The organism is Streptomyces nodosus, from assembly GCF_008704995.1.
Lineage (GTDB): Bacteria > Actinomycetota > Actinomycetes > Streptomycetales > Streptomycetaceae > Streptomyces > Streptomyces nodosus.
This window is the reverse complement of sequence record NZ_CP023747.1, coordinates 3231189-3288859: the sequence shown is the minus strand read 5'-3', so window position 1 is coordinate 3288859 and position 57671 is coordinate 3231189. Positions and strand designations below refer to the sequence as shown.

48 protein-coding genes and 1 tRNA gene (2 of these 49 cut by a window edge) are annotated in these 57671 nt (G+C 71.8%); 28 read left to right on the top strand and 21 right to left on the bottom strand.

What is annotated here, in order from left to right; translation table 11 throughout:
* Window positions 1-175 carry the 3' portion of a hypothetical protein gene (locus CP978_RS14810; protein WP_311775017.1) on the top strand. 62 nt of this gene lie to the left of the window's left edge, so 175 of the gene's 237 nt are visible here — the last part of the coding sequence; its start codon lies off the left edge, out of view; its stop codon occupies window positions 173-175.
* Between the two features lie 107 nt (window positions 176-282).
* On the opposite strand, the gene CP978_RS35630 is transcribed toward CP978_RS14810, so the two are convergent.
* A complete protein-coding gene (locus tag CP978_RS35630; RefSeq protein ID WP_227745375.1) occupies window positions 283-3945 on the bottom strand; it encodes a S41 family peptidase in 3663 nt (1220 codons plus the stop codon).
* 198 nt (window positions 3946-4143) lie between these two features.
* Here CP978_RS35630 and CP978_RS14800 point away from each other — a divergent pair, with 198 nt between their 5' ends.
* Window positions 4144-4743: a TetR/AcrR family transcriptional regulator gene (locus CP978_RS14800; RefSeq protein WP_043441081.1), complete on the top strand. Its 600-nt coding sequence runs from the start codon at window positions 4144-4146 to the stop codon at window positions 4741-4743.
* Between the two features lie 108 nt (window positions 4744-4851).
* Entirely contained in the window at window positions 4852-7071 is a 2220-nt protein-coding gene (locus tag CP978_RS14795; protein WP_043441073.1) for an MMPL family transporter, read from the top strand.
* Between the two features lie 59 nt (window positions 7072-7130).
* Here the strand turns inward: CP978_RS14795 and CP978_RS14790 are convergent, their stop codons facing one another.
* On the bottom strand, window positions 7131-7472 hold the full coding sequence (locus CP978_RS14790; RefSeq protein ID WP_043441070.1) for an SsgA family sporulation/cell division regulator: 342 nt from the start codon (window positions 7470-7472) through the stop codon (window positions 7131-7133).
* A gap of 166 nt (window positions 7473-7638) precedes the next feature.
* Here CP978_RS14790 and CP978_RS14785 point away from each other — a divergent pair, with 166 nt between their 5' ends.
* From CP978_RS14785 to CP978_RS14770, 4 genes are all read left to right on the top strand, one after another.
* Window positions 7639-8679, top strand: a complete 1041-nt coding sequence (locus CP978_RS14785) for an energy-coupling factor ABC transporter permease (protein WP_107070393.1) — start codon at window positions 7639-7641, stop codon at window positions 8677-8679.
* Window position 8680: 1 nt separating this feature from the next.
* Window positions 8681-9442 (top strand): cobalt ECF transporter T component CbiQ, encoded by a 762-nt coding sequence (gene cbiQ / locus CP978_RS14780; RefSeq protein ID WP_043441067.1) that lies wholly within the window; start codon window positions 8681-8683, stop codon window positions 9440-9442.
* Window positions 9430-10197 (top strand): energy-coupling factor ABC transporter ATP-binding protein, encoded by a 768-nt coding sequence (locus CP978_RS14775; RefSeq protein WP_043441064.1) that lies wholly within the window; start codon window positions 9430-9432, stop codon window positions 10195-10197. Before cbiQ ends, CP978_RS14775 begins: the two co-directional genes overlap by 13 nt.
* A gap of 150 nt (window positions 10198-10347) precedes the next feature.
* A complete protein-coding gene (locus tag CP978_RS14770) occupies window positions 10348-11511 on the top strand; it encodes a serine hydrolase domain-containing protein (protein ID WP_043441061.1) in 1164 nt (387 codons plus the stop codon).
* A 176-nt stretch (window positions 11512-11687) separates the two neighbouring features.
* Here the strand turns inward: CP978_RS14770 and CP978_RS14765 are convergent, their stop codons facing one another.
* From CP978_RS14765 to CP978_RS14740, 6 genes are all read right to left on the bottom strand, one after another.
* Window positions 11688-11963 carry a DUF1876 domain-containing protein gene (locus CP978_RS14765; protein ID WP_174498636.1) on the bottom strand — a complete coding sequence of 92 codons (276 nt, stop codon included), beginning with the start codon at window positions 11961-11963 and terminating at the stop codon, window positions 11688-11690.
* Between the two features lie 91 nt (window positions 11964-12054).
* Window positions 12055-12945: an NAD(P)-dependent oxidoreductase gene (locus CP978_RS14760; protein ID WP_043441058.1), complete on the bottom strand. Its 891-nt coding sequence runs from the start codon at window positions 12943-12945 to the stop codon at window positions 12055-12057.
* A gap of 168 nt (window positions 12946-13113) precedes the next feature.
* Complete coding sequence (locus CP978_RS14755; RefSeq protein WP_043441055.1) at window positions 13114-13959, bottom strand: EamA family transporter; 846 nt, start codon at window positions 13957-13959, stop codon at window positions 13114-13116.
* Window positions 13956-14462 carry a YbaK/EbsC family protein gene (locus tag CP978_RS14750; RefSeq protein ID WP_043441053.1) on the bottom strand — a complete coding sequence of 169 codons (507 nt, stop codon included), beginning with the start codon at window positions 14460-14462 and terminating at the stop codon, window positions 13956-13958. The genes CP978_RS14755 and CP978_RS14750 overlap by 4 nt, the downstream gene beginning before the upstream one ends.
* Before the next feature lie 83 nt (window positions 14463-14545).
* Window positions 14546-16216 (bottom strand): penicillin-binding transpeptidase domain-containing protein, encoded by a 1671-nt coding sequence (locus tag CP978_RS14745; protein ID WP_043441051.1) that lies wholly within the window; start codon window positions 16214-16216, stop codon window positions 14546-14548.
* Window positions 16217-16309: 93 nt separating this feature from the next.
* A complete protein-coding gene (locus tag CP978_RS14740; protein ID WP_043441049.1) occupies window positions 16310-17938 on the bottom strand; it encodes a penicillin-binding transpeptidase domain-containing protein in 1629 nt (542 codons plus the stop codon).
* Between the two features lie 234 nt (window positions 17939-18172).
* Between CP978_RS14740 and CP978_RS14735 the strand changes: the two genes are divergently transcribed.
* Complete coding sequence (locus tag CP978_RS14735) at window positions 18173-18916, top strand: DUF4328 domain-containing protein (protein ID WP_052454126.1); 744 nt, start codon at window positions 18173-18175, stop codon at window positions 18914-18916.
* Between the two features lie 63 nt (window positions 18917-18979).
* Here the strand turns inward: CP978_RS14735 and CP978_RS14730 are convergent, their stop codons facing one another.
* Window positions 18980-20719 (bottom strand): dolichyl-phosphate-mannose--protein mannosyltransferase, encoded by a 1740-nt coding sequence (locus CP978_RS14730; RefSeq protein WP_043441046.1) that lies wholly within the window; start codon window positions 20717-20719, stop codon window positions 18980-18982.
* Window positions 20720-20806: 87 nt separating this feature from the next.
* Here CP978_RS14730 and rsmI point away from each other — a divergent pair, with 87 nt between their 5' ends.
* The 13 genes from rsmI to galK all read left to right on the top strand — a co-directional run bounded on the left by rsmI (window position 20807) and on the right by galK (window position 37349).
* Window positions 20807-21715 (top strand): 16S rRNA (cytidine(1402)-2'-O)-methyltransferase, encoded by a 909-nt coding sequence (gene rsmI, locus CP978_RS14725; protein ID WP_052454125.1) that lies wholly within the window; start codon window positions 20807-20809, stop codon window positions 21713-21715.
* A 350-nt stretch (window positions 21716-22065) separates the two neighbouring features.
* Window positions 22066-22500, top strand: a complete 435-nt coding sequence (locus CP978_RS14720) for a hypothetical protein (protein ID WP_043441044.1) — start codon at window positions 22066-22068, stop codon at window positions 22498-22500.
* 98 nt (window positions 22501-22598) lie between these two features.
* Window positions 22599-23507 carry a TatD family hydrolase gene (locus CP978_RS14715; protein WP_043441042.1) on the top strand — a complete coding sequence of 303 codons (909 nt, stop codon included), beginning with the start codon at window positions 22599-22601 and terminating at the stop codon, window positions 23505-23507.
* 176 nt (window positions 23508-23683) lie between these two features.
* On the top strand, window positions 23684-25000 hold the full coding sequence (locus CP978_RS14710) for a resuscitation-promoting factor (RefSeq protein WP_079162524.1): 1317 nt from the start codon (window positions 23684-23686) through the stop codon (window positions 24998-25000).
* A gap of 150 nt (window positions 25001-25150) precedes the next feature.
* Window positions 25151-26083 carry a 16S rRNA (adenine(1518)-N(6)/adenine(1519)-N(6))-dimethyltransferase RsmA gene (rsmA, locus tag CP978_RS14705; protein ID WP_242647115.1) on the top strand — a complete coding sequence of 311 codons (933 nt, stop codon included), beginning with the start codon at window positions 25151-25153 and terminating at the stop codon, window positions 26081-26083.
* Window positions 26080-26973 (top strand): 4-(cytidine 5'-diphospho)-2-C-methyl-D-erythritol kinase, encoded by an 894-nt coding sequence (locus CP978_RS14700; RefSeq protein WP_043441037.1) that lies wholly within the window; start codon window positions 26080-26082, stop codon window positions 26971-26973. The genes rsmA and CP978_RS14700 overlap by 4 nt, the downstream gene beginning before the upstream one ends.
* A 173-nt stretch (window positions 26974-27146) precedes the next feature.
* On the top strand, window positions 27147-28958 hold the full coding sequence (locus CP978_RS14695; RefSeq protein WP_043441035.1) for an ABC-F family ATP-binding cassette domain-containing protein: 1812 nt from the start codon (window positions 27147-27149) through the stop codon (window positions 28956-28958).
* A 235-nt stretch (window positions 28959-29193) separates the two neighbouring features.
* Entirely contained in the window at window positions 29194-31008 is a 1815-nt protein-coding gene (locus CP978_RS14690; RefSeq protein WP_043441033.1) for an outer membrane protein assembly factor BamB family protein, read from the top strand.
* Between the two features lie 70 nt (window positions 31009-31078).
* A complete protein-coding gene (locus CP978_RS14685; RefSeq protein WP_043441031.1) occupies window positions 31079-32908 on the top strand; it encodes an outer membrane protein assembly factor BamB family protein in 1830 nt (609 codons plus the stop codon).
* 289 nt (window positions 32909-33197) lie between these two features.
* Complete coding sequence (locus CP978_RS14680; protein ID WP_043441029.1) at window positions 33198-33881, top strand: helix-turn-helix transcriptional regulator; 684 nt, start codon at window positions 33198-33200, stop codon at window positions 33879-33881.
* A gap of 247 nt (window positions 33882-34128) precedes the next feature.
* Entirely contained in the window at window positions 34129-35238 is a 1110-nt protein-coding gene (locus CP978_RS14675) for a galactose-1-phosphate uridylyltransferase (protein ID WP_043441026.1), read from the top strand.
* Window positions 35235-36203, top strand: coding sequence for a UDP-glucose 4-epimerase GalE (gene galE / locus CP978_RS14670; protein WP_043441024.1), 969 nt, complete (start codon window positions 35235-35237; stop codon window positions 36201-36203). The genes CP978_RS14675 and galE overlap by 4 nt, the downstream gene beginning before the upstream one ends.
* Window positions 36204-37349: a galactokinase gene (gene galK, locus CP978_RS14665; RefSeq protein WP_043441022.1), complete on the top strand. Its 1146-nt coding sequence runs from the start codon at window positions 36204-36206 to the stop codon at window positions 37347-37349.
* A gap of 37 nt (window positions 37350-37386) precedes the next feature.
* On the opposite strand, the gene CP978_RS14660 is transcribed toward galK, so the two are convergent.
* On the bottom strand, window positions 37387-37842 hold the full coding sequence (locus CP978_RS14660; protein ID WP_043441020.1) for a GNAT family N-acetyltransferase: 456 nt from the start codon (window positions 37840-37842) through the stop codon (window positions 37387-37389).
* A 250-nt stretch (window positions 37843-38092) separates the two neighbouring features.
* Between CP978_RS14660 and CP978_RS14655 the strand changes: the two genes are divergently transcribed.
* Window positions 38093-38857: a response regulator transcription factor gene (locus CP978_RS14655; RefSeq protein ID WP_043441017.1), complete on the top strand. Its 765-nt coding sequence runs from the start codon at window positions 38093-38095 to the stop codon at window positions 38855-38857.
* Here the strand turns inward: CP978_RS14655 and CP978_RS14650 are convergent.
* The gene (locus CP978_RS14650) at window positions 38819-39313 is read right to left on the bottom strand and encodes a MarR family winged helix-turn-helix transcriptional regulator (protein WP_043441014.1); all 495 of its coding nucleotides are present in this window, start codon (window positions 39311-39313) and stop codon (window positions 38819-38821) included. The two genes, CP978_RS14655 and CP978_RS14650, sit on opposite strands and share 39 nt — an antisense overlap.
* Before the next feature lie 150 nt (window positions 39314-39463).
* On the opposite strand from CP978_RS14650, the gene CP978_RS14645 reads away from it, so the two are divergent.
* On the top strand, window positions 39464-40273 hold the full coding sequence (locus CP978_RS14645; protein WP_043441011.1) for a trans-aconitate 2-methyltransferase: 810 nt from the start codon (window positions 39464-39466) through the stop codon (window positions 40271-40273).
* A gap of 31 nt (window positions 40274-40304) precedes the next feature.
* Here CP978_RS14645 and CP978_RS14640 read toward each other — a convergent pair whose 3' ends face one another.
* A complete protein-coding gene (locus CP978_RS14640; protein ID WP_043441010.1) occupies window positions 40305-40970 on the bottom strand; it encodes a TetR/AcrR family transcriptional regulator in 666 nt (221 codons plus the stop codon).
* Window positions 40971-40977: 7 nt separating this feature from the next.
* Window positions 40978-41991 carry an acyl-CoA desaturase gene (locus CP978_RS14635; protein WP_043441008.1) on the bottom strand — a complete coding sequence of 338 codons (1014 nt, stop codon included), beginning with the start codon at window positions 41989-41991 and terminating at the stop codon, window positions 40978-40980.
* Between the two features lie 360 nt (window positions 41992-42351).
* Here CP978_RS14635 and ppc point away from each other — a divergent pair, with 360 nt between their 5' ends.
* The gene (ppc, locus tag CP978_RS14630) at window positions 42352-45084 is read left to right on the top strand and encodes a phosphoenolpyruvate carboxylase (protein ID WP_043441004.1); all 2733 of its coding nucleotides are present in this window, start codon (window positions 42352-42354) and stop codon (window positions 45082-45084) included.
* Window positions 45085-45234: 150 nt separating this feature from the next.
* Here ppc and CP978_RS14625 read toward each other — a convergent pair whose 3' ends face one another.
* The 6 genes from CP978_RS14625 to CP978_RS14600 all read right to left on the bottom strand — a co-directional run bounded on the left by CP978_RS14625 (window position 45235) and on the right by CP978_RS14600 (window position 50016).
* Window positions 45235-45711, bottom strand: coding sequence for a hypothetical protein (locus CP978_RS14625; protein ID WP_043441001.1), 477 nt, complete (start codon window positions 45709-45711; stop codon window positions 45235-45237).
* A gap of 126 nt (window positions 45712-45837) precedes the next feature.
* Window positions 45838-46443 (bottom strand): aminoacyl-tRNA hydrolase, encoded by a 606-nt coding sequence (pth, locus tag CP978_RS14620; RefSeq protein WP_043440999.1) that lies wholly within the window; start codon window positions 46441-46443, stop codon window positions 45838-45840.
* A 69-nt stretch (window positions 46444-46512) separates the two neighbouring features.
* Window positions 46513-47094, bottom strand: coding sequence for a 50S ribosomal protein L25/general stress protein Ctc (locus CP978_RS14615; protein ID WP_043440997.1), 582 nt, complete (start codon window positions 47092-47094; stop codon window positions 46513-46515).
* A 177-nt stretch (window positions 47095-47271) separates the two neighbouring features.
* A complete protein-coding gene (locus CP978_RS14610; protein ID WP_043440995.1) occupies window positions 47272-48246 on the bottom strand; it encodes a ribose-phosphate diphosphokinase in 975 nt (324 codons plus the stop codon).
* 138 nt (window positions 48247-48384) lie between these two features.
* Window positions 48385-49833, bottom strand: coding sequence for a bifunctional UDP-N-acetylglucosamine diphosphorylase/glucosamine-1-phosphate N-acetyltransferase GlmU (glmU, locus tag CP978_RS14605; RefSeq protein ID WP_043448624.1), 1449 nt, complete (start codon window positions 49831-49833; stop codon window positions 48385-48387).
* Between the two features lie 112 nt (window positions 49834-49945).
* A tRNA-Gln gene (locus CP978_RS14600) sits at window positions 49946-50016 on the bottom strand.
* Window positions 50017-50366: 350 nt separating this feature from the next.
* On the opposite strand from CP978_RS14600, the gene CP978_RS14595 reads away from it, so the two are divergent.
* Entirely contained in the window at window positions 50367-51683 is a 1317-nt protein-coding gene (locus tag CP978_RS14595; protein WP_043440993.1) for a sensor histidine kinase, read from the top strand.
* Between the two features lie 250 nt (window positions 51684-51933).
* On the opposite strand, the gene CP978_RS14590 is transcribed toward CP978_RS14595, so the two are convergent.
* Together CP978_RS14590 and CP978_RS14585 are read right to left on the bottom strand one after the other, a co-directional pair.
* The gene (locus CP978_RS14590) at window positions 51934-52425 is read right to left on the bottom strand and encodes an SUKH-3 domain-containing protein (RefSeq protein WP_043440990.1); all 492 of its coding nucleotides are present in this window, start codon (window positions 52423-52425) and stop codon (window positions 51934-51936) included.
* A 143-nt stretch (window positions 52426-52568) separates the two neighbouring features.
* Complete coding sequence (locus CP978_RS14585; protein WP_174498635.1) at window positions 52569-53069, bottom strand: YwqJ-related putative deaminase; 501 nt, start codon at window positions 53067-53069, stop codon at window positions 52569-52571.
* A 266-nt stretch (window positions 53070-53335) separates the two neighbouring features.
* Here CP978_RS14585 and CP978_RS14580 point away from each other — a divergent pair, with 266 nt between their 5' ends.
* From CP978_RS14580 to CP978_RS14570, 3 genes are all read left to right on the top strand, one after another.
* Window positions 53336-54355, top strand: coding sequence for an SMI1/KNR4 family protein (locus CP978_RS14580; RefSeq protein WP_043440986.1), 1020 nt, complete (start codon window positions 53336-53338; stop codon window positions 54353-54355).
* Between the two features lie 9 nt (window positions 54356-54364).
* A complete protein-coding gene (locus CP978_RS14575) occupies window positions 54365-56977 on the top strand; it encodes an SUKH-4 family immunity protein (protein ID WP_150478224.1) in 2613 nt (870 codons plus the stop codon).
* Window positions 56978-57177: 200 nt separating this feature from the next.
* Window positions 57178-57671, top strand: the 5' portion of a protein-coding gene (locus CP978_RS14570) for a cellulose-binding protein (protein WP_052454123.1). Its footprint extends 391 nt past the window's final position; the window shows 494 of its 885 coding nt (coding positions 1-494); it begins with the start codon at window positions 57178-57180; its stop codon lies beyond the right edge, outside the window.

Below are 57671 nucleotides of genomic sequence, written 5' to 3'. Positions count from 1 at the left end.
GCAGGGCAAGCAGCAGGGCCAGCAGGGCCAGCAGCAGGGCCAGCAGGGTCAGCAGCGTGGCCGGGGGTCCCAGCAGTCCCAGCAGAACCCGCAGCAGGGCCGCCAGGCGCAGGAGGACACGCAGCGGATGCGGGACGAGGCGGAGGACCGCTTCAACCAGGACTACGACGCCTAGTTCGTGGTCGTGCTCGGCCTTGGCCGGGACAGCGGGGTGCTCTCTCGAGAGCACCCCGTTCGCACGTCCGTCCAGCGCCGGTGCGACGAGCGCCGGTACGGCGGAGGTCAACCCGTCGCTCTCGGGGGCAGTTTGGGGCGGGTCCGGTCCGGGATGTCGCGGTGGTCCGGGGGAGTGGCCGGAGGGTTGGTGCGGAGCAGCTCCAGGGCCAGCTCGACCGCGTCGTCGAGTTGCTTGTGACGGCCCTCGGCCCAGTCCAGCGGGGTGCGCAGGATCTCCAGATCCGGTTCCACGCCCCGGTTCTCGACCGACCAGCCGTACTCCGTGAACCATGCCGCGTTCATCGGGACCGTGATCACCGTGCCGTCGCCGAGCCGATGGCGGCCCGTCATGCCGACCACACCGCCCCACGTCCGCGAGCCCACCACGGGGCCGAGCTCCAGCAGTCTGATCGCCGCCGTGATCATGTCGCCGTCCGAGGAGGTCGCCTCGTCGGCCAGCGCCACGATCGGCCCCCGGGGGGCGTTGGAGGTGTACGACACCGGCTGGGCGTCGCGGGTCAGATCCCAGCCCAGGATCGTGCGCGTCAGCTTCTCGATGACCAGTTCGCTGATGTTGCCGCCCGCGTTGCCGCGCACATCCACGATCAGGGCCGGCCGCGAGACCTCCATCCTGAGGTCCCGGTTGAACTGCGCCCAGCCCGATCCCCCCATGTCCGGGATGTGTAGATAGCCGCAGCGACCGCCGCTCAACTCCCGTACGAGCGCGCGGCGTTTGGCCACCCAGTCCTGGTAGCGCAGGGGGCGCTCGTCGATCAGCGGGACCACGGCCACCCGGCGGGGCCCGCCCTCCCCGTCCGCGGAGGTGAAGGTCAGTTCCGTGGTCGTGCCGCCCGCCGCGGCCAGCAGCGGGTAGGGCCCCGTCACCGGGTCCACCGGCCGTCCGTCCACATGGGTCAGGACGGCGCCCTCCCGGATGCCCGTGCCCGCCAGGGGCGAGCGCGCCTTGGAGTCCGAGGACTCGCCCGGCAGGATCCGTCGCACCGTCCAGCCTCCCTCACGGCGTACGAAGTTGGCGCCCAGCAGGCCCTGGTGGCGCTGGTAGTGGGCCGGGCCCTCGTTGCGCCGGGCCGGTGACACATAGGCGTGGGAGGTGCCCAGCTCGCCCAGCACCTCGCGCAGCAGATCCGCGAACTCGTCCGGCGAGGCGACCCGTTCGAGCAGCGGACGGTACTGCTCCAGGACCGCGTCCCAGTCGATCCCGCACATCCCGGGGTCCCAGAAGTACGCCCGGATCAGCCGTCCCGCCTCCGCGTACGCCTGCCGCCACTCCGCCGGGGGGTCCACCTCGTGCATGATCCGGCGGGTGTCGATCCAGACCGTGGTGTCCAGGTCGCCGGTCTCGGTGGACGGCACCGCCCGCAGATCGCCCTCGTCCACGACCACCAGCCGGGTGCCGTCCCCGCTGATCGCGAACCAGTCCAGATGGCCGACCAGTTCGGACTTCTTCGCCTTGCTGATGCTGAAGTGCTCCAGGGTGGGCCGGCCGGAGGTGTCGTCCGGATTCACAAAGGTCTCGCCGAGCGCGCCCGAGATCGGCCAGCGCAGCCATACCAGGCCGCCGCCCGCGACCGGGCGCAGCTCCGAGTACTTGGAGGCCGGGACCGGGAACGGCGTGACCCGGTTCTCCAGCCCCTCCACCTCGACGGTCACCACCCCGTCGCCCTCCTCTTCCTCCTCCAGCGGGTCGAGGCCGCCGGCCGCCGGCCGTCCCTCCGGGTTCAGCGCGAAGGGGGAGGGGGTGGCCGAGGACAGCGGGACCAGATAGGGACGGCAGCCGAGCGGGAACGACAGATCGCCGGTGTGCACGTCGTACACCGGGTCGAAGCCGCGCCAGGACAGGAACGCCAGATAGCGTCCGTCGCGGGTGAACACCGGGTTCTCGTCCTCGAAGCGGCCGTTGGTGACGTCGAGAATCAACCGGTCCTTGATCCGGGCCATCTTGATCTGCCGCAGCGTCCGTCCGATCCCCGGGTGCGACCAGGTCAGCCAGGCCCCGTCCGGGGAGAACGCCAGATCCCGCACCGGCCCGTTGACCGAGCGGACCAACTCGGTGACCTCGGCGCCGCCCGGCTCCCCCGGCGTCGCGGTCTCCCGCGGCCCCTCGGCGTCCGCCGTCCCGGTCTGCGCGGGCCCCGCGTCCTGCCGCGGCCCCTCGCCCGCGCCCGGCTGCCGGGACTCCCGCGGTTCCTCGGCTGTGCCCGGTGCGCTTGGCTCCCGAGCCCCCTCGGTCATGCCTGGTGTCTGGTGCTTCTGCTGCTCCTGGGTCGGGCCTGGTGTCTGGGGCTCCTGCTGCTCCCGGGTCCTGCCCGTTTCCCGTGGCTCTTGCGATCCTTCGGCCGTGCCCGGCTGCCGGGGCTCCGGTGGATCCTCTGGCGTGCCCGGACCCTGGGGCTCCGGCGGATCCCCCGGCGTGCCCGGACCCTGGGGCTCCGGTGGTTCGTCCGGTCCCGCGGTGGTCTCGGGCTCCTCGGAGACCGTGATCAGCAGCAGCCGTCCGTCGTGGGACGCGATGGCGAGCCGCTCGCCCTCCGGGTCCGCCACCATCTCCAGCACGCGGCCCAGCCGGCCGGACGCCAGCCGGCGCGGTGCGCGGTCGCCCGAGGCCCGAGGCAGATAGGCGATCTCGATCGCGTCGTCGCCCTCCGCGTCGGTGACATAGGCGACCTGTCCGCCCAGGCCCATCATCTCCGGCAGCCGTACCCGTACCCCGGGGGTGTCCGTGACCGTACGGGCGGGGCCGTCCCGGTGGGTGAGCCAGTGCAGGCTGCCGCGCACCACCACGGCACTGGCCCGGCCGGTCTCGTCGACGGAGATCCCGTCCACATGCCGGGCGGCCGGCACCTGGTAGCCGCGGCGCCCCGCGCGGGGGCCGCCCAGGCGTATGTCGAGGCGGCGCGGGATCGAGTCGGGGGAGAGGTCGTCGACGATCCACAGGTCACCCGCGCACTGGTACACCACCCGGGAGCCGTCGCTGGCGGCATGGCGGGCGTAGAAGGCGTCATGGTCGGTGTGGCGGCGCAGATCGGTCCCGTCGTGAGCGCATGAGTAGAGGTTGCCGACGCCCTCGTGGTCGGAGAGGAACGCGATCCGTCCGCCGACGAACATCGGGGAGTCGAGATGGCCGTCGAGGCCCGCGAGCAACTGCCGGCCGTTCAGCCAGAGCCGGCCCGTGGCGCCGCCCCGGTAGCGCTTCCAGGAGGCCGGCTCATGGGGCGGGGTGCCGGTGAGCAGCAGGACCGCGCGCTCGCCGGCGACATCGGTGACCGCGATGTCCGAGACGGGGCCCCAGGGGAGCTTGGCGCCGGGGTCGCCGTCGGTGGGGACCTGGTAGGCCCAGGTCAGATAGGAGAACGGCTCGCCGTGCGAGGCGACGGCGAGGATGTCGCCCTCCGGGGTCCACCCGCACACCCGGGTGTCGGCGCTCCCCCAGTAGGTGAGCCGTCGGCCGGGACCGCCGTCCACCCGGGTCAGATGGATCTCCGGGACGAAGCTGCGCCAGCTGGTGTACGCGACGAGGCGGCCGTCGGGCGAGAAACGGGGATGGCCGATCTTGGTGCGGTCCACGGTGAGCCGGAAGGCGCGGCCGGACCCGTCCACCCGGGCCACCCACAGGTCGTCCTCGGCGGCGAAGCACAGGCGGTCGCCGTGCAGATGAGGGAAGCGGAGGTAGCCGGGTGCGTTCTCGAACACGTCGCTCGCATCGCTCACCTACCCATGCTTTTCCGCGGGGCGGGCCGGGGCAACTCGTGGGCGGGGAGCACGCCGGATGGTTCCCCGGACGACCGTGATTCAGAGCACGTACGAAACCGTTTCGTTTCGCTATGGGGGCGGGGTATGGTGGACCTGTACGAAACCGTTTCGTTCGGAGCCTGCCGCTCCGGACGCCGGAGTGGGAAGGTGGTCCATATGACCGAGGTCGCAACGGGACGTCGCAGCCGGATCACCCCCGAGCGCGAGGCCGAGCTGTACGGCGCGGTGCTCGGCCTGCTCCGGGAGGTCGGTTACGACGCCCTCACCATGGACGCCGTGGCCGCCCGCACCCGGTCCAGCAAGGCGACGCTCTACCGCCAGTGGGGCGGCAAGGCCGAGCTGGTCGTGAAGGCCATCCGGCACGGCAAGCCGGGCCATGCCGACGACATCGACACCGGTTCGCTCCAAGGCGACCTGCACGCCCTGGTGGCGCTGGAGGACGACTGCACCATGGAGCAGAACTCCGCCCTGATGCGGGGCGTGGCCATGGCGATCCATCACAGCCCGGATCTGCGGCAGGCGTTCCGGGAGCAGCTCATCGAGCCGGAGATCGCGGCCTTCCAGCAGGTGCTGCGCCGCGCCGTCGACCGGGGCGAGATCCGTCCCGACTGCCCGGCGCTGGACTTCCTGGTGCACATGATGGTCGGCGGGTTCGCCACCCGCACGCTGCTGGACGACCAGCCGCCGACCCGTGCCTTCCTCACCTCGTACATCGACGCCGTGGTCCTCCCCGCCCTCGGCGTCCGCACCGTCTGACCCTTCCTCGATTTCCCCGAACCGCCCCAACTGACGTCACCGCTCACGTCGTCGGGCTGATCACCCCTGCCCTGAATACCCCCACGACCTGACCGGGAGTACGCCCTCGTGGCCACATTCCTCTATAAACTCGGCCGGTTCGCCTTTCGGCGCCGGCACTTCGTCGCCCTGATCTGGGTGGCGCTGCTGACTCTCGCGGGTGTCGGCGCCGCCAGTGCCCCCGCAGCGGGCCCTTCCTCCTTCTCCATCCCGGGCACCGAGGCCCAGAAGGCCTTCGACCTGCTGGAACAGCGCTTCCCCGGGATGAACGCCAACGGTGCCACCGCCCGGGTCGTCTTCCGGGCGCCGGACGGGGAGAAGGTGACGTCCGCATCCCACAAGAAGGCCGTCGAGAAGACCGTCGAGGAGCTGAGCCAGGGCTCCGAGGTCGTCTCCGTCGCCGACCCGTTCACCGCGCACGCCGTCAGCGAGGACGGCACGGTCGCCTATGCGCAGGTGAAGTACAAGGTCTCCGGCATGGAGCTGGAGGACGCCTCGAAGGACGCCCTTCAGCAGGCCGCGCAGAGCGCGCGGGACGGCGGACTGACCGTCGAGATCGGCGGTGACGCCCTGACGGCGGTGCCCGAGACGGGCGCGACCGAAGTCATCGGCATCGTGATCGCCGCGGTGGTCCTGGTCATCACCTTCGGCTCGCTGGTGGCGGCCGGACTGCCCCTGATCACCGCGCTGATCGGGGTCGGTATCGGTGTCTCCACGATTGGCGCGCTGGCCAATGCGCTGGAGCTGGGCTCGACCACCTCGATCCTGGCGATGATGATCGGCCTCGCGGTCGGCATCGACTACGCGCTGTTCATCGTCTCCCGCTACCGCGCCGAACTGGCCGAGGGCCGCGAGCGCGAGGAGGCGGCGGGCCGGGCCGTCGGCACGGCGGGCTCGGCGGTGGTCTTCGCGGGACTGACGGTGGTGATCGCGCTGGTGGGTCTCGCGGTCGTGAACATCCCGATGCTGACCAAGATGGGTGTGGCCGCGGCGGGTACGGTCGCCATCGCGGTGCTGATCGCGCTGACGCTGATCCCGGCGCTGCTCGGCTACGCGGGCCGCACGGTCAAGCCGACCGGCGAGAAGAACCGGCTCATGGGCGGCGGCCGTACGGCGAAGAAGCCGGGCAGGCCCAACATGGGCACCCGCTGGGCGAGTTTCGTGGTGCGCCGTCCGGTCGCCGTGCTGCTGCTGGGCGTCATCGGGCTCGGTGCTGCCGCGCTGCCGGCGTCCCAGCTGGCGCTCGGACTGCCGGACGACGGTTCGCAGCCGGCCTCCACCACCCAGCGCCGCGCCTATGACCTGCTCTCGGAGGGCTTCGGCCCCGGCTTCAACGGGCCGCTGCTGGTCGTGGTCGACGCCAAGGCGAGCGACCACCCGAAGACGGCGGTCACCACGGTGGTCGACGACATCAAGGCCATGAAGGACGTCACCACGGTGACGCCCGCGACCTACAACGAGGCCGGCGACACCGCGATGGTCACGGTCGTCCCCGGATCCAAGCCTTCCTCCACCGCGACCGAGGACCTGGTGCACGGCATCCGTGACGCGGGCAGCCGTATCACCACGGACACCGATGCGAAGGTGCTGGTCACGGGCTCGACGGCGATGAACATCGATGTCTCGCAGAAGCTGAACGACGCGCTGGTCCCGTATCTGGTGCTGGTGGTGGGCCTGGCCTTCCTCCTGCTGATCGTGGTCTTCCGCTCGATCCTGGTCCCGCTGAAGGCGGCGCTCGGCTTCCTGTTGTCGGTGACGGCGGCGCTCGGCGCGGTGGTCGCGGTGTTCCAGTGGGGCTGGCTGTCCGGTCTGCTGGGCGTCGAGGAGACGGGGCCCGTGATGTCGATGATGCCGATCTTCATGGTGGGCGTGGTCTTCGGCCTGGCCATGGACTACGAGGTCTTCCTGGTGACCCGGATGCGTGAGGCGTATGTCCACGGGGAGAGCCCCGGCCAGGCGATCGTGACCGGTTTCCGGCACGGCGCACGGGTGGTCACCGCGGCCGCGGTCATCATGATCGCCGTCTTCTCCGGCTTCATCGGCTCCAGCGAGGCGATGATCAAGATGATCGGCTTCGGCCTGGCGATCGCGGTCCTCTTCGACGCGTTCGTGGTCCGGATGGCGCTGGTCCCGGCGGTCCTGGCACTGCTGGGCCGCAGGGCCTGGTGGCTGCCGAAGTGGCTGGACCGCGCCCTGCCGAACGTGGACGTGGAGGGCGAGGGCCTGCACACCCCGGCCGACGACGCCCCCAAGGACCCGGACGAGGATCGCCAACTCGCCCGAGCCTGACCCCCCAACAGCCAGGGCGCCCCACCACCAGGTGGGGCGCCCTGCCGCAATTCACGGTGTCAGCGGAGTGTCGCGCCCGCGGCGTAGGTGCGGTGGAGGAAGCCGAGCAGGGTCTTGGACTCGAACTGGACGACCTCGACGCCCTTGGAGGTGTGGAACTCCATCACCGCCTGGACCCGGCCGCAGGGCCAGATGCGGACGTCGCCGAGGCCCGCGGGGGTGTGCAGGCCCTCTTCCAGGAGGTCTCGGGAGAAGGCCCATTCATGGGGGCCGGGCAGGCCGACGCGGACGGAACGGGGGTCCGCCTCGGGGTCGTAGCGCAGGACGACGGGGACGGCGTCGGGCGCCTCCGGGGAGTCCGTGACCAGATGGGCTCGCGCGAACTGTTCGACAACGGACATCGGAACACTCCTCACGCTACGTCACCCCACCGGAGGTGGATTCGTCAGCGCCCCTTCCCCTCCAATGTCGCATATATGGAGGAAAGTGGCGTCCGGTGCGCGAGGAAGGTATTCACTCCGCCCTGGCTCTTGCAAAAGGGTTGCAATAAGACGGTATTCTCATACGGTGCATGTGCCCGACGGATTCATCAACGCCCCCACCTCCGCCGCAACCGGTGTCATAGCCGCAACCGCCCTGGCCGTCAGCCTCCGGGGCGCCCGACGTGAACTCGACGAACGCACCGCGCCGCTCGCCGGTCTGGTGGCCGCGTTCATCTTCGCCGTACAGATGCTGAACTTCCCGGTCGCCGCCGGCACCAGCGGGCATCTCCTGGGCGGAGCGCTGGCCGCCATCCTGGTCGGACCCTTCACCGGCATCCTCTGTGTGTCGGTGGTGCTCCTGATGCAGGGCATCCTCTTCGCCGACGGCGGCCTCACCGCCCTCGGCGTCAACATCACCGACATGGCGATCGTGACCACCGTCGTCGCCTACGCCGTCTTCCGCGGGCTGGTCAAGGTCCTCCCGCGCACCCGGCGTTCGGTCACCGTCGCGTCCTTCCTCGCCGCCCTTCTCTCCGTGCCCGCCGCCGCCGTCGTCTTCACCCTGCTCTACGCGGTCGGCGGCACCACCGACGTCTCCCTCGGCAAGGTCGCCACCGCCATGATCGGCGTCCATGTCCTCATCGGCATCGGCGAGGCCGTGATCACCGCGCTCACCGTCGGCGCCGTCATCGCCGTACGCCCCGATCTGGTGTACGGCGCCCGGGGCCTCCAGCAGCGGCTCAAGCTGCGGGTCGGCGGTGAACTCGTCGACGCCCCCGCCCCCGCCGAGGAGCCGGTGCCCGCTCCCGCCACCTCCCACCGCAGGCTCTGGGTCACCGGCCTGGTCACCTCGCTGGTCCTCGCCGGCTTCGTCAGCTTCTACGCCTCCGCGAACCCCGACGGACTGGAGAAGGTCGCCGCCGACCAGGGCATCGACAAGAAGGAGGAGCGGCACGCCAGCGCCGACTCCCCGCTCGCCGACTACGGCGTCAAGGACATCGGCGACGCCCGCCTCTCCGGCGGTCTCGCGGGTGTGATCGGCGTCGGGGTCACCGTCGTCGCCGGCAGCGCGGTCTTCTGGGCCGTCCGCAGGCGCCGTACCGGCGACGCCGTGCAGGCCGGCTGACATGGGGGCGGGGCACGCGCACCGGCTCTACCGGCAGGGGCGGTCGCCGGTGCACGCCCTGCCGCCGCACACCAAGCTCGCCGCCGTCTTCGCCTTCGTCGTGGTCGTGGTCTCCACCCCGCGCGAGGCGATGTGGGCGTTCGCCCTGTACGCCCTGCTCCTCGGAGCCGTGGCACACCTGGCCCGCGTACCAGCCGGGTTTCTTGTGAAACGTCTGCTGATCGAGGTCCCCTTCGTCGCCTTCGCGGTGCTGATGCCGTTCGTGGCGGAGGGGGAGCGCGTCCATGTCCTCGGTCTCTCGCTGAGCGTCGGCGGGCTGTGGGGCGCGTGGAACGTGCTCGCCAAGGGCACCCTCGGCGTCGCCGCCTCCGTCCTGCTCGCCGCCACCACCGAACTGCGCGAACTGCTCCTCGGCCTGGAACGACTGCGGCTGCCGCCCCTGCTGGTGCAGATCGCCACCTTTATGATCCGTTACGGCGATGTCATCACCGACGAGATGCGCCGGATGCGGATCGCCCGGGAATCGCGCGGCTTCGAGGCGCGCGGCATCCGCCACTGGGGGGTGCTCGCCAAGTCCGCGGGCGCGCTCTTCATCCGCTCCTACGAGCGCGGCGAACGCGTCCATCTGGCGATGGTCAGCCGCGGGTACACCGGTGCCATGCCGGTCATCGACGAGGTGACCGCGACCCGCGCCCAGTGGTCGTACGCTCTCGCCCTGCCCCTCGCCGCCCTCGCCGTCTGCCTGCTGGGATGGACCCTGTGACACCTTCGCTGCACGTGGCCGGACTGGCCTTCGCCTACCCCGACGGGCATCAGGCCCTGTTCGGCGTCGACTTCACCGTCGGGCGCGGCGAGCGGGTCGCGCTGCTCGGCCCGAACGGCGCCGGGAAGACCACGCTGGTGCTGCACCTCAACGGCATCCTCAGCGGCGGCACCGGCACCGTGACCGTCGCGGGGCTGCCCGTCGGGAAGAAGCACATGGCCGAGATCCGGCGCAAGGTCGGCATCGTCTTCCAGGACCCCGACGACCAGCTCTTCATGCCGACGGTCCGTGAGGACGTGGCCTTCGGGCCCGCCACGGCCGGCCTGAAGGGCGCGGAACTGGAGGCACGCGTCGACCGGGCCCTGGAACAGGTCGGCATGGCGGACTTCAAGGACCGCCCGCCGCACCACCTCTCCTTCGGCCAGCGCCGCCGGGTCGCGGTGGCGACCGTACTGGCCATGGAGCCGGAGATCCTGGTGCTCGACGAGCCGTCCTCCAACCTCGACCCCGCCTCCCGGCGCGAGCTCGCCGACATCCTGCGCTCGCTGGACGTCACGGTGCTCATGGTCACCCACGACCTGCCGTATGCCCTGGAGCTGTGCCCGCGCTCGCTGATCCTGAGCGACGGCGTCATCGCGGCGGACGGGGAGACCGGCGAAGTGCTCGCCGACGACGCGCTGATGCGGACGCACCGTCTGGAGCTCCCCTTCGGCTTCGACCCCCGGTCCGTGGCGTCGGCGGCGGGCCGCCCATGACCGTGCACGTCTGACGGGAGCGCCCGCTTACTCCCGTCATGGAGGAGCGACGTCGAGGTAACGATTGCGCCGTGCCGGACGGAGCACGGAATCGAGGGCCGGGCGCTCGTGTTGCACTCACCGGCACAGGCGAGTGAAGGGAACACGGGCGTGGACGTGAACGGCGTTGCCGCCGAGGGCTTCGAGCCGGTCAGGGAAGCGTTCGTGCGGAACTTCGGGACGCCGGGGGAGCGTGGGGCGGCGGTCGCCGTCTACCGCGACGGACGCAAGGTCGTGGACCTGTGGGCCGGGACCCGGGACATCGACGGGACGGAACCCTGGGAACGGGGCACCGCGCAGATCGTCCGCTCGGCGACCAAGGGGGTCGCCGCGGCCGTGCTGCTGATGCTCGCCCAGCGCGGGGAACTGGACCTGGACGCCCCGGTCGGCCACTACTGGCCCGAGTTCAAGGCGCACGGCAAGGAGCACACCCTGGTGCGGCACGCGTTGGCGCACCGGGCCGGGGTTCCGGTGCTCGACCGGGCGCTCACCCCCGCCGAGGCGGCCGACCCCGAGATCGCCGCCGCCGTGCTGGCCGCGCAGGCCCCGGTCTGGGAGCCCGGCACGGACCACGGGTACCACGCCCACACCTACAGCTGGCTGACGGGCGAACTGGTGCGCAGGGTCACGGGCCGGTCGATCGGCGCCTGGATCGCGACCGAGATCGCCGGGCCGCTGAGCCTCGACCTGTGGCTGGGGCTGCCCGACGGCGAGGCGCACCGGGTCGGTCGGGTCGGCCCCCTCGCGGCCCCGGAACCGGACGGCGCCCTGCGGGTCCGCCCCAAGCGCGCGGTCGCCGACGCCTATGCGGACGCCGGCAGCCTGACCCGCCGCGCCTTCGCGGTGATCTCCCCGCCGCCCGACGAGAACGACCCCGCCTACCGCGCGGCGGTGCTGCCCGCGTCCAACGGCATCGCGACGGCCGACGCCCTCGCCCGGTTCTACGCGGCACTGACCGGGGAGGTGGACGGCATACGCCTGTTCACTCCCGAGACACGGGAACGCGCCCGCGCGGAGGCATCCTCGGGCCCCGACCGCGTCCTGGTGGCCCCCACCCGGTTCGGCCTCGGCTATATGCTCCACGGCAGCGCGTCCCCGCTGCTGGCGCCCGGCTCCTTCGGCCATCCCGGCCGCGGCGGCGCCCTCGGCTTCGCCGATCCCGAGTCGGGCATCGCCTTCGGCTATGTCACCAACGGCTTCCGTACGAGCGTCACGGCGGACCCCCGGGCACAGGCCCTGGTCCGGGCGGTGCGTACCTCACTGGCGCAGCTGTGACCGTGGGGTCGTAGCCCGGGCCGCACGGCCGTCGCCCTCCACGGGCCCGTGGCCGACGGCTGCGACAGGCGAAGACGCCGCCGGTGCACCGGCCCGGCGCACCGGCAGCGCCGACATCATTCCGACGTCATTCCGACATCATTCCCCGGCCCCCGACCGGGGCCCCGGCCCGGCCTTCAGTGCGTCAGCGGACGCGACGTTCTCCCCGACGCCTCGTCGATCTCGCTGTGCGCCTTGCCGAGCAGCCGGAACGCGAGATCGTTCAGGGCCCGTGCGCCCGCGATCTCCTCCCCGACCCGGGGCTGATTCGCATCGGAGTGGTGGCGGCTGGCGTACCCGTGGGACCGCACCTCGTTCCCGTCGGGGAGCCGCACCAGTGCCGCCGCCCGGGTCCGTTCCTCGTCCTCCTCGAATTCCAGTTCCACATGCCATCCGACTGTGGTGTGCATCATGACGATCACCTCCGGAACCACTGATTCCAGGGTGCTCCTCCTCGTCCCCCGGCGCCATGGTGCGGGACGGCCCACGGGTGTGCCGGGGCGCTCAGGAGCGGAGCTCGTCGTCGAAGCTGGCGAAGTACGCGGCGGCCATGTCCTCGTCGCCGTGGCCCTGGGCGGCGGCGCGGCGCAGGCGTTCGGCGGTGGCGGCGGCCACGTCGAGGCGGCAGCCGTGCTCCTCACCGGCCCGGACGATCAGACGGGCGTCCTTCTCCGCGGTGGTCACCGCGAAGCTGGGCGGGGTCAGCCCGCCGTTCAGCACGGCGTCGGCCTTGGCCCGCAGATAGCCCATGTCGAGCGGGCCGCCGGCGATGAGGCCGAAGAACTCCTGCGGGTCCACCTCCAGGGCGCGGGCCAGGGCCAGGACCTCACCGGCCGCAGCGGTGACCGCCAGGATCCAGCTGTTGGCCACCAGCTTCAGCCGGCTGGCGGCGGCGGACGCCCCGTCCTCGCCGGTCCACACCGTGCGGGCGCCCACCGCGTCGAAGACGGGCGTCACCGCCGGCCGCCCCTCGGCGGGCCCCGCGGCGAGCACGGTCAGCTCCCCGGCCTCGGCGGGCCCCCGGGTACCGAGCACCGGGGCGTCGAAGAAGAGCAGCCCGTGGTCGCGGGCGAAGGCGGCCAGTTCGCCGGTGGCCTCGATGCCCGCGGTGGTCGACTGCGCCCAGGCGACGCCGGGACGCAGCGCGGGGGCGGCCTCCCGCATCACCTCCAGAACGGACCTGCCGTCGTACAGCATGGTCAGGACGACAGCGGCGTCCCGTACGGCCTCGGCGGGCGTGCCGGCGAGGTGTACGCCGTCGGCGGCCAGCGGCTCGGCCTTGGCCCGGCTGCGGTTCCAGGCCCGGACGGTGTGTCCGGCACGGGCGATGCTGCGGGCCATCGCCGCCCCCATGATCCCGGTGCCCAGGACGCTTACGGTGAGCTTGTCCGCCATGACGTCGACTTCCTGATCCCTGGGACGAACGGCGCCCCGCCCGGGTCGCGCACGGCCGTCCAGGCCGGAACCGGAGAGCACGGGACGTCCCCGTCACGCCTGTCCCGAGCGTAGCCGCGCCACCCCGCTCCCCGCCGGACGAACACCGCTCACCGGGTGCCTGCCGGGTCAGCCGGTGTGGAGCATCAGACCTATGCCGAGGACGAGCAGACCGGCGGCGGCGATGCGGGGGGTGCCGAAGCGCTCCTTGAAGAAGAGGGCGCCGATGGCCGCGCCGACGATGATGGAGGACTCCCGCAGGGCGGCGATCGGGGCCAGTTCGGCCCGGGTCTGGGCCCACAGGACCAGCGCATAGGCGGACACGGACAGGGTCGCGCCCAGCAGGCCGAGCGCCGCGAACGGTTTCAGCGCGCCCACCAGGCCGCCCCGCCACCGGTAGGCGGCGAACGAGGGGATCACCACTCCCTGCACCGCCATCAGCCATCCGATATAGCCGAGCGAGGACCCCGACGCCCGTACGCCGAGGCCGTCCACCACGGTGTACGCGGCGATCGTCAGACCGGTCGCCAGCGCGGCGCCGAGGGCCGCCCAGTCGGGCCGGCGGCCGCGCAGCCCCCACAGCGCCACCCCGGTCAGCCCCGCGCAGGACACCACGATGCCCGCCAGCGCCCAGCCGTCCGGCACCTCATGGGCGAACACCGCCGCCAGCACGGCGACCACCAGGGGCGCGCTGCCGCGTGCGATCGGGTACGCCTGCCCGAAGTCGCCGAGCCGGAAGGAGCGCATCAACAGCACGTAGTACGCGATGTGGATGACCGCCGAGGCCAGCAGGAACGGCCAGGCCTCCGCCCGCGGGAAGGCCGTGAAGGGCACCAGGGCCAGCCCGATGAGCATCCCGCCGCCCGCGATCAGCGTGAAGCCGGCCAGCTTGTCGGTGATGCGGTGCGCGATCGCGTTCCAACTGGCGTGGGTGACCGCGGCGAGCAGCACCGCCGCGGTGACGGCCGGCGTCACGAGGAGGTCTCGCGCACGTCCACCAGCGTGCCGCCGGCGTGGGCGACGAGTGCCTCGGGGTCCATCGGGAACACGGTGTGCGGGGTGCCCGCCGCAGCCCACACGACGGCGTGGTCGAGCAGCGAACGGTCCGCCAGCACCCGGGTCTTCGTACGGTGCCCGAAGGGCGGTACGCCACCGATCGCGTACCCGGTGGTCTCCCGTACGACCTCCGCCCTGGCCCGGGTCACCTTCCCGGCGCCCAGTTCCTGCCGGACGCGCTCCACATCCACCCGGGACGCGCCGTCCATCAGCACCAGCACCGGCACCCCGTCGGCCGCGAAGATCAAGGACTTGCAGATCTGGGCGAGTTCGCACCCGATCGCGGCGGCGGCCTCGGCGGCGGTACGGGTCGCGTCGGGGAAGCGGCGGATCTCGGCGCGGAGCCGGCCGAGGCCCAGTTCGTCGAGGGCCGCGGCGAACCGGGGGTGGGCGGCTGAGTCTTCGGCGGGGGTCGTCGTCATGAACGTCACGCTAGCGACGGGTGTACGGCGCGGGCGACCGGGTTACGGCGTGTCGCCGTCCCCCGGCCGCCCATGCGGTCGCGTCAGCTGCCGGCCCGCAGCAGCGCCGCCACGATCGGTCCCGCCGTGTCGCCGCCGTGGCCGCCCTCCTGGACCACGCCCGCGGCGGCCAGGTCGCCCTTCCAGGCGGTGAACCAGCCGTTGGGCTTCTCCTGGTTGTCGACCTCCGCGGAGCCCGTCTTCGCACCGAAGTCCGGGCCGAGGCCCGACATGGCCGTGGCGGCCGTGCCCGCCGCGGCGGTGTACTGGAGGACCTCCTTCAACTGGGCCTGGGTGGCCGCCGACATGGTGCGGGTCGCCTTCGCCAGGGTGCGGTTGTCCACCGACGGCGAGACCAGATAGGGCTGGTGGAAAACGCCCGTCTTCGCCGTCGAGACCACGGAGGCCATGTTCAGCGGGTTCATGCGCACCCCGCCCTGGCCGATCAGGGACGCGGCCATCGGGGCCGCGGTCTGCACCGGGACCGCACCGTCGAAGGTGGGGACGCCGATCGCCCAGTCGTTCCGGCCCAGACCGTAGATCTCCTGGGCGGTCTTGGTGAGGGAGTCGTCCTGAAGCTTCTTCGCCTGGCTGATGAAGGCCGTGTTGCAGGACGCCGCGAAGCTCGCCTTGAAGGTGCCGTTCTTGATCTGGAACTTCTTGTCGTTCTGGAACTTCCAGCCGCCGTACGTCACATACTTGGCGCAGGGGTGCGGTGCGTCCGCCTTGGCCAGGCCCTTCTCGAACAGCAGCGTCGAGGTCACGATCTTCATCGTCGAACCCGGGGCGAGAGAGCCCTGGAAGGCCACATTGAAGCCGTGGCCCGAGTTCGCCACCGCCAGGATCTCGCCCGTCGAGGGGCGCATGACGACCACGGAGGCCTTCTTCCTGGACGCCACCTCCTGCTCCGCCTTCGCCTGGAGCTTCGGGCTCAGCGTCGTCTTCACGGTGCCCGGGGTGCCCTCGCTCAGCGTCACCAGCGTCTTGTCGGGCGTCTTCTGGGTGCCCTTCTCGGCCGGTGCCCGCACGATGCGCAGCTCGATGCCCGCAGTGCCGCCGGACAGCTTGCCGTACTTCTCGCGCAGTCCGTCCAGCACCGAACCCAGGGAGGGGTATGCGGCCGTGGTGAGCTCGCCGCCGTCCCGGTCCAGGGCCTTGACGGGGGGCGTGCCGGCCTCCCCCGTCACCAGCCGGTCGCCCTCGGCCAGGTCCGGGTGCACCACCGAGGGCTCCCAGCGCACCAGCGGCTCACCGTCCTCGGCCCGGCGTATCACGGTCAGTTTCGACTCGTACGCCAGCGGCTTGCTGGTGTCCTCGTACGTCACCGTCGCCTTGACGGAGAAGGGCACCGACGCCCCGGACGGAGTGCCGCCGGTCACCGCGACGTCCGTGATGCGGGCGTCCTTACCGAACCCGGTCAGGACCTCGGTCGCGGCCGCCGAATCGTCCGTGGCGGCCGCCGCCTTCGCCACATCGCCCTGCTGCCAGGCCGTGAAGAACGCCGTGGTCGCCATGCGGACCTCGGACGCCGTCAGCGGGCCGGTCTTCACCTGCTTCTGGCTGTTCGTGACCGCCGCACGGTCGTCCGCCGCCGCACCGCCGCCCAGCAGGGCGTAGGCGCCGACCGCACCTGCCACACCGACAAAGGCGATCACCCCCCCGATCACCAGCGGCTGTCTGTTCTTACGCTCGACGGCGCGCTTTCTCTTGCCCACAGCTCCCTGTCCTCCGCAGTCCCCAGATCCCCCGGTGCCCTCGCTCCCCAACGAGAACCACCACCCTAGAGTCCCCCACCGACAGGGATGACCTCAGCCGCCGGTTCGTAGCACAGCTGCGACGATCGGACCGGCCGCGTCACCGCCGTGCCCGCCCTCCTGGGTCATGGCGGCCGCCGCGATGTCGCCCCGGTAGCCGGTGAACCAGCTGTTGGACTTTGTCTGTCCGTCCACCTCCGCGGACCCGGTCTTCGCCCCGATGTCCCCGGTGAGACCCGCCATGGCGGGCTGGGCCGTGCCCTGGACCGCCGTCATCCGCATCATCGCCTTCAGCTGGGCGACGGTGCCCGACGACAGGCCCCTGGCGGTGGCCAGTTCACGGTTGTCGAGCTTGGGCGAGACCAGATACGGCTGCCGGAACGTGCCGGTGATCGCGGTCGCTGTGACCGACGCCATGTTCAGCGGGCTCATCTGGACCTGGCCCTGGCCGATGGCGTTCGCCGCGCGGTCCGGGCCGGAGGAGGCCGGGACGCTGCCGTCGAAGGAGGAGACGCCCGTCTTCCAGTTGTCCTGGCCGAGACCGAACCGCTCCTGGGCCTCGGTGGTGAGCGAGGCGTCCGTGAGCGGCTTCTCGTCGATCAGCTTGATGAAGGCGGTGTTGCACGAGCGCATGAAGCTGTTGGCCAGGGAGGCGTTCTCATTGGGCGCCAGGCCCTGGAGATTGGTGAAGGTCTGGCTCTGCCACACGGCCGAGGGCGGGCAGGGGGCCGGGCCGTTCATGGTGGCGACACCGTTGTCGATCAGCATCGCGGCGGTGATGATCTTCATGGTGGAGCCGGGCGCCAACTGCCCCTCGAAGGCCGCGTTGAAGCTGTCCGCGCGATGGTTGGCGACCGCGAGCACCTCACCCGTGCTCGGCTTCACGGCCACCACCGAGGACTCCGCGAAGCGCTGCACCGACTGCTCGGCCGCCGCCTGCGCGGCCGCGCTGAGCGTGGTGTGCAGCTTGCCGGGGGTGCCCTTGCCGAGGGTCAGCAGGGTCTTGTCGGGGGCGTTCGGATCGCCGCGCCTGACGGACAGTTCGATGCCGGGCTTGCCGCCGGCCGTGTCGCCGTACCTCTCGCGCAGGGTGGCCAGGATCGGGCCGAGGGAGGGGTACTTCTCCGCGGTCAGCACCGTGCCGTTGCGGTCCACCGCCTCGACGGGCGGGGTCTCGGCCTCACCGGTGACGAGCGTGTCGCCCTTCTCCAGATCCGGATGGACCACGGACGGCTGCCAGTCGACCAGCGCGCGTCCGGTGGTCAGCCCCCGCACGATCGTCAGCCGGCTGTCGTAGGCGAGCGGCTGGGACTTCCCCTCGTACGACACCGTCGCCTTCACGGAGAACGGCACCGTGTCCCCGCTGGGCGCCTCCGCGCCGATGTGCACCTTGGTGATGTGCGCGGCGGTGCCGTAGGCGGTCAGCAACTGCTCCGCGTCCTGCTCGTTGTCGGTGTACGAGGCGGCGGTGGCCGCGTCGCCCTTCGCCCAGGCGGCGAGGAACTTGCTGCTGGTCTCCTTGATCTCGCTCGCGGTCGGCGGCCCGGTCTTCACCGGCGCCGGCCCGCCGGACAGCGCGTCTCCCTCCAGCGCGTGCAGCACATTGAAGGCGCCGTAGCCGGCGGCTCCCACCATGGCTGCGAACACTCCGCCGACTATGGCGGCCTTGGCCCCTCTGCGCATGACGCGTCACCCCTCCCCGTAGGCCTCGCACTGTAGGCGAGCCGGGAGACCGATGGAGCTGCCGTGTTCGTTTGTTGGCCGAAGAGTGATCAGAGACATGATCCGGACCAGGCACTTCCGGTGTGCTTCGAGGCCTTTGAACTGCATGGACGGGGGCCGAGGGCCTGGCATATCGTCCTCTCCGGCCCGCCGCTCGGCGGGAGTTTCACTGCCCATGGGGGGGCTTGCTCAGTCATGTCCGACATTCCACAGAACACGTTCGGTCCGCCTCCGGCGACCGCCGGACACCTTCCGCCGTATGTCGCGCCGTTCCGGTCGCCGAAGGGTCTTGCGACGGCGCTCACCGCGCTCTTCGGCCTCACCGTCGGCGTGGACCTGCTCGGCGCCGTCTTCGACGCCAATGTGTGGCGGCTGATGGACAAGACGCTGAGCGGCGGGTCCGCCACGGACGCCGAGCTGACGCGCGCCGACGACCTCCAGTTGGTGGGAGGCGTGCTCCAGCTGACGCTCCTGCTGGCGACCGCTGCGGTCTTCATCATCTGGTTCCACCAGGTGCGCAGGAACGCCGACTTCTTCGCGCCCGACTCCTGCGAGATGAAGAGCGGCTGGGCCATTGGCGCCTGGTTCGTGCCGATCGGCAACATGTGGCTGCCGTACAAGGTCGCGGGCGAGGTGTGGAACGCCAGCACCGACGGGGCCGCCGAGGCACGCCGCCCGTACCGCACCCCGGTGAACGTCTGGTGGGCGCTGTTCATGGCGAGCACCGTGGTCGGCCGGTTCGCGAGCTCCGCCTATGACAGAGCCGAGGGCGTGGAGGACCTGAAGCAGGCCGCGGGCATGATGCTGTTCTCCGATGTCCTCGACGCGGTGGCGGCGGTCTTCGCGCTCCTCTTCGTACGGAAGCTGACCCGTATGCAACTCGACAAGGCGGCCGCGCGCCAGGCGCAGTTCCCGCCGATGGCCGGACCCTGGTCCTGACGGACCCGACAACGACCAGGAGGGCGCGGCATTCCGCCGCGCCCTCCTGCTGTGTCCGCCCGCCTAGACCCAGGTGTCCAGCCACATCCGGGACCGCCACGAGTCGATCGGGATGGCGGTGCCCGTGTACAGGGGCCAGAAGTAGATGAAGTTCCAGGCGATCAGCAGGACCAGGACGCCCGCGCCCGCCGCGCCCACCACCCGGCGGCGTTCGTCCGAGCCGGGCGGGCCGAGGACGGCGCCGATCATCATGGCCACCGCCAGACACAGGAACGGCACGAAGACCACGGCGTAGAAGTAGAAGATCGTGCGCTCCTGGTACAGGAACCAGGGCAGATAGCCGGCCGCGACACCGCAGGCGATCGCGCCCGCCCGCCAGTCGCGGCGGAACGCCCACCGCCACAGGACGTACAGGAGCGCGAAGCAGGCCGCCCACCACAGCAGCGGGGTGCCGAGCGCGAGGACCTCGCGGGCGCACTTGCCGCCCGCGTCCGCGGGGCAGCCGTCCCGGCCGGGGGCCGGGGACTCGTAGAAGTACGAGACCGGGCGGCCCGCCACCAGCCAGCTCCACGGGTTGGACTGATAGGTGTGCGGGGACGACAGGCCGACATGGAACTTGTAGACCACGTACTCGTAGTGCCACAGGCTGCGCATCCAGTCGGGCAGGAACGTCCAGTCGCCGCCCTTGCCGTCCTTCAGGGCCCAGTCGCGGAAGTAGCCGCCGGAGCCGTCGGTGGGGGAGAGGAGCCAGCCCGTCCAGGAGAGCAGATAGGTCGCCACCGCGATCGGGACCGTGGAGAGGAAGGCGAGGCCCAGGTCCCGCTTGAGGACCGTCAGATACGGGCGGGGCGCGCCCGCCACCCGGCGTGCGCCCACGTCCCACAGGACGGCCATCACACAGAACGCGGCCAGGACGTAGAGGCCGTTCCACTTGGTGCCGATGGCGAGACCGAGCATCAGACCCGCCGCCCAGCGCCAGGGGCGGAGGCCCAGGCGGGTGGTCTCGGCGCGATGGGGGTCGGGGCGCGTCCGGCCGTCCGTGTCCACCGGGAGCGCCGCCGCCAGCCGGGCGCGCGCCCGGTCCCGGTCGACCAGCAGACAGCCGAAGGCCGCCAGCACGAAGAACTCCAGCACACCGTCGAGGAGCGAGGTGCGGCTCATCACGAACTGCAGCCCGTCCACCGCCAGCAGCGCACCGGCCAGACAGCCCAGGAAGGTCGAGCGGAACAGCCGGCGGCCGATGCGGCACAGCAGCAGCACCGCGAGCGTGCCGAGCAGCGCCGTCATGAAGCGCCAGCCGAACGGGTTGAACCCGAAGATCAGTTCACCGAGCCCGATCACATACTTGCCGACCGGGGGATGGACCACATAGGCGGCGTCCGTGGGGATCGGCACCTGGCCGTGGTTCTGGAGGATCAGCTCGTTGGCGTCCTTGGCCCAGTTCGACTCGAACCCGTTGTGGACGAGCGCCCATGCGTCCTTGGCGTAGTACGTCTCGTCGAATATCACCGCCCGGGGGCTGCCCAGGTTCCAGAACCGCATCAGCCCCGCCATCAGCGTCACCAGCAGCGGGCCGCCCCACGCCGACCAGCGGGCGATGCGGTCGCCGATCTCCTGGCGCAGACCGATCGCCGCCCACAGACGGGGAGCGGGCTCGGCGTACGGCGGCACCAGCCGGTCGCGGACCTCGATGATCGGCGGCGCCGTGTATCCGAAGTGGCGCAGCCGAAGCTGCCACGACGGCTGCTGCTCTGCGGTGGCCTGGCCCTGCCGGGTGTCCGTGGAGGACGCGGTACTGGTCACCGCGCCATCGTAGGGAACACCTCTGTGGGAGTCCCACGCTTGCCCCTGCCCGATCGGTCAGGGACCCGCGCCTGGGAGGATGGAGAGGTGACAGCAACGCCCGGAACCCTGGTCCTCGCCGGCACCCCCATCGGGGACATCGAGGACGCGCCGCCCCGGCTCGCTCAGGAGCTCGCCACCGCCGATGTGATCGCCGCCGAGGACACCCGGCGGCTGCGCCGGCTCACCCAGGCGCTGGGCGTCCAGCCCGCCGGGCGTGTCGTGTCCTACTTCGAGGGCAACGAGTCCGCCCGGACACCGGAGCTGGTGGAGGCGCTGACCGGCGGGGCGCGGGTGCTGCTGGTGACCGACGCGGGGATGCCGTCCGTGTCCGACCCCGGGTACCGGCTGGTCGCCGCCGCAGTCGAGCAGGACGTCCGGGTCACCGCCGTGCCCGGCCCGTCCGCCGTGCTGACCGCGCTGGCGCTGTCCGGGCTGCCCGTCGACCGGTTCTGCTTCGAGGGCTTTCTGCCGCGCAAGGCGGGCGAGCGGCTGTCGCGGCTGCGCGAGGTCGCCGGGGAGCGGCGCACCCTGGTGTACTTCGAGGCCCCGCACCGGCTGGAGGCCACCCTCTCCGCGATGGCCGAGGCGTTCGGCGCCGGGCGCCGGGCCGCCGTCTGCCGTGAGCTGACCAAGACCTACGAGGAGGTCAGGCGGGGTTCGCTGGACGAGCTGGCGGCCTGGGCGGCGGAGGGTGTACGGGGCGAGATCACCGTCGTCGTGGAGGGCGCCGGCGAGAAGGGCCCCGAGGAACTCGACGCGGCCGAGCTGGTGCGCCGGGTGCGGGTGCGGGAGGAGGCGGGGGAGCGCCGCAAGGAGGCCATCGCGGCGGTGGCCGCGGAGGCGGGGCTGCCCAAGCGGGAGGTCTTCGACGCGGTGGTGGCCGCGAAGAACGCCGCCGGGAAGAACGCCGCCGGGAAGGACGCCGCCGGGAAGGACATCGCCGGGCAGGGCTGAGCGGCGTGCGGTCCACCGGGCCTTGTCGCGTTCCGGCGGACGCGGGCGTGCACCGTCGCCCGGGGGCTCCCGGACGGCTCACGGCCCCGGTGAGCAGGGCGCATCTCCTCTGAGCGGACGCCCCACGGGCGGGCAAAGGGCTGTCGTCGAAGGCAAAGCCGGGACAGGGCCGAGCGGGTGGCTTTGGCAAGCGGAGTCCAAATCGCCTCCAACACTCGACAGGCCCTGCTGCGTTCGCGCTGGTGGAGGCGTCCACTGGGTGAGGGGACCCAGCCGTCCTCTGTGGGAGAGCGCGGGATCCGGAATCCCGCCCCACCGGAGCGCTTGTCCGGAGGACAAGAGGAGCAGGCATGAGCGAGAGCGCAGGGCGGACCGCCCGGGACACCGCCACCGCAGTCGTGTACGAGTCCTATTCCTTCGCCTGTATGCGGTGCGGGCATGGATGGGAACAGTCGTACGAGATCGAGCACCACATCGACGGGGACGGCCACGAGTTCGTGGCGTATGTGGTGGGTGGCCGGGTCGTCCCGTCGCCGCTGAGCCGGCCCACCTGCCTCAACTGCGACGGCCATGTGGTGCGCATCATGCGCGCGGGCCGGGTGTCCTCCGCGCAGAACTCGATGCACCGGCACCACCGGCCAAAGGGGCAGGACGCCTCCGGACCGTCCCCGGCGGCGGACTCGGCAGCGGACCCGGAGGCGGACCCGGAGGCGGACTCCGACGAGCAGCACCACTGGCACTTCTCGGACCTGCTGCACCCCTTCCAGCACCGCAAGGCCGGATAAGGGGCGGACCGCGGGCGGAGGGGGGCGGACCGTCGGCGAGGAGGGACGGAAACCGCCTCCCAGCCGGGGCGGCACGGCCCTTCCGTAGGATCGGGGGTATGCCTTCCCCAGCCGCCGACAAGCTCTCCCCGGCCCCCGACAAGAACGTGCCGCCGCCGCTCCCCGAGCCCCTGCGGGTGGCCGTCGCCGACTCGCACACCCATCTGGACATGCAGTCCGGCACGGTGGAGGAGGGTCTCGCCAAGGCCGCGTCGGTCGGCGTGACGACGGTCGTCCAGGTCGGCTGCGATGTGAAGGGCTCGCGCTGGGCCGCCGAGACGGCCGCCGCCCATGACGCGGTGCACGCGGCCGTCGCACTGCACCCCAACGAGGCACCGCGCATCGTCCACGGCGACCCCCCGGGAGGCTGGTCCCGGCAGGAGGGCGGCCGTGCACCGGGCGGCGACGCGGCCCTGGACGACGCGCTCGCCGAGATCGACCGCCTCGCCGTCCTGCCGCAGGTCAAGGGCGTCGGCGAGACCGGGCTCGACCACTTCCGCACCGGGCCGGAGGGCCGGGCCGTCCAGGAGCGGTCCTTCCGCGCCCATATTGAGATCGCCAAACGGCACGGCAAGGCCCTGGTCATCCACGACCGCGAGGCCCACGCCGATGTGCTGCGCATCCTCGAGGAGGAGGGTGCGCCCGAGCGGACGATCTTCCACTGCTACTCGGGTGATGCCGAGATGGCGGAGATCTGCGCCCGTGCCGGCTACTTCATGTCCTTCGCCGGCAATGTGACCTTCAAGAACGCGCAGCCGCTGCGGGACGCGCTCACCGTGGCCCCTCTCGACCTCGTCCTGGTGGAGACGGACGCGCCGTTCCTGACACCCGCCCCGTTCCGCGGCCGGCCCAACGCGCCCTATCTCGTGCCGGTCACGGTCCGTGCGATGGCCGCGGTCAAGGGGGTCGAGGAGGACGCGCTGGCGACGGCCCTGGCTCGGAACACGGCCCGTGCTTTTGACTACTGAACGATGACAATCCCGGTGCCGTCCGCAACCGGGAGGACGCCGTCCGGGGGTCTTCGTTCCCCCGGGTGGCCGTGTCGCCACACCGAGCGAGGACGTTGCTTTGGAGAGTGACGGCCAGGAGTTAGGTTCTGGTCCCCCGTTTCGGACCCTCTCTGGAGCGTGTCGTCGTGAGCAATGTGAGCAAACGGCAGTACTCGCCATACGGGACATCCGGCCCGACCCTGGCGCGCCCCCAGCCGTACGGCCGGACGCACCCGGACACCTACCGGCCCGCCTACGAGGCCCGCGTCCCGGCGGGGCGCGCGCCGGAACCGCCCCCGCCACGCCGGGCGCCGGACGCCACCGCGCGCGCCGGAGAGCACGCCCGGGCCCGCCATGCCGCACGGCGCAGAAGGAGCGGCGCGCGCTCCATGAGCCGGCTGCTTCCCCAGGCGCTGGTCGTCGCCTTCCTGGCCGGTGGCACCACCGCGTTCGTCGCCAAGGACAAGGCGGTCGAGCTGACGGTGGACGGCAGCTCGCGGTCCCTGCACACCTTCGCCGACGACGTGGGCGATCTGCTCGCCCAGCAGGACGTCCCGGTGGGGGAGCACGATGTGGTCGCCCCGGGTCTCGGGACACGGCTCGAGAGCGGCGACGAGGTCGTGGTGCGCTACGGGCGCCCGATGTATCTCACCATCGACGGGCACCGGCGCCAGGTGTGGACGACGGCGCACACCGTGGACGGCGCGCTCCGGCAGCTCGGGGTGCGCGCCCAGGGCGCCTATCTGTCCACCCCGGCCTCGCGGCGGATCGGCCGCGAGGGTCTCACCCTGGACGTCCGCACCGAGCGCGTGGTGACGGTCATGGCGGACGGGCATACCCGTACGATCCGGACGAACGCGAAGACCGTCCGCCAGGCCGTCGAGCAGGCCGGGGTCACCCTGCGCGGACAGGACACCACCTCCGTGCGGCCGGGGAGCTTTCCGCGCGAGGGGCAGACGGTGACCGTGCTGCGGGTGGTCGGCTCCAGGGAGAACCGTGAGGTGCCGATCCCGTTCCGGGTGCGGCGCACCTCGGACTCGTCCCTGTTCAAGGGCACCGAGGTGGTGGTGCGCGCCGGGCGCCCCGGCACCCGCCGGGTGACCTACGCCCTGCGCACCGTCAACGGGGTCAGGCAGAAACCGCAGCGGATCCGCTCCCGGGTGCTGCGCAGGCCCAGGGCCCAGCTGGTGCGGGTGGGCACCCGGCGGCACCCGGGCTCGGTGTGGGGAGCCGAGGGACTGAACTGGCGCGGGCTCGCGTCCTGTGAGTCCGGCGGCCGGTCGCGCGCGGTGGACCCGTCCGGCACCTATGGGGGCCTCTACCAGTTCGACCGGCACACCTGGCGCAGCCTCGGCGGCTCCGGACGGCCGCAGGACGCCCCGGCCGCGGAGCAGACCTATCGCGCCAAGAGGCTGTTCGTCCGCCGGGGCGCCAGCCCCTGGCCGCACTGCGGGCGGCGGTTGTTCCGGTGAGCGGCCGCCACCGCCCGCCCGCCGGCCGCCGCTGCTCCCTCGCCGGCGGGCGCGCGCCCCGGCGGTTTCCGGACCCGCGCGGCACCGGGGGCCCGGCCGTACGCACCGGCGCGTGCACGGCCGCCCTGCGCCGCCCCGTACCCTTGGTCCGTGAGCAGCCCCACCCCCGACGCCCTCCTGGGGCCCGCCGACGTCCGTGAACTGGCGGCGGCCCTCGGTGTCCGCCCCACTAAACAGCGCGGCCAGAACTTCGTCATCGACGCCAACACCGTGCGCCGTATCGTGCGCACCGCCGAGGTGCGCCCCGACGACGTCGTGGTGGAGGTGGGCCCCGGGCTGGGGTCGCTGACACTGGCGTTGCTGGAGGTCGCCGAGCGGGTCACCGCCGTCGAGATCGACGACGTCCTGGCGGCGGCGCTGCCCTCGACGGTCGCCGCCCGGATGCCCGGGCGCGCCGAGCGGTTCGCGCTGGTGCACTCCGACGCGATGCGTGTCGCGGAGCTGCCGGGACCCGCGCCCACCGCGCTGGTGGCGAACCTGCCGTACAACGTCGCCGTGCCGGTCCTGCTCCATATGCTCGACACCTTCCCGACCATCGAGCGGACCCTGGTGATGGTGCAGTCCGAGGTCGCGGACCGGCTGGCCGCCGCGCCCGGGTCCAGGGTGTACGGGGTGCCGTCGGTGAAGGCCAACTGGTACGCCGACGTCAAGCGCGCCGGAGCCATCGGACGCACCGTCTTCTGGCCCGCGCCCAATGTCGACAGCGGACTGGTCTCACTGGTCCGGCGGGCCGAGCCGGTCAAGACCTCCGCGTCGAAGGCGGAGGTGTTCGCGGTCGTGGACGCGGCCTTCGCGCAGCGGCGCAAGACCCTGCGGGCCGCGCTGGCCGGCTGGGCGGGATCGGCCGCCGCCGCCGAGGCCGCGCTGGTCGCCGCCGGGGTCTCGCCGCAGGCGCGCGGGGAGGCGCTGACGGTGGAGGAGTTCGCCCGGATCGCCGAGCACCGCACCGCCGGGAGCCGCGCGACCGAGGACCGCGAGGCCGGGAACGGCACCCCCGACAACGAGGAGCAGGACCAGCAGTGAGCGTGACCGTACGCGTCCCGGCCAAGGTCAATGTGCAGCTCGCGGTGGGCGGCGCCCGGCCCGACGGCTTCCACGACCTGGCGAACGTCTTTCTGGCCGTCGGGCTTTACGACGAGATCACGGTGACCCCCGCCGAGGAGCTGAGCGTCACCTGCTCCGGCCCGGACGCCGGGCAGGTGCCCCTGGACCGTACGAACCTGGCGGCCCGGGCGGCGCTGGCGCTCGCCGAACGCCATGGGCTGGACCCGGCCGTGCACCTCCACATCACCAAGGACATCCCGGTCGCCGGGGGCATGGCGGGCGGCAGCGCGGACGGCGCGGGCGCCCTGGTGGCCTGTGACGCGCTCTGGGGCACCCATGCCTCCCGTGAGGAACTCCTCGACATCTGCGCCGAGTTGGGCAGCGATGTGCCGTTCAGCCTGGTGGGCGGGGCGGCGCTGGGCACCGGGCGGGGCGAGAAGCTCACCCCGCTGGAGGTCGGCGGGACCTTCCACTGGGTGTTCGCGACGGCCGACGGCGGGCTGTCCACCCCGGCGGTCTACCGCGAGTTCGACCGGCTGACCGAGGGCGTGGGGATCCCCGAGCCGACCGCCTCCGAGGAACTGCTGACCGCTCTGGCGAAGGGCGACGTCAACGCCCTCGCCGCGACCCTCTCCAACGACCTTCAGCCCGCCGCGCTCTCCCTGCGCCCGTCCCTGGCGGACACCCTCGCGGAGGGCCGCGCCGCGGGCGCCCTGGCCGGGCTGGTCTCCGGGTCGGGGCCGACGACGGCGTTCCTCGCCGCGGACGCCGAGTCGGCTCGGACGGTGGCGCGGGCACTGCGCGAGTCCGGCACCTGCCGCACGGTACGGGTCACGACGGGGCCCGCGGCGGGGGCGACGGTGCTCTGAGCGGTCCAGCCGTCCGGCGGAGGCAGCGGCCACCGGGACGTCGGCCAGGGCACGCCGTAGCGGCCGTATCCCGATCGCGTCATCACAAAGAGTGACGGTGCTCCGGCGTTCCGCCGCTTTCCTCCGAGGCCCTACGCTTGAAGGCTGATCGATCCCCGCCGAGCAGGAGTGAAATGGCCGTCAACCTGGTCAATGTCGAGAACATCAGCAAGGTGTACGGCACCCGTGCCCTGCTGGACGGCGTCTCGCTCGGTGTCTCGGAAGGGGACCGGATCGGGGTCGTCGGGCGCAACGGCGACGGCAAGACCACCCTGATCCGGATGCTCGCCAAGCTGGAGGAGGCCGACTCCGGCCGGGTCACCCACTCCGGCGGGCTGCGCCTCGGTGTGCTCACCCAGCACGACTCCCTGGACCCGGCCGCCACCGTGCGCCACGAGGTCATCCGGGACATGGCCGACCACGAGTGGGCGGGCAACGCCAAGATCCGGGACGTGCTCACCGGACTGTTCGGCGGGCTCGACCTGCCCGGGTTCCCGCAGGGGCTGGACACCGTGATCGCGCCGCTGTCCGGCGGTGAGCGCCGCCGTATCGCGCTGGCCAAGCTGCTCATCGCCGAGCAGGACCTGATCGTCCTCGACGAGCCCACCAACCACCTCGACGTCGAGGGCATCGCCTGGCTGGCCCGGCATCTGCGCGAGCGCCGCTCCGCGCTGGTGTGCGTCACCCACGACCGGTGGTTCCTCGACCAGGTGTGCACCCGGATGTGGGACGTGCAGCGGGGGGTGGTCCATGAGTACGAGGGCGGCTACTCCGACTATGTCTTCGCCCGCGCCGAGCGCGAGCGCATCGCCGCCTCCGAGGAGGCCAAGCGGCAGAACCTCATCCGCAAGGAGCTGGCCTGGCTGCGGCGCGGCGCGCCCGCCCGTACCTCCAAGCCCCGCTTCCGCGTCGAGGCCGCCAATGAACTGATCCAGGACGTGCCGCCGCCCCGGGACAGCAGCGAGCTGATGAAGTTCGCCTCCTCACGGCTCGGCAGGACCGTCTTCGACCTCGAGGACGTCACCGTGCAGGCCGGGCCCAAGGTGCTGCTCAAGCACATCACCTGGCAGCTGGGCCCCGGCGACCGCATCGGTCTGGTCGGGGTGAACGGCGCCGGCAAGACCTCCCTGCTGCGCGCCCTGGCCGAGGCCGCGCGCAGCGAGGGGGAGCGGCAGCCCGCCGGGGGCCGGGTCGTCGTCGGCAGGACCGTCAAGCTCGCCTATCTCTCGCAGGAGGTCGCCGAGCTCGACCCCGCCTTGCGGGTCCTGGAGGCCGTGCAGCAGATCCGCGAGCGCGTCGACCTCGGCAAGGGCCGGGAGATGACCGCCGGACAGCTGTGCGAGACCTTCGGCTTCACCAAGGAGAAGCAGTGGACGCCCGTCGGCGATCTGTCCGGCGGTGAGCGGCGCCGGCTCCAGCTGCTGCGCCTGCTCATGGACGAGCCCAATGTGCTCTTCCTCGACGAGCCCACCAACGACCTCGACATCGAGACCCTCACCCAGCTCGAGGACGTCCTCGACGGCTGGCCGGGATCGATGATCGTCATCTCCCACGACCGGTTCTTCGTCGAGCGGACGACCGACAACGTGTACGCCCTCCTCGGCGACGCCGCCCTGCGGATGCTGCCCCGCGGCATCGACGAGTACCTGGAGCGGCGTCACCGCATGGAGGAGGAGGTCGCCGCCCGGACCGCCGCCCCGGTTCCCGCGGCCGGCAGGTCCGCCGCCTCCGCCGCCGACTCCCGCGCGGCCAAGAAGGAACTCCAGCGGATCGAGCGGCAGTTGGACAAGCTCTCGGCGCGGGAGGCCACGCTCCACGAGCAGATCGCCATGCATGCCACGGACTTCGGGAAGGTGGCCGGGCTCGACGCCGAGTTGCGCGAACTCGTCGGCGAGCGCGAGGAGCTGGAGCTGCGTTGGCTGGAACTGGCCGACGAGGTCCAGTGATACGGAGGGGCCGGGGCCGGTAGGCGGGTGGCGCGCGGACGGTGTGAAAGGCGCGTGAAGGCGCGTAACGGGCGCATCACAGGCCGGTTCTCCCTTGGGAACAGGGCCGTACGGGCCCCGTGATCCCGGGCGGCGCAGTGATAAAAAGGGCCGTCCGGTACCACTTCGAGCGACATCGGCGGGGTGGGGTACCACGGGCGTGGTGACACATCAGTCAAGAGGGGGGAAGGCGCTGATGAATCAGCCACCCGGCCAGCCGCCGCAGGACGGTTTCGGAGCACCGCAGAACCCCCCGTCGGGTGGCTTCGGCGCTCCTCAGGAACCGCAGCCGCCCCAGCCTCCGTCCCCGCCGCAGCCGGGCTACGGCTATCCCCAGCAGCCCGGCCCCTACGCCACGCCCCAGCAGCCCGGCCCCCACGCCCAGCCGGGCCCGTACACTCCGCCCCAGCAGCCGGGACCGTACGCGCAGCAGGGACCGTACGCCCAGCCGGGGCCGTACACCCCGTCAGGCCCGTACACCCCGCCCGGCCCCTACGCCCCGTCGCAGCCGGGTTACGGCTACCCGCCGCAGCCGCCCCAGTTCCCGGGCGCCCCCACCCCGCCGCCCGGCGGTGGCTCCAAGAACCCCTTCAAGGGCAAGGCCGCCCTGGCCGTGGGCGCCGCCGTGGTGGCGCTGCTGGTCATAGGCGGCACCGTGTTCGCGCTCAGCGGCGACGGCGGGGACAAGAAGCCCGTCGCCGACAAGATCGGGAGCGCGAGCCCCTCCGCGTCGGCCCCGAAGCCCGCCCCGGTCGACCCGGGCGACGGCAGCGGCGACGGCGGCGAGGACACGGACCTCAACGAGGGCCGCAAGCCGGGCGAGGCCAAGGTCCTCTGGTACAAGGAGGCACCCGACGCGCCCGGTTCCGGCGCCGACGCCACCGGCATGTGGATCACCGGCACGACGGCGGTGAAGGCCGCCTACAAGCAGATCTTCGGCTACCGGGTGAGCGACGGCGAACCCTCCTGGGACCCCATCTCCTTCCCGCAGAAGATCTGCTCGGTGACCCGGCAGAAGTCGTCCGACGACAAGATCGTGGTCGCCTACAAGGACGGGGTCAGCGACACCGCCACCTGCAACCAGCTCCAGCAGATCGACCTGCGCACCGGCAAGAAGGGCTGGGGCAAGGAGGTTCCCGAGGGCGCGCTGTTCGACAGCACGCTCACCCTCGGCCTCACCCTCGTCGGCGACACCCTGGTGGTCGGCCGCTCCCAGTCCGGCACCGCGTTCGACCTGGGCACCGGCAAGAAGCTGTGGGACAAGCTGCGGTACGACGAGACCTGCTATCCGTCCGGGTTCGCGGGCGGCACCAGGCTGATCTCCATCTCCTCCTGCGCGGCCGCCACCGACAACCAGCACGACGAGGTCCAGGAGCTCGACCCGGCGACCGGCAAGGCCAGATGGACGCGGAAGATACCCAAGGACTGGCGCGTCGAAAACGTGTACTCCGTCGACCCGGTCGTCCTCTACTCCACCGACGAGGACGGGAAGCGCGGGAACATCGCCACACTGAGGAACGACGGCTCGGTGCGCTCCGAGGTCCAGGCGAAGGATTCCTTCGCACCCGACTGCGAGTGGGCGTTCCTCGACCGTGACCTCCAGGACTGCCTGGGCGCGGTGGCCGACGCCGACACCCTGTATCTGCCGACCGAGGCGAAACGCGGCCCGAACGACATCGTCGCGATCAGCCTGGACACGGGCAAGGAGCGGTGGCGGGTGAAGTCCCCGGGGGACACGTCGATGCTTCCGCTGAAGACGGAGGGCGGCCGTCTGATCGTCTATGTCGAGGCGTCGTACAACGCGGGGGGCCGGATCGTCTCCGTCCCGACGACCGGTGGGAGCCACACCATGACCACGCTGCTGCAGAACCCGTCGGGCGCCGCGCGGATCGAGAGCGACTTCTTCTCCAAGGCGATCGACTACGTGGACGGTCGTTTCTACATCTCCACGACCCAGCTGAGCGGCGACGGCAAGTCGAAGGAGAAGCTGATGCTGGCCTACGGAAAGTGACCCGGCCGCCGGCTCCTCCGACCTCGCTCCGCACCCCCGACTCCGTTCTCCTTCCCGAGGTACTCACACCATGAGCCAGCCGCCCCCGCCTCCGAACCAGCCGCCGTCGGGCGGTTTCGGCGCCCCGCAGAGCCCGCCCCCGGGTGGCTTCGGTGCTCCGCAGGACCCGCCCCCGGGTGGTTTCGGTGCCCCGCAGAGTCCGCCTCCCGGTGGTTTCGGCGCGGCCCCGACGCCGCCCCCGCCCTCGCCGGGCTCGTCCCCGACGCCTCCACCGCCCGGACAGGGCCCGGGCTACGCCTACCCGCATCCGGGGACCCCGCCGCAGCAGCCCTACGGCTACCCGCAGCAGCCCGGCTACGGCTATCCCAACCAGCAGCCCGGGTACGGCCACCCGAACCAGCCCGGCTTCGCCCATGCGCCGACCGTCCCGGTACAGCCGAAGGCCTCCGGCGGCCGCAGGCTGACGTCCGCCCAGCTGTGGATCGTCGGCTCCGCGCTCCTGGCCATCGCGCTGATCATCGGCACCGGTGTCTGGTACGCGAACAGCTCGGCCTCCGACGGCGACCCACACCCGCACTCCGCCGCCGGAACCGGTGACAAGGGTGGCGACACCGGCCAGGGCGGCACCGGTGGGTCCGACGGCAAGGCGAGGGAGAAGGTGCCGGCCGACCCCGGCGCCAAGGTCCTCTTCCAGATACCCGCGCCGGAGATCAAGGACAAGAACCAGATCGACAGCGTCGTGGGCTCCTGGCTCACCGACTCCGTCTATGCCAAGGCGAGCGTCGGCCGGATCGTCGGCTACGACCCGGACACCGGCACGACCAAGTGGACGCTGCCGCTGAACGGCCAGACCTGCGGGGGATCGCGCCAGGTCAGCTCCTCCGGGATCGCCGCGGTGGTCAGCGAGGCGGGCCGACGGGCCAACCCGAGGGACCGTAAGCCGTGCAGCGAGATCACCGCGTTCGAGGTGGCCACCGGCAAGAAGCTGTGGACCGGGTCGGTCAAGACCGGTGACACCCCGGTCACTTTCCGAGAGGTCTCGATCAGCGGCAATACGGTCGCGGCCGGCGGCAGTTACGACGGTGGAGCCGCCTTCGACCTGACCACCGGCAAGGTGCTCTGGCAGCCCAAGGTGGGGTCCTGCATGGACGTCGGTTACGCGGGCGGCGAGCAGCTGGTCGCGGTGCGCCGATGCGGCAGCTACGGCGACTGGGCGTACGAGGTGCAGCTCCTCGACTCGAAGTCCGGCAGCGTCAAGTGGAGCTACAAGCTCCCCCACGGCATCGACAACGCCAAGGTGATCTCCACCGCGCCGGTCGTGTTCGGCGTGGACTCGGGTGACATCACCGCCTCCGGTGTCACGGACGTCTTCTCCCTGGACGACACCGGCAAGCTGCGCACGAAGATCACATTGGCGGACGGCAAGTACGACCACGACTGCGGTGTCGGCAAGGTCGACGACTGCCATGCGATCACGGTGGGCAACGACCAGCTGTATGTGCCGAACAGAAGCCACGAGGCGGCCGGCAGCATCGGCATGACCAATGAGATCGTCGCGTTCTCGCTGGACACCGGGAAGACCACCGGCAAGATCGACGAGGGCGACGGCTCCGAGATCTTCCCGTTCCGCATGGACGGCGGGAACGTGCTGGTGTACAAGCGCGGCTCGTACGACGAGGGTTCCCAGGTGCTCTCGGCCGACGGCAAGAGCCTGAAGACGACCAAGCTGCTGGAGACCCCGGCATCCAACGAGGTGTCGAACGCGATCAGCAGCATGGTCCCCAAGACGTCCGAACTGCTCTACACCGACGGCCGGTTGTTCTTCGGCAAGGACCTGGTGTCCAAGCCGTTCCGGGACGACGAGAAGGAGTACATCGCGCTCGGCTTCGGCGCGAAGTAGCACTGCGGCGCAAAGGAGCGCTGCGGCGCGAAACAGCACCACGGCGCGCGCACGGCGAGGGCCTCGCTCCTGTTCGGGGGCGGGGCCTTTCGCGTACCGCTCATCAGGCCCGAAAGGAGGGGATGTCGGCAATCAGGGGTACTTCTCACCGGTAGGGGAAGCGCCAGGTCGAACAAGCGTGTAGCTTCCCTGGGCATGAAGAGCGGGGGGCGCGGCCGGGGGCTTCTTTTCGTGCGGGCCGGCGGTCATCCATAGTGGGCATCCGTGGGGGGACTGGGGGGATGGCTCGATGGGAGTGCGGCTGATGGTGGTCGACGACCACCGACTGCTCGCCGAGGCGCTGGCCTCGGCACTGAAGCTGCGGGGGCACCGGGTGCTCGCCGCGGCCGCGCCCACCGCGGGCGCGGCGGACGTGGTGATCAGCAGGGCACCCGAGGTGTGCCTGCTGGGCACCGCGACCCCCGCCGAGCCGGGGGTCTTCGACCCGGTGGTGCGGATCAAGAAGGAGCGTCCGCAGATCGCGGTGCTGGTCCTCGGGCCGGTGCCGAGCCCGCGCGGCATCGCGGCCGCGTTCGCCGCCGGCGCCTCGGGTTATGTGCGGCACGACGAGCGCATCGAGGGCGTGGAGCGGGCGATCGTCAAGGCGAGGGCGGGCGAGGCGGCCGTGGCACCGCAGTTGCTGCAGGGCGCGTTCAGCGAACTGCTCAATCCGGCGGCGCAGCCGGACGACGAGGGGCAGCGGCTGCTCCAGCTGCTCACCCCGCGCGAGGTGGAGGTCCTGGTGCGGGTCGCGGACGGCGAGGACACCCGGCTGATCGCGGCCGGTATGGGCATCGCACCGTCGACGGCCCGCACCCATGTCCAGCGGGTGCTGATGAAGCTGGGCGTGGGCTCCCGCCTGGAGGCGGCGGCCCTCGCGGCCCGTACCGGACTGCTCGACCGCGCGAGCCCGGTCGGCGACCCGACGCCATAGACACCCGCCGCGACGGACACCTGCCGCGACGGACACCTGCCACGGCCCTGCCGCAGAGCTGCCGCAGACCTGCCGTGAGCCTGCCGTCGACGGACCCGGGGTCCGACATGTCCGGTGGTGCTCTTCTGTGTGGCGATGGTGATGTTGACGCCTGCTGATGGGTCGTGGTTTGTTGTGTTGGCTTCTGTTTGAAGGATGCTGCGGGGGCCGAGGGCAGCCCGGCAGTGCGGCGGAAAGGCGAGCAGTCGTGAAGAAGACGTCGACCCGGCTGGCCGACGGCCGTGAGCTCCTCTACTACGACCTGCGCGACGACACCGTGCGGGACGCGGTGGACCAGCGGCCGCCGGGGCGGACCGTCACCACCTCCGAACTCCGTCGCGACGTACTGCTCGGCGACTCCGTCGCCATCGCCTCGCACCGCCAGGGCCGCGTCTACCACCCGCCGGCCGCCGAGTGTCCCCTGTGCCCCTCCCGGGACGGGAGACCGACCGAGATACCGGACTCCTCGTACGACGTCGTGGTCTTCGAGAACCGCTTTCCCTCCCTCGCCGGGGAGACCGGCCGCTGTGAGGTCGTCTGCTTCACCTCCGACCATGAGGCGTCCTTCGCCGATCTGACGGAGGAACAGGCCGGGCTGGTCCTGGAGGCCTGGACCGACCGCACCGCGGAGCTGTCCCGGCTGCCCGAAGTGCGGCAGGTCTTCTGCTTCGAGAACCGCGGCGCGGAGATCGGCGTGACGCTCGGTCATCCGCACGGCCAGATCTACGGATACCCCTTCGTCACCCCGCGCACCGCACTGATGCTCCGCTCACTCGCCGCCCATCGGGAGGCCGGCGGTGGGGAGAACCTCTTCGACGCCGTCCTGGAGCGCGAACTCGCCGATGAGCGGGTCGTCCTGGAGAGTGACAACTGGGTGGCCTTCGTGCCGTACGCCGCCCACTGGCCGTACGAGGTCCATCTCTATCCCCGGCGGCGCGTCCCCGATCTGCTCGCGCTCGACGAGGCGGCCCGCGCGGAGTTCCCCGCGGTGTATCTGGACCTCCTCCGGCGCTTCGACCGGCTCTTCGACGGGCCGGACGGCGGCGGGCGCGGCAGCGGCGAGGGCGGGAAGGACGCCGGGGGCGCGCCTCCGACGCCGTACATCGCCGCCTGGCACCAGGCGCCGTTCGGCCCCCTGACGGAGTTCGACGGCGTCAACCGGGAGGACTTCGCGCTCCACCTCGAGCTTTTCACCATCCGCCGCACGTCCGGCAAGCTGAAGTTCCTCGCGGGCTCCGAGTCCGGCATGAATGTGTTCATCAACGACGTGCGCCCGGAGACCGCGGCTCAGCGACTGCGAGAGGTAGCGAGTTCATGAGTGGGAAGTACCTGGTCACCGGCGGTGCGGGCTATGTGGGCAGCGTGGTCGCACAGCATCTGCTGGAGGCGGGCCACGAGGTCGTCGTCCTCGACAACCTCTCCACCGGCTTCCGCACGGGTGTGCCGACGGGCGCCCATTTCATCGAGGGCGACATCCGCGACGCCGCCAAGTGGCTGGACGCCTCGTACGACGCGGTCCTGCACTTCGCCGCGTACTCCCAGGTCGGCGAGTCGGTCGTGAAGCCCGAGAAGTACTGGGCCAACAACGTCGGCGGCACCATGGCACTGCTCGGCGCGATGCGTGAGGCGGGCGTGCGCAGGCTGGTCTTCTCCTCCACCGCGGCCACCTACGGCGAACCGGTCCACACCCCGATCACCGAGACCGACCCGACCGCGCCGACCTCCCCCTACGGCGCCTCCAAGCTCGCCGTCGACCATATGATCACCGGCGAGGCGGCCGCCCACGGTCTGGGCGCGGTGTCCCTGCGCTACTTCAATGTGGCGGGCGCCTACGGCCCTTGCGGCGAGCGGCACGACCCCGAGTCGCATCTCATCCCGCTGGTGCTCCAGGTCGCGCAGGGCAGGAGGGAGGCCATCTCGGTCTTCGGCGACGACTACCCGACGCCGGACGGCACCTGTGTCCGTGACTACATCCATGTCGCGGACCTCGCGGAGGCGCATCTGCTGGCGCTGGACGCCGCCGCCCCCGGCGAGCATCTGATCTGCAACCTCGGCAACGGCAACGGCTTCTCGGTGCGCGAGGTCATCGAGACGGCGCGCCGGGTCACCGGACACCCGATCCCGGAGATCACGGCCCCGCGCCGGGGCGGCGACCCGGCGATCCTGGTGGCCTCGGCGACCACCGCCCGTGAACGGCTCGGCTGGAACCCGTCCCGCGCGGACCTCGCGGGGATCGTCGCGGACGCCTGGGAGTTCGCGCGGAACATCGGGAAGGAGCGGTAGGTGGGCGTACGCGAGGACTTCCGGGAGCTCTTCGGAACGGCTCCCGAGGGGGTGTGGTCGGCGCCGGGCCGGGTCAATCTGATCGGCGAGCACACCGACTACAACGACGGCTTCGTGATGCCGTTCGCGCTGCCGCACACGACCCTCGCGGCGGTGTCCCGGCGCACCGACGGCCTGCTGCGGCTGCACTCGGCGGACGTCGGCGGGGGTGTCGTGGAACTCCGCGCCGAGGAGCTGACCCCCGGGTCCGACAAGGGCTGGACGGCCTATCCGGCGGGTGTGGTGTGGGCGCTGCGCGAGGCGTCCCACGGGGTGACCGGCGCGGATGTGCATCTGGCGTCGACGGTGCCGACGGGCGCGGGCCTGTCGTCGTCGGCCGCGCTGGAGGTCGTCGTCGCCCTCGCGCTGAACGACCTGTTCGGACTGGGCCTCGAGCCCCGGCGGCTGGCCCGCCTGTGCCAGCGCGCCGAGAACGTCTATGTCGGTGCCCCGACCGGCATCATGGATCAGACGGCGTCGGCGTGCTGCGAGGAGGGCCACGCCCTCTTCCTCGACACCCGTGACCTCTCCCGGCGGCAGATCCCCTTCGATCCGGCTGCCGCGGGCCTGCGCCTGCTGGTCGTCGACACCCGGGTCAAGCACGCCCACAGCGACGGCGAGTACGGCAGACGCCGCGCCGGCTGTGAGAAGGGGGCGGCGCTGCTCGGCGTGGACGCCCTGCGGGACGTGCCCCTCGCGGAGCTGGACGCGGCGCTGGCACGGCTGGGCGACGACGAGGAGCTGCGGCGCCTGGTGCGGCATGTCGTCACGGAGGACGCCCGGGTGGAGCGGGTGGCGGCCCTGCTGGAGGCGGGCGACATCCGAGCGATCGGCCCGGTCCTGACCCGGGGTCATGCCTCGCTGCGCGACGACTTCCGCATCTCCTGCCCGGAGTTGGACCTGATCGTGGACACGGCACGGTCCGCGGGCGCGCCGGGCGCCCGGATGACCGGCGGCGGCTTCGGCGGCTCGGCGATCGTCCTCGCGGAGGAGGCCGAGGTCCCCGCCCTCACCGAGGCCATCGAGAACGCCTTCACCACGGCAAACTTCACGCCCCCACGCATCTTCGAGGCCGTGCCCTCGGCGGGGGCACGGCGACTGTCCTGAGCGCGGACGCCTCGAGGCCGAGCGGTCGGCCGAGCGGTCAGCCGAGCCGCTTCGTCAGGGTGTACTCCGTGATCCCCGGCGGATAGTCGGGGATCACGCACACCACGTCATAGCCCTGCTTCCGGTAGAACTCGGGGGCCTGGAAGTCCCAGGTCTCCAGGCGCGCGGCGGTGCATCCGCGCCCCTCGTGCGCCCTGTGCTCCGCCTCGGTCAGCAGCCGGGTGCCGAGGCCCGCGCCGCGGTGGCGCTCGTCCACCCACAGAAACGCGATATGCAGCCAACCCGCCCAGGTGTGGCCGGTCAGTCCGCCCGCCAGCTTTCCCTCCGGGTCCAACGCCCAGATATGGAGCGGGACTTCGTGTCCACCGGGGGTTCCGCGCAGGGCGCGCAGCGCCGGGGACGCCGCTGTGTTCGTCTCGCGCAGCCCGGCGCGGAGCAGCTCCCACCGGCCGTTGTCGACTTCCGTCTCGATACGAAACATGCGGCTCACCATAATCGCGCCGGCCGAGCAGTTCTGCGAATTTGCTTCCGCTCCCGGCCCTCGGCCCTACCCTGTGAACAGTGCCGGTGGGGGCCGGTGCCGACCAGGGGGCGAGACAGCCGGGTACGACGCCCGGAGTGGGGGTAGCAGTTCCAGCACGGCGGCGGCCGTGCGGTGCGTCGTCCTGTCCCAGGTGACATGACCGGGGAGCACTCCGGGCGCGGCATCCGCGCCGGTCGTCCCCCGACCAGTGGGGGTTTCAGTGGTTCGCATCCGAGTCCTGGTCGTCGACGACCACCGCATCTTCGCCGAGTCGCTCGCCGCCGCCCTGGCGGCCGAGCCCGATGTCGATGTCTCCGCGGCCGGCAGCGGCCCGGCCGCCCTGCGCTGTCTGGAGCGGGCGGCCGGGGAGGGCCGCAGATTCGATGTGATGCTGGTCGACGCGGACCTCGGGGGCAATGTCCCGGGCTCGCGCCCGGCGGTGCCCGTCCAGGAGGGCAACGCGGACGGGCTCGTCGACGGCATCTCCCTGGTCGCCGGCGTCCGCTCCGGGCACCCCGGGGTGCGGACCGTCGTCCTCGCCGAGAAGGACGACCCGCGCCGCGCCGCCCTCGCCCTGGGGGCCGGCGCCTCCGGCTGGGTCGCCAAGGACTGCTCGCTGTCCCGGCTGCTCACGGTCATCCGGGGGGTGCTGAGGGACGAGACGCATCTGCCGCCCGCCCTGCTCACCGGCGTGCTGCGCGAGCTGACCGCGGCCCGCAGGCACCGCACCGAGAGCGAGCGGCTGGTGGAGTCCCTGACCCCCCGGGAGCGGGAGGTGCTGCGGTGCATGGTCGCCGGACTCGGCCGCAAGGCCGTCGCCGAGCGGCTGTTCCTCTCCCCGCACACCGTCCGCACCCATATGCAGAACGTCCTCGGCAAGCTGGGCGTCCACTCCACCCTCGCCGCCGTGGCCCTCGCCCGCCGGGCCGGTGTCGGGCCGGCCGACCTAGGGGATGTTGTCGAACGGGGCGGTCAACTGGCGTAGCAGCGAGGCCAGTTCACCGCGCTGGGCGGTGCTCAGCTCGACCAGGATGGCGCGCTCCTGGTCGAGCAGTCCGGCGAGCGCCTGGTCCGCCTGGTCACGGCCCTCGTCCGTGAGCCGTACCAGCACGCCCCGGCGGTCATTGGGGTCGGGCAGCCGTTCGACCAGGCCCTTCTTCGCGAGGCGGTCGATGCGGTTGGTCATCGTGCCGGAGGTGACCAGCGTCTGGGTCAGCAGCTGGCCGGGGGAGAGCTGATAGGGGCTGCCGGCCCGCCGCAGCGCGGTGAGGACGTCGAACTCCCAGGGCTCCAGGCTGTGCTCGGCGAACGCCAGCCTGCGGGCGCGGTCCAGATGCCGGGCCAGCCTGCTCACCCGGCTGAGCACTTCGAGTGGTTCCACGTCGAGGTCCGGGCGCTCCCGGCGCCACGCCGCGACCAGCCGATCGACCTCGTCCTCCATGGCAGATCAGTGTAGTGGTTGTGTCGACGTGAAGTCTCTTGACGTTTACTGTCTTGAGATCGAGTATCTTGACGTCGAGAGAATGGCTCGATGTCGAGAGAACGTCCGCGCTGTGGAGCTACACAGTGTCCGAGGCAGGAGGCTCCGCCCATGTCCGCCGCATCGCCCGTCTGGGACCCCGGTCAGTACCTGCGCCACGCCGGCCACCGCGCCCGCCCCTTCGCCGATCTGCTCGCCCGGGTCCCGGGGCTGCCCGGGGAGGCGCCCCGCATCGCCGATCTGGGCTGCGGCCCCGGGAACGTCACCACCCTGCTCGCCGACCGCTGGCCCACCGCGCACATCACCGGGTACGACAACTCGCCGGAGATGCTGGATACGGCCCACACCGTCCACGAGGGCCCCACCCCGGGAGGCGGACGCCTCGACTTCGCCCCCGCCGACCTCCGTGTCTGGACGCCCGGGGAGCCCCACGATCTGATCGTCAGCAATGCCGCCCTGCAATGGGTGCCCGGACATGCGAACCGCTTCCCCGACTGGGTCTTCGGCCTCGCCCCCGGCGGCACCCTCGCCTTCCAGGTACCCGGCAACTTCGACTCCCCCAGCCACCGGCTGATGAGGGAACTGGCCCACTCGGCCCGCTGGAGGGGCCGCCTCGCCGGCGTCCTGCGCCACGACGACGCCGTGCTCGCCCCCGAGGACTATCTGCGGTACCTCACCTCGCTCGGCTGTACGGCCGACGTCTGGGAGACGACGTACCTTCATCTGCTCCAGGGCGAGGACCCGGTCCTCGACTGGGTGAAGGGGACCGGACTGCGGCCGGTCCTCACCGAGCTGGGCGAGGAGGCGGAGGAGTTCCTCACCGACTACCGCGCGGCCCTGCGTGAGGCCTACCCGGCCACCTCGCACGGCACCGTGTTCCCCTTCCGCCGCATCTTCGTGGTCGCCACCAAGGAGGCCTGAACCGCGCTCGCCGCGACCCGGGGCGGGGGTGTCACTGCTTGCGGTGGCCTATCAGCCGGGGCTTCGGTTCCAGTCCGTCCAGGCCGTGCCACGCCAGGTTCACCAGATGCGCGGCGACCTCGGCCTTCTTCGGGCGGCGCACGTCCAGCCACCACTGGCCCGTCAGCGCCACCATGCCCACCAGCGCCTGCGCGTACAGCGGGGCGAGCTTCGGGTCGAAACCGCGGCTCTTGAACTCGCGGCCCAGGATGTCCTCGACCTGGGTCGCGATGTCCGAGATCAGGGAGGCGAAGGAGCCGGTCGACTGCGGGATGGGGGAGTCACGGACCAGGATGCGGAACCCGTCCGTGTACTCCTCGATGTAGTCCAGCAGGGCCAGGGCGGCCTGTTCGCACAGCTCACGGGGGTGCCCGGCGGTCAGCGAGCTGGTCACCATGTCGAGCAGGCGCCGCATCTCGCGGTCCACCACCACCGCGTACAGCCCCTCCTTGCCGCCGAAATGCTCGTACACCACCGGTTTGGAGACCCCGGCCTTGGCCGCGATCTCCTCCACCGAGGTGGCCTCGAACCCCTTGGCGGCGAACAACGTGCGACCGATCTCCAGCAACTGCTGGCGGCGCTCCGCGCCGGTCATCCGGGTGCGGCGCGCGCGCCGCGGCTTTTCGTTGCTGGGGGTGCTGGAGGAGTCGGTCGCCACGTGTCAATCATGCCGCGTCGGCGCGCACCGTCCTGCGCCGGGAGCCGTTTCCGTCGTCGTTGCGGCGGGAATCGATACGGGAGCGTGACGGCCAGCGCACGTCGTGTGCCCAGCCCAGCCGCTCGAACCAGCGGATGATCCGCGCCGAGGAGTCCAGCTGACCCCGCTCCACACCGTGCCGTGCCGACGTCGGGTCCGCGTGATGCAGGTTGTGCCAGGACTCGCCGCAGGAGAGCACCGCCAGCCACCACACATTGCCCGAGCGGTCGCGGGACTTGAAGGGGCGCTTGCCCACCGCGTGACAGATCGAGTTGATCGACCAGGTCACATGGTGCAGCAACGCCACCCGGACGAGGGACCCCCAGAAGAGCGCCGTGAACGCACCCCACCAGGACATCGTCACCAGCCCGCCGATCAGCGGGGGCAGCAGCAGCGAGAGCGCCGTCCACAGCACGAACTGGCGCGAGATCGTCCGGATCGCCCCGTCCTTGATCAGGTCCGGCGCGTACTTGTCCTGGGGCGTCTGCTCCTCGTCGAACATCCAGCCGATGTGGGCCCACCACAGGCCCTTCAGCAGCGCGGGGACCGTCTCCCCGTAGCGCCACGGGGAATGCGGATCGCCCTCCGCGTCCGAGAACTTGTGGTGCTTGCGATGGTCGGCCACCCAGCGCACCAGCGGGCCCTCGACGGCCATCGAGCCCGCGATCGCCAGCGCGATCCGCAGGGGCCGCTTCGCCTTGAAGGAGCCATGGGTGAAGTAGCGGTGGAAGCCGATCGTGATGCCGTGACAGCCGAGGTAGTAGAAGAAGACCAGCAGGCCGATGTCGAGCCAGCTCACGCCCCAGCCCCAGGCTAGTGGCACCGCCGCCACCAGGGCCAGGAACGGGACGGTGATGAAGAGCAGCAGGGTGATCTGCTCGATCGAGCGCTTCTGCTCGCCGCCCAGCGTCGCCGAGGGCAGCGGGCCGCCGCCGTTCGCCTCCGGGGCGTCGTCGTCGATCACATCGGAGTGTGTGGGCATGGGGCGTCCCCTGTGGGGTCGAGGGTCGAGGCTGGTGCCCGGATACGGTCCCAGGGTCCCGTCGGGATGCGACGGGAGCACCTACGGTTCCGTAACCTACGGCGTCGTAAGTATGGCAGTGCGTCGTACGGCGGCAAGAGCCCGCGAGCCTGCGCGTCCGTGTGGAGACCTATCCTTGGACTCGTTCGGACAGCGCGGTCCGCTCTGTTTTCTTCCCGGATGCCCGGTCCGCATGCGGTCACCGCCGCGCGGCACCCGTCCGGGGCCCTGCCCAGACGATCCCATCCGTCGCCTGCCGCGGCCTCCTCAGGGATGACGCCCGGGCGACGCACCTCCGGATGACTGCAAGGAGCCGCACCTGTGAGCAGTGCCGACGACCAGACCACGACGACCAACAGTGAGTTGCGCGCCGATATCCGCCGACTGGGTGACCTGCTCGGCGAGACCCTTGTCCGGCAGGAGGGCCCCGAGCTCCTGGAACTGGTCGAGCGGGTCCGCCGACTGACCCGGGAGGACGGGGAGGCCGCGGCGGAACTGCTGCGCGGCACCGAACTGGAGACCGCCGCCAAGCTGGTGCGCGCCTTCTCCACCTACTTCCATCTGGCCAATGTTGCCGAGCAGGTCCACCGCGGCCGGGAGCTGCGCGACCGGCGTGCCGCCGAGGGCGGTGTCCTCGCCCGGACGGCCGACCGGCTGAAGGACGCCGACCCCGAGCATCTGCGCGAGACCGTCGGACACCTCAATGTGCGCCCGGTGTTCACGGCCCACCCCACGGAGGCCGCACGCCGGTCCGTCCTCAACAAGCTCCGGCGCATCGCGGCCCTGCTGGAGACCCCCGTCCTCGACTCCGACCGGCGGCGCCACGACATCCGTCTCGCGGAGAACATCGACCTCGTCTGGCAGACCGACGAACTCCGCGTGGTGCGCCCCGAACCCGCCGACGAGGCCCGTAACGCCATCTACTACCTGGACGAGTTGCACGCCGGCGCCGTCGGCGACGTCCTGGAGGACCTCACCGCCGAACTGGAGCGCGTCGGCGTCAAGCTGCCCGACGAGACCCGCCCCCTCACCTTCGGCACCTGGATCGGCGGCGACCGCGACGGCAACCCCAATGTGACCCCCGAGGTCACCTGGGAGGTGCTGATCCTCCAGCACGAGCACGGCATCAACGACGCGCTGGAGATGATCGACGAGCTGCGCGGCTTCCTCTCCAACTCCATCCGCTACACCGGCGCCACCGAGGAACTGCTCCAGTCGCTCGACACCGATCTGGAGCTGCTGCCCGAGATCAGCCCCCGCTACAAGCGCCTCAACGCCGAGGAGCCGTACCGGCTGAAGGTCACCTGCGTGCGGCAGAAGCTGCTGCACACCAAGGAGCGCCTCGCCAAGGGCACCCCCCATGAGCCCGGGCGGGACTACCTCGGCACCTCGGACCTGCTGCGGGACCTCCGGCTCGTCCAGACCTCGCTCCGCGCCCACCGGGGCGGTCTGTTCGCCGACGGCCGTCTGGCCCGCACCATCCGCACCCTCGCCGCCTTCGGCCTCCAGCTCGCCACCATGGACGTCCGCGAGCACGCCGACGCCCACCACCACGCCCTCGGCCAGCTCTTCGACCGGCTCGGCGAGGAGTCCTGGCGCTACGAGGACATGCCGCGCGAGTACCGGCACAAGCTGCTCGCCAAGGAACTGCGCTCCCGGCGCCCCCTCGCCCCCACCCCCGCCCCGCTCGACGAGGCCGGTGCCCGGACCCTGGGCACCTTCGAGACCGTCAAGCGGGCCCTGGAGGTCTTCGGCCCCGAGGTCATCGAGTCCTACATCATCTCCATGTGCCAGGGCGCCGACGACGTGTTCGCCGCGGCGGTCCTCGCCCGTGAGGCCGGTCTGGTCGATCTGCACGCCGGCTGGGCCAGGATCGGCATCGTCCCGCTGCTGGAGACCACCGACGAGCTCAGGGCCGCCGACAGCATCCTGGAGGAGATGCTCGCCGACCCCTCCTACCGGCGGCTGGTCGCCCTGCGCGGCGATGTGCAGGAGGTGATGCTCGGCTACAGCGACTCCTCCAAGTTCGGCGGCATCACCACCTCCCAATGGGAGATCCACCGCGCCCAGCGCCGGCTGCGCGACGTCGCCCACCGCTACGGCGTACGCCTCAGGCTCTTCCACGGCCGCGGCGGCACCGTCGGCCGCGGCGGCGGCCCCAGCCACGACGCGATCCTCGCCCAGCCCTGGGGCACCCTGGAGGGCGAGATCAAGGTGACCGAGCAGGGCGAGGTCATCTCCGACAAGTATCTGATCCCGTCCCTGGCCCGGGAGAACCTCGAACTCACCGTCGCCGCCACCCTCCAGGCCTCCGCCCTGCACACCGCGCCCCGTCAGTCGGGCGAGGCCCTGGCCCGCTGGGACGCCGCCATGGACGTGGTCTCCGACGCCGCCCACGCCGCCTACCGCGAGCTTGTCGAGGACCCGGGCCTGCCCGCGTACTTCTTCGCCTCCACCCCGGTCGACCAACTCGCCGACCTGCACCTCGGCTCCCGCCCCTCGCGGCGGCCGGACTCCGGCGCCGGTCTTGACGGACTGCGCGCCATCCCCTGGGTGTTCGGCTGGACCCAGTCACGGCAGATCGTGCCCGGCTGGTACGGCGTCGGCTCCGGCCTCAAGGCGCTGCGCGAGGCGGGCCTCGACACCGTGCTCGCCGAGATGCACGAGGAGTGGCACTTCTTCCGCAACTTCGTCTCCAACGTGGAGATGACCCTCGCCAAGACGGATCTGCGGATCGCCCGTCACTATGTCGACACCCTGGTGTCCGAGGACCTCAGGCCCGTCTTCACGGCCATCGAGACCGAGCACCGGCTGACGGTCCGTGAAGTCCTGCGCATCACCGGGGAGAAGGAGCTGCTGGACGCCGATCCGGTCCTGAAGCAGACCTTCGCCATCCGGGACGCCTATCTCGACCCGATCTCCTACCTCCAGGTCGCCCTGCTCAAGCGCCAGCGCGACGCGGCCGCAGCCGGCGCCGAGCCGGACCCGCTGCTGGCCCGCGCGTTGCTGCTCACCGTGAACGGTGTGGCGGCGGGACTGCGCAACACCGGCTGAGCCGCCCGGAACGGAGCGGTGCCCGCGAGGCCCTCGGGTCCGCGGGCACCGTCGTCCCGGAGCGGTCCGGAAGACCGTGGAACAGCCCGGAAGCGCACACGGACCGCCACCGGGGCGCCGGCACCCCTCAGAGCGCAGGAAGGCGGCGGTTCAGAGCGCCAGGAAGGTGGCGGTCAGCAGTGCGCCCCCCGCCCCGGCCAGCACCCACGCCAGGCGCGCCAGCCGCAGCCCGCCGGCCACCACGACGGAGGCCAGCAGCAGTGCCCCGCCCAGCGGCAGCCATGCGTAGAGCATCCCGGCCGGTCCGGAGCGCACCACCTCGTCGGAGTCCGGCTTCACGATCACGGAGTAGGTCTGGCCCTGCTGCACCGCGACCGACTTCCTGATGTCCACGCTGTCGCGCGTCTTCGCCCCCACCGAGGCCGGGACGAAGGGGCCGCTGCACAGCTCGGGCCCGCACCGGGTCACCTCGACCGTGCCGTGCTCACGGCCCTTGGTGAGCATCACGTACTGCGCGGTGCCCCAGGAGCCCCAGACGCCGGAGATCACGATCAGCACGGCGACCGCGCCCGTCGCCGCGAGCCGCAGCGCCGCGACCGCACCCGAGGAGGAGACGGCAGAAGGCATGGCGGCGATCCTTGGCCATGGCCGAGCCCCCGGTCAACTCCGGCCCCGTCCCGCGGGCGACACATCCCCAGTTGTGCCCATGTGTCGAGGGAGCGGGGCGCGGGCCGGGGACGGGCCCGGACCGGCTCAGGAGTTGTAGCTGCTCTGCGCCCGCTCCAGACCGTCGAGCACCAGACACTCCACCGCGTCCGCGGCCCGGTCCACGAAGTAGTCCAGCTCCTTGCGCTCCGCCGGGGAGAAGTCCTTCAGCACGAAGTCCGCCACCTGCATACGTCCCGGCGGACGCCCGATCCCGAACCGCACCCGGTGGTAGTCCGCGCCCATGGCCTTCGTCATCGACTTCAGCCCGTTGTGGCCGTTGTCGCCGCCCCCCAGCTTCAGGCGCAGGGTGCCGTAGTCGATGTCCAGCTCGTCGTGCACGGCCACGATGTTCGCGGGCGGCACCTTGTAGAAGTCCCGCAGCGCGTTCACCGGGCCGCCCGACAGGTTCATGTACGACATGGGCTTGGCGAGGATCACCCGGCGGCCGGACGGGCCCGGGGGACCGATCCGCCCCTCCACGACCTGTGCCTGCGCCTTGCCGGCGCGCTTGAACTTCCCGCCGGTCCGGTCGGCCAGCAGATCGACCACCATGAAGCCCACGTTGTGCCGGTTCATGGCGTACTCGGGTCCGGGGTTGCCGAGGCCCACGACGAGCCAGGGGGCGTTGGCAGCAGAGGTGGTCACGTCCATGTCTCCTTGATACGCGCCAGCCGCTGCCCCTCACGGGAACAGCGGCTGACGAAACGACGACGGTGAGGATCAGGCCTCGGCGGCCTCTTCGCCCTCCGGCGCCTCCTCCGCCTGGGCGGCCAGCACCTGGAGGACCACCGTGTCCTCCTCGACCGCCAGGGTCGAACCGGCCGGCAGCGTGATGTCCTTGGCGAGGACGGCGTCACCGGCGCTCAGGCCCTGGATCGACACGGTCACGGCCTCGGGGATGTGCGTGGCCTCGGCCTCGACCGGCAGCGTCACCAGCACGTGCTCCAGCAGGTTGCCGCCCGGGGCCAGCTCGCCCTCGGTCTGGACCGGGATCTCGACCGTGACCTTCTCGCCGCGCTTGACCAGCAGCAGGTCCACGTGCTCCAGGAAGCCCTTCAGCGGGTCGCGCTGCACGGCCTTCGGGATCGCCAGCTCGGTGGTCTTGCCGTCGATGTCCAGGGAGATCAGGACGTTCGGCGTGCGCAGCGCGAGCAGCAGCTCGTGGCCGGGCAGGGTCAGGTGCAGCGGGTCGGTGCCGTGACCGTAGAGAACGCCGGGAACCTTGCTCTCCCGACGGATACGGCGGGCGGCGCCCTTGCCGAACTCGTCGCGCGTCTGGGCGGCGATCTTCACATCAGCCATGATCACTCCTCGTAGGATCCGGAACGTACGGGTCACCCGGCCACGAACGGCCTGCTACGAAGAGCGCGTCGATTACGGACCGCCGTACCGCACGGGTACGGCCTCCCTCGCCGAGCAACTGCAGCAGTCTACTCGGAGCGGAAGGCCGCACCCAAAACGATCTCTACCGGCGTATCGTCACTGCTCGTCGAAGAGGCTCGTCACCGAACCGTCCTCGAACACCTCGCGCACCGCGCGCGCGATGGTCGGCGCGATCGACAGCACCGTGATCTTGTCCAGATCCAGCTCGCCCGGAGTGGGGAGCGTGTCGGTGAAGACGAACTCGCTCACCTTCGAGTTCTTCAGACGGTCGGCCGCCGGACCCGACAGCACACCGTGGGTGGCCGTCACGATCACGTCCTCCGCACCGTGCGCGAACAGCGCGTCCGCGGCCGCGCAGATCGTGCCACCGGTGTCGATCATGTCGTCGACCAGGACGCACACCCGGCCCTTGACCTCACCCACCACCTCGTGGACCGTCACCTGGTTGGCGACGTCCTTGTCGCGGCGCTTGTGCACGATCGCCAGCGGGGCGCCCAGGCGGTCGCACCAGCGGTCGGCCACCCGCACACGGCCCGCGTCCGGGGAGACCACCGTCAGCTTGGCGCGGTCCACCTTCTGGCCCACGTAGTCCGCCAGCAGCGGCAGCGCGAACAGATGGTCCACCGGGCCGTCGAAGAAGCCCTGGATCTGGTCGGTGTGCAGATCCACCGTGAGGATGCGGTCCGCGCCCGCGGTCTTCATCAGATCGGCGATCAGACGCGCCGAGATCGGTTCACGTCCGCGGTGCTTCTTGTCCTGCCGCGCGTAACCGTAGAACGGCACGATGACGGTGATGGAACGAGCCGACGCGCGCTTCAGCGCGTCGATCATGATCAGCTGCTCCATGATCCACTTGTTGATCGGAGCCGTGTGGCTCTGGATCAGGAAGCAGTCGGCACCGCGCGCCGACTCCTGGTAGCGGACGTAGATCTCGCCGTTGGCGAAGTCGAAGGCCTTCGTCGGGACGACCCCGACCCCCAGTTGCTGGGCGACCTCCTCGGCAAGCTCGGGGTGGGCGCGGCCGGAGAAGAACATCAATTTCTTCTGGCCGGTCGTCTTGATCCCGGTCACAGCACAGTCTCCTCAGAGGTGTTCTCAGCTGGGTGTCGAGGGGCCGTCAGAGCCGTCGCGACTCGGACGGCCGTCACAGCTGTTGGGTGCGGTTGTGCACTTATCACGGTACGCCGTGTCAGACGCGCCTGTTTTCGGTCAGCCTTCGCTTTCCGGCCCCCGGGAGTCGCCCTCGGCGGCCTTCGCGGCCGCGCTGCCAGGACGCTTCCGGGCCACCCAGCCCTCGATATTCCGCTGCTGGCCACGGGCTACGGCCAGCGAGCCGGGCGGCACATCCTTGGTGATCACGGAGCCGGCCGCGGTGTAGACGCCGTCCCCGATGGTGACGGGCGCCACAAACATGTTGTCCGCGCCGGTACGGCAGTGGGCGCCCACCCTGGTGTGGTGTTTGTCCTGTCCGTCATAGTTCACGAACACGCTGGCGGCCCCGATGTTGGTGTACTCGCCGATCGTCGCGTCACCCACATAGGAGAGATGCGGGACCTTGGTGCCCTCGCCGATGGAGGCGTTCTTGGTCTCCACATAGGTGCCGATCTTGGCCTTGAGGCCGAGGCGGGTGCCGGGCCGCAGATAGGCGTACGGGCCCACCGACGCCTGCGGGCCCACGGTCGCGCCGTCGGACACCGTGGTGTCCACCCGCGCCCCGGCGCCCACCTGGGTGTCCTTCAGCCGCGCGTTCGGGCCGACCTCGGCGCCCTCGGCGAGGTGCGTGGAGCCCAGCAGTTGGGTCCCGGGGTGGACGATCGCGTCCGGCTCGAAGGTCACCGTCACATCGACCCAGGTGGTCGCGGGGTCGACGATGGTCACCCCGGCGAGCATCGCGTCGGTGAGCAGCCGGTCGTTGAGGATGCGCCGGGCCTCGGCCAGCTGCACACGGTTGTTGATGCCGGCGATCTCACGGTGGTCGGCGGCGACGGAGGCGCCCACCCGGTGACCCGCCTCGCGCAGGATCCCGAGGACGTCGGTGAGGTACTCCTCGCCCTGGCTGTTGTCCGTCCTGACCTTCCCGAGCGCCTCGGCGAGCAGCCGTCCGTCGAAGGCGAACACCCCCGAGTTGATCTCCTTGATCGCCCGCTCGGACTCGCTCGCGTCCTTGTGCTCGACGATGGCGGTGACCGCACCGGTGTCGGCGTCGCGCACGATACGGCCGTAGCCGGTGGCGTCGGGGACCTCGGCGGTCAGCACGGTGACGGCGTTGCCGTCCTGCTGGTGCGTGCCCGCGAGACGCCGGAGCGTGTCGCCGGTCAGCAGCGGGGTGTCCCCGCACACGACGACCACGGTGCCGTCGACGGAACCGCCCAGCTCCTCCAGGCCCATCCGGACGGCGTGCCCGGTGCCGTTCTGCTCGGCCTGTACGGCGGTCCGTACGGCGGGGTCGATCCCGGCGAGATGGGCGGTGACCTGCTCCCGGGCGTGGCCCACGACCACGACCAGGTTCTCTGGCTCCAACTCGCGTGCGGAGGCGAGCACATGCCCGACGAGGGAACGGCCGCAGATGTCGTGCAGGACCTTGGGTGTGGCCGATTTCATACGGGTGCCCTCACCCGCTGCGAGAACGACGACGGCTGCCGGGCGGTTGGCGCTCACGGGGATGCCCTTCGGCTTCATGATGAGGTGGACATCCGCAGAATACCGGGGCGTTTCCGGAGAGACATGAGGGCGGGCCCCGACGGTGCTGTCAGGGCCCGCTGTTCTGGAGCTCCCGGAGAAGGATTCGAACCCTCATTCAACGGACCAAAACCGTTTGTCCTGCCCTTAGACGATCCGGGATGGCTCTTCCGCTCCGTCCGACCTGCTTGATCGGCTTCGCGTGCGCACCCCACTATGCCGTACCGGGGGGCCTCGGTGCGACGGTGCGAGTCGGTCTCTTCGGGACTTCGGGGACGAGAGGGCCCCGGTGGCCCGGGGGTTCGCCGGCGGGGGATCGGTACGGGATCGGCGGGGCGTCGGCGGGGCATCCGCGGGGCCGGCATCCGGTTTTTCGGCGCCGAAGGGTGCGTGATTGAGGGCTTTCGGAAGGATCTTGTCGGGTTTCGCTCATGTTCGATCACGGAACGTGGTGTGTCCCGGCAGTCGGAACTCGCCGGAAATCCGGTGCCCCGCGCCCGTAGGCTGGAGGCATGACCACGACGGGGGAAGACCACATCGGGGCCGGGGGAGGCCCCTGGTGGTGGCCGCGGTGGCGCAGCGCACTGCTCGACATCTCGCTCGCGGCGGCGTCCGCCGCGGAGTGCGCGGCCGACGGGGTCCAGTTCTCACGGGATGCCGGGCTGCCGGTCCCCGTGGGGACGCTGTTCGGGCTGATCACGGGGGTCACGCTGCTGTTGCGGCGTAAATGGCCCGTCGCGGTCGTGCTGGTGTCCATCGCGATCACGCCGGCCCAGATGGGTTTCCTGATGGGCGTCGTCGGGCTGTACACGCTCGCCGCGTCCGAGTTGCCCCGGCGGATCATCGGCGCGCTGGCGGGGATGTCGTTCGTCGGGATGTTCATCGTCACCTATGTGCGGGCCCATCAGGGGCTGGTGCGGGGCGATCTGTCGATCGCGGGCGGGTTCATCCCCTTTCTCTCGGTCACGACCGCTCTCGGGCTGACGGCTCCGCCCGTGCTGCTGGGGATGTATGTGGGCGCCCGGCGGCGGCTGATGGAGAGCCTCCGGGAGCGGGCGCACTCGCTGGAGCGGGAGTTGATGCTGCTCGCGGAGCGCGCCGAGGAACGGGCGGAGTGGGCGCGCAACGAGGAGCGCCGGCGGATCGCGCGGGAGATGCACGACGTCGTCGCGCACCGGGTGAGCCTGATGGTGGTGCACGCCGCCGCCCTTCAGGCGGTCGCCCGGAAGGACCCCGAGAAGGCGGTGAAGAACGCCGCGCTGGTCGGGGACATGGGGCGGCAGGCACTGACCGAGCTGCGGGAGATGCTCGGGGTGCTGCGCAGCGACGAGGCGGCGCCGGTCCGGCCGGCCCGCGCGACGGCCCTACCGGCCGAACCGGCGACGGCCGCCGTGGCCCTGGTCCCCGTCGTCGACGACTCCGCCGAGGGCCCCTGTCTGGCGGCGCTGGAGGAGTTGGTCGGGCAGTCGGCGGCGGCCGGGATGGTCGTGAACCTGTCGGTGGAGGGCGATACCCGGTCGTACACGCCGCAGGTGGAGCAGACTGCCTACCGCGTGGTGCAGGAGGCGCTCACCAATGTGCACAAGCACGCGGCGGGTGCCAAGACCCATGTGCGGCTCGCCCACCGGTCGGAGGAGATCGCGATGCAGGTGGAGAACGAGCCGCCGCCCGAGCCCGGCCCGGCGGCCGCCGTCCGGCTGCCGAGCGGCGGGAACGGGCTGGTCGGGATGAAGGAGCGGGTCAGCGCGCTGGGTGGGGTCTTTGTGTCGGGGCCGACGGACGCGGGCGGGTTCCGGGTGTCGGCGGTGATCCCGGCCCAGGCGGCGTGAGCCGGCTCGGACGCGCCGTGCACGGCCGATGGATCTTCCCTGCGTTCCCGGGGCGCCGATTCCCGACGCGCGCCCTGCCCGCACCCCGAGCGCCCGCCCCCGCCCCGGGCGCGCGCCTGGGCTTCGTCTGCGTCCTGCGTTCTGCGTACGGCCGTCTTGTCTCGTCCGTGTGCCGGGCGCGCGCCCTGTCTGTGTCTTGGGCGCGCGCCCCGTTCGTGCGCGGGGTGCGGGGGCCGGGCGCCCGCCGGTGTCACCCCGCCGTGAGGCGTACCGGCTCGATTCCGGTGAGCAGGGTGGCCAGACCGTGGTCGATGCTGGGGCCGAGGTACCAGTCGCCGGTGTGGTCGAGGGCGTAGACGCGGCCCTCGAGGTCGATGGCGAGCAGGGCGCGGCTTTCGGACTCCTCCCCGATCGGGCAGACCTCGGTGTCCAGGGCGCGGCCCAGGTCGCCGAGGGTGCGGGCCATATGAAGGCCGTGCAGCGGGTCGAGCCGGAGGGCGACGGGGGCGAGTTGCCGGCCGGGCCCCTGAGCGGTGATCTCCAGGTTGCCGAACTCCGCCCAGGCCTCCACGGCGGCGGGGAAGACGCTGTGCCGGTGGCCGGCGGGGGATTCATGGTCGCGCAGGGCGTCGGCCCAGATCTCGGCCTGCCCGACGTCCCAGCGGCCGGGCTGCCATCCCGCACCGCGCAGCGCGGCGTCCACGGGTACCGAGAAGCGGGTGGAGGAGCGGTCTGTGTGCATCTGCCCTTCGTTCGTCGAGTGCCAGGGTCCGGCGCGAGTGCCGTCGGGTGCGCCGTCGTGCGATGTGCCGTGGTGCGACATGCCGTCGCGGGATGCCGCGGTGCGGCGTGTCGTCGCGGGGCGGGGAGGTGCCGTGCCGAGGGTCAGCCCTGAGCCGCCGGGTCGACGATGCGCACGCCGAAGTGACCGCTGAGCGCGGTGCAGGCGCGGCAGGGCGCGGCGAAGCTGCCGTGCAGCGGGTCGCCGTCCTCCCGGATACGGCGGGCGGTGAGCTTGGCGTGCTTGAGGGCCTTGCGTGCCTCGCCGTTGGTCATGGGCTTCCGGGCGGCGCGCTTGCTGCGGGCGGCGTCGGCGGCGGAGAGGTGCCGGGAGATGAGGATCACTTCCGCGCAGCGCCCGGTGAAGCGGTCGCGCTGGCCGCTGGTGAGGGCGTCGAGGAAGTCCTGGACGAGCGGGTGCAGGGCCGGGGGCCGGTCACCTCGGGCGGCGGTGCTGGTGAGGGTGGCGCCGCGGACGGAGAGGGCGGCGGCGACGGTGGGGAGTATGCCGTCGCGGCGGTGACGGAGAGTGGGGACCGAGGCCGCCTCGGTGCTGCTCCAGCCGACGCGCGGGTCTCCCGACGTGCCCGTTTGTGTTGCATTCATGATCGTCTTCCCCTCCCTTTGCATCCCCCCGGTAGCACCCAGAGTGCCAAACGTGGGGGGTGATGGGGAAGCTGGGGCATGGTGACGCGCCACGCGCTGGGCGTACCGTCACGGCGAGGTGACGGCTGGTCACGAACCGGGTGCCGGTCCGCACGGCGGAGAACCGGAGGGCCGGTGACCGGTGCCGTGGTAGCGCATAGGCTGTTCGCCGTTCGCGATCCATACCGCCGTAGAGGCCAGACAGTACGCCGCAGGGGGCAAACGTCATGACGACAGGTCGGCTCGGGCTGGGGGTACCTCCCGGCCGCCAGGCCGGGGTACAGGCCGCACCGCCGAACGCGGCCTACGCCGGACAGGTCGTGCACTTTCCGGACCCCGTGAGAGCCGCACGTCACCCTTCCGGGGTACAGGTCGACGAGTACGGTTACCCGGATTTCTCGCCCTACGCGCGTGCGGCCGCGGAGGTCGCGGAGCCGCCGGAGGGTTTCGGTGTCGACGAGTTGCGGCTGACCGACCATGTGTCGGCGAACGCGGCGCTTGCGGCGTCGGGTCACGATCTCTGGGACACGATCCCGGCGGTGGCGACTCCGCACGGCTGGACCTGGCATCACGTCCGGGGCGCGCGGCGGCTGGAACTGATCCCGGTCGAGGTGAAGGCGCTGCTGCGGCACCACGGCGGCATCGCGACGGCGCATGTCGACCAGAACAAGCGGGGCACGCGGCCGTTGCAGGACACCCGCCCGGCGCACTTCGGACTGCCGAAGTCGACGGTGGCGGTGACGGAGCAGCAGGTGCAGGCGGTCGAGGAGGACCTGGGGTACCGGCTGCCGGGCGCCTATCGCTCGTTCCTGAAGGCCGCGGGCGGCTGCGCGCCGGTGGGCACCGCACTCGACGCCGGGTTGGGGCTGCTGGTCGACCAGCCGTTCTTCACGGTGCGCGACGAGGCGGCGGTCAACGACCTGGCGTATGTGAACAAGTGTCTGCGTGATCATCTGACGAAGGACTATCTGGGCGTCGGTTTCGTGCAGGGCGGTCTGCTCGCCGTGAAGGTGAAGGGCGACCGGATCGGATCGGTCTGGTTCTGCGCGTACGACGACGCCCGGGACGTGGACCCGACCTGGACGCCGGCGGAGCGGGTGGAGCGGCTGTTGCTGCCGTGCGGCGACGACTTCGACCAGTTCCTGTCCCGGTTGGCCGGTAATCCGCCGGAGTTGGAGACCGTGGCGAACCTGATGGTGGACGGCGGTTTCGTGCGTGCGGTGCCGGTGTCGTCGGTGGGGGAGTGAGTCGGGACGATGGTGACCTTCGCACAGGCGCAGGAGCGCGCCGAAGAGTGGATCAACGGGGATGTTCCGTCGTACCAGCATCGTGAGGTGCGGGTACGGGAGTTCGACCTCGGTTTTGTGGTGTGGGCGGAGGACCGCGCCGAGGGGCCCCGCTCGGACGGGGGCGCCCAGCGGCTGGTGATCGCCCGCGACAGCGGTGAGGCGACGCTGTGGCCGGGGCTGCCGGTGGGCGAGGTGATCCGCCGGTACGAGGAGGAGTACGGGACGAAGGACGCCGCGCCGCAGCCGGCCCGGGCGCCTGCGGCCCGGGTGGACCTGAACCAGACCTCCTTCCTGCTGACTCCGCCGGAGTGGCTCCAGGAGGCGGCGGACCGGATGGGTGTTCCGGACCACCGTCAGGCGGCCGGAACGCCGTCCGGGGAGACGGACGGTGCCGGTGCGCCTCCGGCCGCGGCGGCGGGTCCGCCGGCCGCGCCGCAGGCGTCGGTCGCCTCGGGCACGCCGTGGCCCCCCGCCGTGGGCGGCGACGAGGCACGGGACGCGGTGCCGCAGAACGCCCCGCCGGCCGAGCCCTCGGGGGCGACGCCATGGGCCGGGACGGACACCAACGCCGAGGCGGGCGAGGACCGTTCGGTCCCGCTGCCGGAGACCGTGTTCGCGCCGCCGCTGGCCGAGGACGACGCCGCGGGCGTCCCGCCGGTGGCGCCACCGGACGCGAAGACGACATTGATGACGGGGGGCAGCCGGCTTCCGCAGACCACGGTGGGGCCGCTGGTGGACGGAGCGGGGGCGGGCATTCCGCAGGCTCCGGGCGGGCCCGGTGGACCGGGTACACCTGTTCCGGGTGTTCCGGGTACGCCCGCGCAGGGTGTCCCGTCGGCTCCGGGCGGGCCGCCCGGTACGCCCCCGTCCGGTGTGCCGTCGGTCCCCGGCGTTCCCGGCGTTCCTGGTGCGCCCGGTGCGCAGGGTGTGCCGGGCGCACCGCAGCCCCCGGCCGGTCCGTCCGGGGCGGAGCGGCCGCTCGCGCCCCACGCCGGCGACATCGCCGACGCCGCGACCAGCAAGGCCACGCCCCCCGTTCGGGGGCCGCGCGGCGGAGGTACGCCCCACCCGCCGGGTGCTCCCGGTACGCCGGGTGCCCGTCCGGGCGCGACCCCGCCGCCCGGCGGCTATGTGCCCACGCAGATGGTCTCCCAGCTCCCGGACGGACCGGAGGGCACCGCGGCCCCGGGTACGCCCCCGCCGGCCGCCCCGCAGCCTCCGGGCGCTCCCCTTCCGCCGGGTCCGCCGGGCGCTCCGGGACAGCCGGGTGCGCCGGTGCCGGGTGCTCCGCAGCCTCCGGGTGTGCCGGGCGCCACGCCCCCGGGCGGGGTGCACCATGCGGCCACGATGCTGGCGGGTCCGGCCGTCGGTGCCCCGGGGACCCCGCACCCGCCGGGCGCCCCGGGTGTGCCCCCGGGGGCTCCCGGTGCCGCGCAGGCGCAGACGATGATGGCCGGGCCGCCCACCGGTGGCCCCGGTGCGCCCCCGCCGCCCCCGGGTGCCCCTGGGATGCCCCCGCCGCCCCCGGGTGCCCCCGGGATGCCGCACGGCGCTCCGCCGCCGGCGCCCGGGCAGCAGCCGTCGTACGGCTATCCGCCCGCGGGCCTGCCGACGGTCGGTCCCGGCTATCAGGCCGTGCTGCGCTATCGCGCCCAGGACGGTTCCGAGCAGCAGCTGATCCGGCGTTCGGCCCCGGGCACCCCGCACCCCGAGTGGCAGATCTTCCATGAGCTGCGGGCGATGAACGTCCCGCCGACCCAGGTGCTGGAGCTGCACACCGAGCTCGAGTCGTGTGCGCTGCCGGGCGCCTACTGTGCGCGGATGATCCGCGAGAACTGGCCCCAGGCGCGGATCACCAGCATCGCCCCGTACGGCACCGACCATGCCTCGCGCCAGGAGGGCATGCAGCAACTCCTCGCTCACCAGGGCGAGTTGCACGCGGTCGCGGACGGTCCCGCGCGTCCCGGCCCGGTGCGCGCCCCGCTGCCGCCGGTGCAGCCCGCGCCGCCGGTCCCGCCGGAGGGCGTCGCGCAGGAGCTGGCCGCCGCCTTCGGCCCCGGGGTCTTCCGCTTCGACCAGGTCGCGGTCTCCCGGCAGGGTGTGCCGCCGGTCGTGGCGCACACCCTGGTGGTGGCCGGACTGCCGCTCGACATGGGCCCGTTCTTCTGGGCGCAGGCCCAGCCGGGCCGCCCGGTGCCGACCCTGGCCGAGCTGGCGCAGGAGCGCGGGATGCCGCCGTCCTCCGACGCGGCCTCGTACCTCGTCGTCGGCAGCGACTTCGGGAAGGCGATCTGTGTGCAGTACGGCACGGCGAACATCGTCGCCGTGCCCGTGGAGGCCGGCCCGGGCGGCGCTCCCCTGCCGCCGCAGTTCGTCAACACGGGTCTGCCCGAGTTCGTGCGCTGTCTGGCGCTGCTCGGCCGGATGTGGCGGCTGCGGTACGGGCTCAACCAGGAGCAGGCGGGCCGCTGGACCGTCGACTTCCAGGCCCAGCTGGCCTCGCTGGACCCGGCGGCGCTCGGCTCGCCGGAGAGCTGGTGGTCGGTGCTGCTGGAGCAGATGTGGGACGGGCTGCTGTGACCCGATCCTGACGGCCCCTCATCACCGGGCAGGGCCCGCTCGTACGTCTCCGTACGAGCGGGCCCTGCCCTTTTTGGGTACTACCCCGCACTATCCGTTGCTTGTGCACGGAGTGTCGCGTTACAAACGCTTCCGTCTGATCCATCAAGATGTGCGCGCAATCAACGGTTCATAGGGGTCAGGTGGAGAGGGGTTCCGCGTTGAGCAGCGCTTCGGAGTCGCCGCACGATTTTGTGTTCGTGCGCCGCGGCTACCGTCCCGACCAGGTCGAGGCGTACACCGCGGCCCTCTCCCAGGGGCGTGACGCCGCCTGGGAGAGAGCCGCCCGGCTGACGGTGCTGGCCAAGGAGATGGAGGCCGAACTGGCGCAACTGCGCGAGAGAGTCGCGCAGTTGCCCCCGCAGACGTACGAGACCCTCGGCGACCCGGCCCGGAAGCTGTTCGACCTGGCCCAGGACGAGGCGGCGGCCCTGAGCGAGGAGGCACGGAAGGAGGCGCGGCGGACGGTCGCCGAGGCGGAGGAGACGGCCGGGCGGACCGTCCGGGAGGCGCAGGAGTACGCCGACGAGGTGCGCGCCGAGGCCGAGGAGCGCTGTCGCACCCGGCTGCTGGCGGCCCGGGCCGAGGCGGACGACGTACGGGTGACGACGCGGCGCGAGGTGAAGGAGGGGCGCGGAGAGGCGCTGGCCGCACT

Excerpts from the sequence above, each read along its gene's own strand:
- CP978_RS14800 (WP_043441081.1), top strand. The coding sequence starts at position 4,144 with ATGACCGAGGTCGCAACGGGACGTCGCAGCCGGATCACCCCCGAGCGC.
- CP978_RS14790 (WP_043441070.1), bottom strand. The coding sequence starts at position 7,472 with ATGTCCGTTGTCGAACAGTTCGCGCGAGCCCATCTGGTCACGGACTCC.
- cbiQ (WP_043441067.1), top strand. The coding sequence starts at position 8,681 with ATGGGGGCGGGGCACGCGCACCGGCTCTACCGGCAGGGGCGGTCGCCG.
- CP978_RS14775 (WP_043441064.1), top strand. The coding sequence starts at position 9,430 with ATGGACCCTGTGACACCTTCGCTGCACGTGGCCGGACTGGCCTTCGCC.
- CP978_RS14765 (WP_174498636.1), bottom strand. The coding sequence starts at position 11,963 with ATGATGCACACCACAGTCGGATGGCATGTGGAACTGGAATTCGAGGAG.
- CP978_RS14760 (WP_043441058.1), bottom strand. The coding sequence starts at position 12,945 with ATGGCGGACAAGCTCACCGTAAGCGTCCTGGGCACCGGGATCATGGGG.
- CP978_RS14750 (WP_043441053.1), bottom strand. The coding sequence starts at position 14,462 with ATGACGACGACCCCCGCCGAAGACTCAGCCGCCCACCCCCGGTTCGCC.
- CP978_RS14740 (WP_043441049.1), bottom strand. The coding sequence starts at position 17,938 with ATGCGCAGAGGGGCCAAGGCCGCCATAGTCGGCGGAGTGTTCGCAGCC.
- CP978_RS14735 (WP_052454126.1), top strand. The coding sequence starts at position 18,173 with ATGTCCGACATTCCACAGAACACGTTCGGTCCGCCTCCGGCGACCGCC.
- CP978_RS14720 (WP_043441044.1), top strand. The coding sequence starts at position 22,066 with ATGAGCGAGAGCGCAGGGCGGACCGCCCGGGACACCGCCACCGCAGTC.
- CP978_RS14715 (WP_043441042.1), top strand. The coding sequence starts at position 22,599 with ATGCCTTCCCCAGCCGCCGACAAGCTCTCCCCGGCCCCCGACAAGAAC.
- CP978_RS14695 (WP_043441035.1), top strand. The coding sequence starts at position 27,147 with ATGGCCGTCAACCTGGTCAATGTCGAGAACATCAGCAAGGTGTACGGC.
- CP978_RS14690 (WP_043441033.1), top strand. The coding sequence starts at position 29,194 with ATGAATCAGCCACCCGGCCAGCCGCCGCAGGACGGTTTCGGAGCACCG.
- CP978_RS14685 (WP_043441031.1), top strand. The coding sequence starts at position 31,079 with ATGAGCCAGCCGCCCCCGCCTCCGAACCAGCCGCCGTCGGGCGGTTTC.
- CP978_RS14680 (WP_043441029.1), top strand. The coding sequence starts at position 33,198 with ATGGGAGTGCGGCTGATGGTGGTCGACGACCACCGACTGCTCGCCGAG.
- galE (WP_043441024.1), top strand. The coding sequence starts at position 35,235 with ATGAGTGGGAAGTACCTGGTCACCGGCGGTGCGGGCTATGTGGGCAGC.
- CP978_RS14660 (WP_043441020.1), bottom strand. The coding sequence starts at position 37,842 with ATGGTGAGCCGCATGTTTCGTATCGAGACGGAAGTCGACAACGGCCGG.
- CP978_RS14650 (WP_043441014.1), bottom strand. The coding sequence starts at position 39,313 with ATGGAGGACGAGGTCGATCGGCTGGTCGCGGCGTGGCGCCGGGAGCGC.
- CP978_RS14645 (WP_043441011.1), top strand. The coding sequence starts at position 39,464 with ATGTCCGCCGCATCGCCCGTCTGGGACCCCGGTCAGTACCTGCGCCAC.
- CP978_RS14635 (WP_043441008.1), bottom strand. The coding sequence starts at position 41,991 with ATGCCCACACACTCCGATGTGATCGACGACGACGCCCCGGAGGCGAAC.
- CP978_RS14625 (WP_043441001.1), bottom strand. The coding sequence starts at position 45,711 with ATGCCTTCTGCCGTCTCCTCCTCGGGTGCGGTCGCGGCGCTGCGGCTC.
- pth (WP_043440999.1), bottom strand. The coding sequence starts at position 46,443 with ATGGACGTGACCACCTCTGCTGCCAACGCCCCCTGGCTCGTCGTGGGC.
- CP978_RS14615 (WP_043440997.1), bottom strand. The coding sequence starts at position 47,094 with ATGGCTGATGTGAAGATCGCCGCCCAGACGCGCGACGAGTTCGGCAAG.
- CP978_RS14595 (WP_043440993.1), top strand. The coding sequence starts at position 50,367 with ATGACCACGACGGGGGAAGACCACATCGGGGCCGGGGGAGGCCCCTGG.
- CP978_RS14590 (WP_043440990.1), bottom strand. The coding sequence starts at position 52,425 with ATGCACACAGACCGCTCCTCCACCCGCTTCTCGGTACCCGTGGACGCC.
- CP978_RS14585 (WP_174498635.1), bottom strand. The coding sequence starts at position 53,069 with ATGAATGCAACACAAACGGGCACGTCGGGAGACCCGCGCGTCGGCTGG.
- CP978_RS14580 (WP_043440986.1), top strand. The coding sequence starts at position 53,336 with ATGACGACAGGTCGGCTCGGGCTGGGGGTACCTCCCGGCCGCCAGGCC.
- CP978_RS14575 (WP_150478224.1), top strand. The coding sequence starts at position 54,365 with ATGGTGACCTTCGCACAGGCGCAGGAGCGCGCCGAAGAGTGGATCAAC.